The organism is Azospirillum sp. A23 (assembly GCF_042938965.1).
GTDB lineage: Bacteria > Pseudomonadota > Alphaproteobacteria > Azospirillales > Azospirillaceae > Azospirillum > Azospirillum melinis.
Genome location: NZ_CP170663.1, coordinates 790,240 through 847,627 on the forward strand (window position 1 = coordinate 790,240; position 57,388 = coordinate 847,627).

General features: G+C 68.2%; 48 protein-coding genes (2 of these 48 running past the window's edge). 18 read left to right on the top strand and 30 right to left on the bottom strand.

Annotated features, from left to right (window positions below):
- The 4 genes from ABNQ40_RS03380 to ABNQ40_RS03395 form a co-directional block, all read right to left on the bottom strand.
- Positions 1–1,312 carry the 5' portion of a GMC family oxidoreductase gene (locus tag ABNQ40_RS03380; RefSeq protein WP_109050733.1) on the bottom strand. It extends 461 nt beyond the left edge of the window, so only the first 1,312 of its 1,773 coding nucleotides appear in the window; its start codon is at positions 1,310–1,312; its stop codon lies beyond the left edge, outside the window.
- 3 nt (positions 1,313–1,315) lie between these two features.
- Complete coding sequence (locus tag ABNQ40_RS03385) at positions 1,316–2,098, bottom strand: gluconate 2-dehydrogenase subunit 3 family protein (protein ID WP_109050732.1); 783 nt, start codon at positions 2,096–2,098, stop codon at positions 1,316–1,318.
- Positions 2,099–2,339: 241 nt separating this feature from the next.
- On the bottom strand, positions 2,340–4,019 hold the full coding sequence (locus ABNQ40_RS03390; protein WP_247879893.1) for a caspase family protein: 1,680 nt from the start codon (positions 4,017–4,019) through the stop codon (positions 2,340–2,342).
- Between the two features lie 60 nt (positions 4,020–4,079).
- The gene (locus tag ABNQ40_RS03395) at positions 4,080–5,042 is read right to left on the bottom strand and encodes a LysR family transcriptional regulator (protein ID WP_109050730.1); all 963 of its coding nucleotides are present in this window, start codon (positions 5,040–5,042) and stop codon (positions 4,080–4,082) included.
- Positions 5,043–5,149: 107 nt separating this feature from the next.
- Here ABNQ40_RS03395 and ABNQ40_RS03400 point away from each other — a divergent pair, with 107 nt between their 5' ends.
- The 9 genes from ABNQ40_RS03400 (at position 5,150) to ABNQ40_RS03440 (ending at position 14,536) form a co-directional block, all read left to right on the top strand.
- Positions 5,150–5,980 carry an SDR family NAD(P)-dependent oxidoreductase gene (locus ABNQ40_RS03400; protein WP_109050729.1) on the top strand — a complete coding sequence of 277 codons (831 nt, stop codon included), beginning with the start codon at positions 5,150–5,152 and terminating at the stop codon, positions 5,978–5,980.
- A 241-nt stretch (positions 5,981–6,221) separates the two neighbouring features.
- A complete protein-coding gene (locus tag ABNQ40_RS03405) occupies positions 6,222–7,295 on the top strand; it encodes a type II asparaginase (RefSeq protein ID WP_109453177.1) in 1,074 nt (357 codons plus the stop codon).
- Between the two features lie 162 nt (positions 7,296–7,457).
- A complete protein-coding gene (locus tag ABNQ40_RS03410) occupies positions 7,458–8,024 on the top strand; it encodes a histidine phosphatase family protein (protein ID WP_109050728.1) in 567 nt (188 codons plus the stop codon).
- 229 nt (positions 8,025–8,253) lie between these two features.
- On the top strand, positions 8,254–8,844 hold the full coding sequence (locus ABNQ40_RS03415) for a DUF6655 family protein (protein ID WP_109050727.1): 591 nt from the start codon (positions 8,254–8,256) through the stop codon (positions 8,842–8,844).
- A 33-nt stretch (positions 8,845–8,877) separates the two neighbouring features.
- Positions 8,878–9,315, top strand: a complete 438-nt coding sequence (locus tag ABNQ40_RS03420; RefSeq protein ID WP_109050726.1) for an EamA family transporter — start codon at positions 8,878–8,880, stop codon at positions 9,313–9,315.
- Between the two features lie 393 nt (positions 9,316–9,708).
- Positions 9,709–12,006: a TonB-dependent siderophore receptor gene (locus tag ABNQ40_RS03425; RefSeq protein WP_109050725.1), complete on the top strand. Its 2,298-nt coding sequence runs from the start codon at positions 9,709–9,711 to the stop codon at positions 12,004–12,006.
- Positions 12,007–12,087: 81 nt separating this feature from the next.
- Complete coding sequence (locus ABNQ40_RS03430) at positions 12,088–12,774, top strand: Fe2+-dependent dioxygenase (protein ID WP_109050724.1); 687 nt, start codon at positions 12,088–12,090, stop codon at positions 12,772–12,774.
- An 11-nt stretch (positions 12,775–12,785) separates the two neighbouring features.
- Positions 12,786–13,448: a tetratricopeptide repeat protein gene (locus ABNQ40_RS03435; protein ID WP_109050723.1), complete on the top strand. Its 663-nt coding sequence runs from the start codon at positions 12,786–12,788 to the stop codon at positions 13,446–13,448.
- A complete protein-coding gene (locus ABNQ40_RS03440; RefSeq protein WP_109050722.1) occupies positions 13,445–14,536 on the top strand; it encodes an alpha-hydroxy acid oxidase in 1,092 nt (363 codons plus the stop codon). Before ABNQ40_RS03435 ends, ABNQ40_RS03440 begins: the two co-directional genes overlap by 4 nt.
- A gap of 8 nt (positions 14,537–14,544) precedes the next feature.
- Here ABNQ40_RS03440 and ABNQ40_RS03445 read toward each other — a convergent pair whose 3' ends face one another.
- From ABNQ40_RS03445 to ABNQ40_RS03500, 12 genes are all read right to left on the bottom strand, one after another.
- Entirely contained in the window at positions 14,545–16,134 is a 1,590-nt protein-coding gene (locus tag ABNQ40_RS03445) for a methyl-accepting chemotaxis protein (RefSeq protein WP_247879892.1), read from the bottom strand.
- 235 nt (positions 16,135–16,369) lie between these two features.
- Positions 16,370–16,534 carry a hypothetical protein gene (locus tag ABNQ40_RS03450; RefSeq protein WP_158285603.1) on the bottom strand — a complete coding sequence of 55 codons (165 nt, stop codon included), beginning with the start codon at positions 16,532–16,534 and terminating at the stop codon, positions 16,370–16,372.
- A gap of 56 nt (positions 16,535–16,590) precedes the next feature.
- Positions 16,591–17,235: a response regulator transcription factor gene (locus ABNQ40_RS03455; RefSeq protein ID WP_109050721.1), complete on the bottom strand. Its 645-nt coding sequence runs from the start codon at positions 17,233–17,235 to the stop codon at positions 16,591–16,593.
- A complete protein-coding gene (locus ABNQ40_RS03460) occupies positions 17,235–18,755 on the bottom strand; it encodes a response regulator (protein ID WP_109050720.1) in 1,521 nt (506 codons plus the stop codon). The genes ABNQ40_RS03455 and ABNQ40_RS03460 overlap by 1 nt, the downstream gene beginning before the upstream one ends.
- A complete protein-coding gene (locus ABNQ40_RS03465; RefSeq protein ID WP_109050719.1) occupies positions 18,752–23,797 on the bottom strand; it encodes an AAA family ATPase in 5,046 nt (1,681 codons plus the stop codon). Before ABNQ40_RS03465 ends, ABNQ40_RS03460 begins: the two co-directional genes overlap by 4 nt.
- 87 nt (positions 23,798–23,884) lie before the next feature.
- Positions 23,885–24,841: an AraC family transcriptional regulator gene (locus ABNQ40_RS03470; RefSeq protein WP_109050718.1), complete on the bottom strand. Its 957-nt coding sequence runs from the start codon at positions 24,839–24,841 to the stop codon at positions 23,885–23,887.
- Between the two features lie 207 nt (positions 24,842–25,048).
- Complete coding sequence (locus ABNQ40_RS03475) at positions 25,049–25,864, bottom strand: alpha/beta fold hydrolase (protein ID WP_158285602.1); 816 nt, start codon at positions 25,862–25,864, stop codon at positions 25,049–25,051.
- Between the two features lie 173 nt (positions 25,865–26,037).
- Complete coding sequence (locus ABNQ40_RS03480; RefSeq protein ID WP_109050716.1) at positions 26,038–27,030, bottom strand: alpha/beta hydrolase; 993 nt, start codon at positions 27,028–27,030, stop codon at positions 26,038–26,040.
- A 17-nt stretch (positions 27,031–27,047) separates the two neighbouring features.
- Positions 27,048–27,644: a helix-turn-helix domain-containing protein gene (locus ABNQ40_RS03485; RefSeq protein WP_247879891.1), complete on the bottom strand. Its 597-nt coding sequence runs from the start codon at positions 27,642–27,644 to the stop codon at positions 27,048–27,050.
- Positions 27,645–27,907: 263 nt separating this feature from the next.
- Positions 27,908–28,270, bottom strand: a complete 363-nt coding sequence (locus ABNQ40_RS03490; protein ID WP_109050714.1) for an HPF/RaiA family ribosome-associated protein — start codon at positions 28,268–28,270, stop codon at positions 27,908–27,910.
- A 209-nt stretch (positions 28,271–28,479) separates the two neighbouring features.
- Positions 28,480–29,574, bottom strand: coding sequence for a YeiH family protein (locus ABNQ40_RS03495; RefSeq protein WP_391345534.1), 1,095 nt, complete (start codon positions 29,572–29,574; stop codon positions 28,480–28,482).
- Between the two features lie 123 nt (positions 29,575–29,697).
- Positions 29,698–30,900: an ATP-dependent RecD-like DNA helicase gene (locus tag ABNQ40_RS03500; protein ID WP_109050346.1), complete on the bottom strand. Its 1,203-nt coding sequence runs from the start codon at positions 30,898–30,900 to the stop codon at positions 29,698–29,700.
- A gap of 129 nt (positions 30,901–31,029) precedes the next feature.
- On the opposite strand from ABNQ40_RS03500, the gene ABNQ40_RS03505 reads away from it, so the two are divergent.
- A complete protein-coding gene (locus tag ABNQ40_RS03505; protein ID WP_109050345.1) occupies positions 31,030–32,004 on the top strand; it encodes an MBL fold metallo-hydrolase in 975 nt (324 codons plus the stop codon).
- Between the two features lie 163 nt (positions 32,005–32,167).
- On the opposite strand, the gene ABNQ40_RS03510 is transcribed toward ABNQ40_RS03505, so the two are convergent.
- Positions 32,168–33,154, bottom strand: a complete 987-nt coding sequence (locus ABNQ40_RS03510; protein WP_109050344.1) for an aldo/keto reductase — start codon at positions 33,152–33,154, stop codon at positions 32,168–32,170.
- 280 nt (positions 33,155–33,434) lie between these two features.
- On the opposite strand from ABNQ40_RS03510, the gene ABNQ40_RS03515 reads away from it, so the two are divergent.
- Entirely contained in the window at positions 33,435–34,427 is a 993-nt protein-coding gene (locus tag ABNQ40_RS03515) for a hypothetical protein (RefSeq protein WP_391345537.1), read from the top strand.
- Positions 34,428–34,440: 13 nt separating this feature from the next.
- Here the strand turns inward: ABNQ40_RS03515 and ABNQ40_RS03520 are convergent, their stop codons facing one another.
- Complete coding sequence (locus tag ABNQ40_RS03520) at positions 34,441–34,926, bottom strand: Lrp/AsnC family transcriptional regulator (protein WP_109490991.1); 486 nt, start codon at positions 34,924–34,926, stop codon at positions 34,441–34,443.
- Between the two features lie 109 nt (positions 34,927–35,035).
- On the opposite strand from ABNQ40_RS03520, the gene ABNQ40_RS03525 reads away from it, so the two are divergent.
- Positions 35,036–35,938, top strand: a complete 903-nt coding sequence (locus ABNQ40_RS03525) for a DMT family transporter (protein ID WP_199235347.1) — start codon at positions 35,036–35,038, stop codon at positions 35,936–35,938.
- Positions 35,939–35,951: 13 nt separating this feature from the next.
- On the opposite strand, the gene ABNQ40_RS03530 is transcribed toward ABNQ40_RS03525, so the two are convergent.
- The 3 genes from ABNQ40_RS03530 to ABNQ40_RS03540 are packed head-to-tail and all read right to left on the bottom strand — an operon-like array spanning position 35,952 to position 39,010.
- The gene (locus ABNQ40_RS03530) at positions 35,952–36,281 is read right to left on the bottom strand and encodes a hypothetical protein (protein WP_109050342.1); all 330 of its coding nucleotides are present in this window, start codon (positions 36,279–36,281) and stop codon (positions 35,952–35,954) included.
- Between the two features lies 1 nt (position 36,282).
- The gene (locus ABNQ40_RS03535; RefSeq protein ID WP_391345540.1) at positions 36,283–37,626 is read right to left on the bottom strand and encodes an acyclic terpene utilization AtuA family protein; all 1,344 of its coding nucleotides are present in this window, start codon (positions 37,624–37,626) and stop codon (positions 36,283–36,285) included.
- Positions 37,627–37,663: 37 nt separating this feature from the next.
- Positions 37,664–39,010, bottom strand: a complete 1,347-nt coding sequence (locus ABNQ40_RS03540; protein WP_391345542.1) for a CitMHS family transporter — start codon at positions 39,008–39,010, stop codon at positions 37,664–37,666.
- A 322-nt stretch (positions 39,011–39,332) separates the two neighbouring features.
- Between ABNQ40_RS03540 and ABNQ40_RS03545 the strand changes: the two genes are divergently transcribed.
- On the top strand, positions 39,333–40,265 hold the full coding sequence (locus ABNQ40_RS03545; protein ID WP_391345543.1) for a LysR substrate-binding domain-containing protein: 933 nt from the start codon (positions 39,333–39,335) through the stop codon (positions 40,263–40,265).
- A 131-nt stretch (positions 40,266–40,396) separates the two neighbouring features.
- The gene (locus ABNQ40_RS03550) at positions 40,397–42,091 is read left to right on the top strand and encodes a methyl-accepting chemotaxis protein (RefSeq protein WP_391345545.1); all 1,695 of its coding nucleotides are present in this window, start codon (positions 40,397–40,399) and stop codon (positions 42,089–42,091) included.
- A 21-nt stretch (positions 42,092–42,112) separates the two neighbouring features.
- Here the strand turns inward: ABNQ40_RS03550 and ABNQ40_RS03555 are convergent, their stop codons facing one another.
- The 7 genes from ABNQ40_RS03555 to ABNQ40_RS03585 form a co-directional block, all read right to left on the bottom strand.
- Complete coding sequence (locus ABNQ40_RS03555) at positions 42,113–43,213, bottom strand: lactonase family protein (RefSeq protein WP_391345546.1); 1,101 nt, start codon at positions 43,211–43,213, stop codon at positions 42,113–42,115.
- Positions 43,214–43,303: 90 nt separating this feature from the next.
- Positions 43,304–44,827, bottom strand: coding sequence for a galactarate dehydratase (gene garD / locus ABNQ40_RS03560; RefSeq protein ID WP_109490988.1), 1,524 nt, complete (start codon positions 44,825–44,827; stop codon positions 43,304–43,306).
- A 47-nt stretch (positions 44,828–44,874) separates the two neighbouring features.
- On the bottom strand, positions 44,875–46,212 hold the full coding sequence (gene gudD / locus ABNQ40_RS03565) for a glucarate dehydratase (protein WP_391345549.1): 1,338 nt from the start codon (positions 46,210–46,212) through the stop codon (positions 44,875–44,877).
- Positions 46,213–46,245: 33 nt separating this feature from the next.
- Positions 46,246–47,334 carry a mannonate dehydratase gene (locus tag ABNQ40_RS03570; RefSeq protein ID WP_109050336.1) on the bottom strand — a complete coding sequence of 363 codons (1,089 nt, stop codon included), beginning with the start codon at positions 47,332–47,334 and terminating at the stop codon, positions 46,246–46,248.
- Between the two features lie 95 nt (positions 47,335–47,429).
- Positions 47,430–48,704, bottom strand: a complete 1,275-nt coding sequence (locus ABNQ40_RS03575) for an MFS transporter (RefSeq protein ID WP_391345719.1) — start codon at positions 48,702–48,704, stop codon at positions 47,430–47,432.
- A gap of 311 nt (positions 48,705–49,015) precedes the next feature.
- On the bottom strand, positions 49,016–49,927 hold the full coding sequence (kdgD, locus tag ABNQ40_RS03580; protein ID WP_109050334.1) for a 5-dehydro-4-deoxyglucarate dehydratase: 912 nt from the start codon (positions 49,925–49,927) through the stop codon (positions 49,016–49,018).
- 311 nt (positions 49,928–50,238) lie between these two features.
- Complete coding sequence (locus tag ABNQ40_RS03585) at positions 50,239–50,970, bottom strand: FadR/GntR family transcriptional regulator (RefSeq protein WP_174469584.1); 732 nt, start codon at positions 50,968–50,970, stop codon at positions 50,239–50,241.
- Between the two features lie 261 nt (positions 50,971–51,231).
- Between ABNQ40_RS03585 and ABNQ40_RS03590 the strand changes: the two genes are divergently transcribed.
- On the top strand, positions 51,232–52,812 hold the full coding sequence (locus tag ABNQ40_RS03590; RefSeq protein ID WP_391345551.1) for an aldehyde dehydrogenase (NADP(+)): 1,581 nt from the start codon (positions 51,232–51,234) through the stop codon (positions 52,810–52,812).
- A 32-nt stretch (positions 52,813–52,844) separates the two neighbouring features.
- Here ABNQ40_RS03590 and tcuB read toward each other — a convergent pair whose 3' ends face one another.
- Positions 52,845–53,969: a tricarballylate utilization 4Fe-4S protein TcuB gene (gene tcuB / locus ABNQ40_RS03595; RefSeq protein ID WP_109047372.1), complete on the bottom strand. Its 1,125-nt coding sequence runs from the start codon at positions 53,967–53,969 to the stop codon at positions 52,845–52,847.
- Positions 53,956–55,338 (bottom strand): FAD-dependent tricarballylate dehydrogenase TcuA, encoded by a 1,383-nt coding sequence (gene tcuA, locus ABNQ40_RS03600; protein ID WP_109490645.1) that lies wholly within the window; start codon positions 55,336–55,338, stop codon positions 53,956–53,958. Before tcuA ends, tcuB begins: the two co-directional genes overlap by 14 nt.
- 500 nt (positions 55,339–55,838) lie before the next feature.
- On the opposite strand from tcuA, the gene ABNQ40_RS03605 reads away from it, so the two are divergent.
- The 3 genes in view from ABNQ40_RS03605 to ABNQ40_RS03615 are tightly spaced (each overlapping or abutting the next) and all read left to right on the top strand, a layout consistent with a single transcriptional unit that may run on beyond the window.
- A complete protein-coding gene (locus tag ABNQ40_RS03605; protein WP_109047371.1) occupies positions 55,839–56,492 on the top strand; it encodes a cytochrome c3 family protein in 654 nt (217 codons plus the stop codon).
- Entirely contained in the window at positions 56,489–56,989 is a 501-nt protein-coding gene (locus tag ABNQ40_RS03610) for a TAT-variant-translocated molybdopterin oxidoreductase (RefSeq protein WP_391345554.1), read from the top strand. The genes ABNQ40_RS03605 and ABNQ40_RS03610 overlap by 4 nt, the downstream gene beginning before the upstream one ends.
- A protein-coding gene (locus ABNQ40_RS03615) for a 4Fe-4S dicluster domain-containing protein (protein WP_391345555.1) crosses the window boundary here: on the top strand, positions 56,884–57,388 show its start. 2,084 nt of this gene lie beyond the right edge of the window; the window shows 505 of its 2,589 coding nt (coding positions 1–505); its start codon is at positions 56,884–56,886; its stop codon lies off the right edge, out of view. Before ABNQ40_RS03610 ends, ABNQ40_RS03615 begins: the two co-directional genes overlap by 106 nt.

Here is a 57,388-nt window from a genome sequence, read left to right on the forward strand (position 1 = left end):
CGACGCTGAGGTTGCTGAGATAGCTGTCGCGCATCGCCTTCTTCCAGCCCGATCCCCAGGCCGGCGTGCCCGGCGGTGTCGGCCGCTTGGAGATCGGCTCCGCCCCGATGGGCGCGCAGCGCGTGCTGCCGCCGCCGAGGAAGCCCAGCGGCCCATGGTCGAAATTGTCATTGTTCAGTTCGTCGATGGCCATGCCAGTGGCGCCGCCGCCGATGAAGTTGTTGAAGTTGTACTTGGCGGGATCGAAGAAGCCGACGACCTGATTGGCCATCTGGTAGCAGAAATTCCGCCCCACCACGCCGGTGCCGGTGCTGACGTCGTAAGGCTTGCCGATGCCGGACAGCAGCATCAGCCGAACATTGTCCAGCATGAAGGCGCAGAGAATCACCAGATCGGCCGTCTGCTCCAGCTCTTCGCCCGAGGTGTCGACATAGGTGACGCCGGTGGCCTTCTTGCCGGTGGAATCCAGATTGACCTTCAGCACCTCGCACAGGGTGCGCAGCTCGAAGTTGGACTTGCGCATCAGCACCGGCAGCACCGTCGTCTGGGCACTGGCCTTCGAATAGTTGGCGCAGCCGTAATTGGTGCAGAAGCCGCAGAAGGTGCATTGCCCCATCGTCACGCCCAGCGGATTGGTGTAGGTGCGCGACAGCAGCGAGGACGGGATCGGGAAGGGCTTGTAGCCCATCTTGGCCGCCGCCTCGGCGAACAGGGTGGGGCCGTAGGTCTGCATCATCGGCGGGTTGGGGAACTCGCGCTTGCGCGGCCCTTCGAACGGATTGCCGCCCTCCTGGATCTGGCCGTTCAGGTTGCCGGCCTTGCCCGACACGCCGGCCAGATACTCGAACCTGTCGTAATAGGGCTCCATGTCCTCATAGGTCAGGCCCCAGTCCTGGATCGTCATGTCATCCGGTATGGCCTGGGCGCCATAACGCTCGGTAAAATGAGAGCGCAGCCGGAAGTCGGAGGGCGAGAACCGCCAGGTGATGCCGGCCCAGTGCACACCGGCGCCGCCGACGCCGTTGCCGGGATGGAAGGAGCCGAACTGCCGCATCGGCAGCGCCGTCTGGTCGGCGTTGTTGCGGGCGGTGACCGTCGTCTGCGCCGGGCGCAGCATCAGCTCCTGGCGCGAGTTGTAACGCAGCTCGTCCGGGGCATAGCCGATGTTGAAGTCGGTGGCGGTGTCGCGCCAGGGGCCGCGCTCCAGCGCCACCACGTCCAGCCCTTCGTCACACAGCTCGTTCGCGATGATCGAGCCGGTCCAGCCGAGGCCGACGATCACCACATCCTTGTGGGGAAGTTTGCGCGCCATTCCTCAGCCCTTCCTGGCCCAGTCGCCGCGGCCGCCGATCGACACCGGCGGCAACGTATATTTCTGATTGTGCTTCAGCACATGGTCCCGGTAGTCGTACCGGGTGCCGGGGAAGCCGATCATCTTCCAGCTGACCATGTCGCGGTTGCCGCCATAGATCGGGTCGGCGAAGAACCCTTCCATGGTGTTCTGCAACAGCAGGCTGAAGAGGCTGCCGGAACCGACCGGACCGTCGAACTTTGCCTCCCCCGCCTCCATCTCCGTCAGCAGCTTGTCCTTCTGCTCCGGCGACAGGTCGGTGAAACTCTTGCCGTCCATCGTCCGGCGGCAATGGTCGTCCAGCGCCTTCAGACCCTGGCGGTACTTCATCGCCGGGGGCAGGTCGGTCTGGTCGCCTTGGGTCGGCAGGCCGGGCTGGAACGGCCCCTTCATGTAAAGCCGGTCGGAGGTGCCGTAATGGCCGGACAGCTGCCGGTCGATGAAGACGGCGCAGCCGGCATCCTTGCCGCTGACGCTGAGGTCGTCCGCGGGGATCAGCCGTTCGACAATGGCCTCGACCAGTTCGCCCTCGCGCGGGGTGAAGAAGGTCCAGGGGCCGGGAAGGATCTGGCGGGGCGGCTCGATGGAGCCGGAATCCCAGGGCAGCCCGGTGCCGAACAGGACTTTCGCCCGGGCGCCGGAGGCCGTCAGCGCCACCAGCCCCATCGCCGTGGTGGCGAGGAAGCGGCGGCGGCTGGTGAGGAACACGCTTGGCTGGCCCGTATTCGGGCTTTTGCTTGGCTTCATGTCTGGATCATCCCGGAATCGTCACAACCGCAGCCGATGTCGCATTGCACAACAGATCAGCGGTGGAAAGATAATTTCCAATGATCGAAAGACATACACCCGGGCTCAATGGCGCACGCCGTCATCATTGGGCGATGATCGAGCACAAACGGTCAGTGCAGGGGGCACAAATGTAGTGTCCACCGGTGGTAACCGCAGGCGGACACGGACCTTTGGCGACGCAACCTTTCAGTGCCCTCTGTCACTCCTCTTCCTCGTCTTCCTCTTCCTCCGGGACCTCTTCGAAGACGATCCTGTCGCCTACGGCGTAGAGCATGCACTCATGGTTGCCGCCGGACTGCTCGCACCGCTCCAGCGCCGCGTCCTTCGCCTCTTCCTCGCTGTCGCGATCCCAGACGGTGGCCCAGCGGCCGGCCAGCGTCACGGCCAGCGCCTTGTGGCCGGGGTTGCGCTGGTAGTTCACCATGCCGACCTTGCGGGTGTGGTCGCTGACGAAGGGCACGCGCGCCGGATCGAAACGGCCGGCCCCGAGGATCTCGACCGGCATCGGCGTGAAGCCCTTGGCGTCCATCACCACCGCGTCGTCGACCGCATAGAGCGTGCAGGGCTCCTCCGCACGGTACTGGCAATATTGCAGGGCGCTGCGCTTGACGTCGTCCCCGGTCCGGCTGTTCGACTTGTTGGAGAAATAGGCGTAATTGCCCTTGGTCGAGATCGCCAGCGCCTTGGGCGAAGGCAATCCCCCATACATCGCCAGCGTCCCCCGCGATTTGGCGTTGAGATAGGGGATCGCCGCCACATCGAGCGGCCGGGCCAATGGTGCCGCCGGAGCCGGGATTGCCGAGGGGGCCGGGATCGGCGCCGGGGCAGGAGTTGGGCCGGGAATTGGAGCAGGAACCGGCGGGGCGGCGAGTGCCGCGACCGAAAGTTGGGCCCGCTCCGGAGGCACCGTCCCGCCCAGTTCGGCGACGCGCGCCTCGGCGATGGGAGCGAAGGTGCCTTGCGGGAACTGCTTCAGATAGGCTTCGAACAAGCCGCGGTTGGAACTGCCCTTGATGCTGTCCCAGAACAGCGTCTCCTTGTCGGCGTTCGTTGCAGGGGCCGCCGATGCCGGGGGCGCCGCGTCGGCGGGAGGCGCCGTCACCACCGTGGTCGGCCCCAGGAAATAGAAGCGCCCTTCGATGGGAGAGGCCGAAACCCAGGGCTGCTGCACCCCGCCGGAGTTGCGCTTCACCGCGATCCCGACATCGTTGAAGACATCGAACACCGCCTCGCCCGGTTTCAGCATCGCCTTCGACAGCACCTCGGTGTAGGGGCTGTTGGAGCCGGCGCCATCGGCCGCCACGGCGCCCGGCTGGGTCGCATAGGCGATGATGGTCCCGGCGGGGGCCTGCATCTGCGCCAGGCCCGGCAACGCCGCACGCATGCCGCGCCCGCCGAAGGGGTTGTTGCGGCAGGCGTCCAGGATGACGATGTTCAGCCGGCTTTCCGCCAGCGCCATCTCGTCCAGCACCATGGCGACGTCGATCAGTTCGTACCGGACGTCCGCCTCCTTCTCCAGGTTGGCGGAAACCGGCAACAGGTAATTGGTGCCCCGCGCCTGCATGCCGTGTCCGGCATAGAAGAACAGCCCGACATCGGCCCCGACCAGCTTGGCGCCGAAGCTGCGGATCGCCCGTTCCGTTCCCGCCCGGTCCAGATCGAGCTGCGGCGCCCCGCCGATCAGCTCGAAGCCGGCCGCGCGCAGGGACTCGGCCATCGCCTTGGCGTCGTTGGTCGGGTTGGGCAACCGCGGCGCAAAGCGGTAGTCGCTGTTGCCCAGCACCAGCGCCACCCGCCGTTCCGCCGCGGCCTCACCGGAGGCCGCCACCCAGACGAAAAGCGACAGGGCGAGCGCGACGGTGCGTCCCAGGATCTTCAAGGCCGATTTCCTTCGGATCGAAAGCAGTTCCGGCACTTTGCCCAGGCAACGGGGCGGGTTTCAAGGACGGCGACCATCTTCCTGCACCAAGTTGGCATCCACCTTGCCGTCCGCCATGGACGCGGCGGAGCGGACGGCGTCGATGAAGGCCCGCAAGGCCGGGGCCATCTGCCTCTGGCGCGGATAGCACAGGAACCGGCCGGGAAAGGCGGCGGACCAATCCTCCAGCAGCGGAACCAGCTTCCCCGCAGCGATAGGACCGGCCACGGCATCCTCGACACAAAAGCCGATCCCGATGCCCCGGAGGGCCGCGCGCAATGCCACGTCCTTGTCGTTGAAGATCAGCGGCCCGTCGACCGCGACCTCGAACCAGGACCCGTTTCCGAAGAACTCCCAGGCATAGGGCATCACATGGCCCGGCCAGCGCCAGCGGATGCAACGATGGTCGACCAGATCGCGCGGATGCGCCGGCCGCCCATGACGATCCAGATAGTCCGGCGACGCCACGGCGATCTGTCGCAGGTCCGGACCGAGACGCACGGCGACCATGTCGCGGTCGATCACCTCGCCGATCCGGATGGCAGCATCGAAGCCGCCGGCCACCAGATCCACCACCGCGTCATCCAGCGTGATGTCCAGAACCACATCCGGAAAGTCCCGTGCGAAGTCCGCCAGCATCGGTTCGATGTAGCGTTCCGCCGCCGCGCGGAAGCTGTGGACGCGCACGATGCCGGAGGGGCGTTCGCGATACTGGCGCACCTGCCCGATGGCATCGCCGAGTTCGGAGACGGCCGGCTGAACGCGCCGGAACAGATTCTCGCCGGCATCGGTCAGCGCGACGCTGCGCGTGGTCCGGTTGAACAGACGCACCCCCACCCGCTCCTCGAACCCGCGCACCAGCTGGCTGAGCGCCGACGGAGAAACACCCAGCCGCTCCGCCGCCCGGCTGAAACTCAGCGTCTCGCCGACGGCGAGGAACGCGCGAAGCTGGTTGTAGTCGCTGCCGGAGAGCAAGGGGTCCATCGCTTGAAGAAAGCATTCTTCAGCCGCGCTTACAAGTCTGATCAGAAATCCGGGCATTCTGTAAACATGCCACGGGACGTATCTCTGACCGCGAAAGGAGACTCCCCATGACCACATGGTTCATCACCGGCATCTCGCGCGGCCTCGGGCTGGCGCTCGCCAAGGCAGCCCTTGCGGAGGGCGACACCGTCATCGGCACCGTCCGCACCGGCAGGCCGGACCTTCCCGCGGGGCGCGGCACCCTGCATGTCCTAACCGTCGATCTCGCCGACGGCGAGGCGGCCGAGGCGGCGGTCGGTCAGGCCTTCGCTCTCGCCGGCCGCATCGACGTGATCGTCAACAATGCGGGCTACGGCCTGCTGGGGGCGGTCGAGCAGGCCAGCGACGACGAGGTCGCCCGGCTGTTCGCGGTCGACGTGTTCGCGCCCTTCCGCATCGTCCGCGCCGCCCTGCCCCGACTGCGCGCCCAGGGGGCCGGGCACATCGTCAACATCACCTCCATCGCCGGACGGGCACCCGGCGCCGGTTCCGGCCTCTATGCGGCAGCCAAACACGCCTTGGAAGGATTGTCCTCCAGTCTCGCGCAGGAGGTTGGCCCGCTGGGCATCAAAGTGACGGCGGTGGCCCCCGGCGCCTTCCGCACCGACTTCCTGTCCAACCATTCGATCCGCAAGAGCAGCGCCGAGGACGCAGCCTATGCCGACAGCGTCGGACGCATGTCATCCGCCTTCGACGGCATGGCCGGGCGCCAGCTCGGCGATCCGGATCGCGCCGCAAAGGCCATCCTGGCCGCCGTCCGTTCCGACACCCCGCCGCTCCATCTGCTGCTGGGGTCCGATGCCCTCAACCGCGCCCGGTCCAAGCTCGACGCCGTGATCGCGGAAATCGACGCCTGGGAAGCGGTGACCCGCAGCACCGACTTCACCGGCCGGGGCTGAGGCGCGGGACTGGCCGACGGGCAGGTCAGCGGGCGGGAAGGTTTGCAAGGCCGGCGAACTATCCCGCCCCAGCGCCGACTCTCGAACAGGCATTCACATTCGGTCCGCAAACCATTCATGACGCTGACTAAGGACATTCAATGGAATTGCCGAGACTGCGCGCTCCCGCAGGCTGGCACGGGCCGGCCATAAAAAAACGCACTGGGAGAGGAACGCCGTGTTCAAGACCACCACCCGCGCCATGGGCCGCAAAGTGGCCGCTGCCGGACTTGCCGCGCTGCTGCTGAGCGGAACCGCGACCCACGCCGCCTTCGCCGATGACGGGCTGCCCAACGTCACCATCCTGGCGACCGGCGGCACCATCGCCGGCACCGGCGCCACCAGCACCACGACCGTCGGCTACACCGCCGCCAAGGTCGGCGTCGAGAAGCTGATCGAAGCGGTGCCGGAGTTGAAGAAGGTCGCCAACGTCAAGGGCGAGCAGGTCTTCCAGATCGCCAGCGAGAACATGACCAACGACCATTGGCTGAAGCTGGCCAAGCGGGTCAACGAGCTGCTGGCGCAGAAGGACGTCGACGGCATCGTCATCACCCACGGCACCGACACCATCGAGGAAACCGCCTATTTCCTGAACCTGACGGTCAAGAGCACCAAGCCGGTGGTGATCGTCGGCGCCATGCGGCCATCCACCGCCATCAGCGCCGACGGTCCGGTCAACCTCTACAACGCGGTGACGCTGGCCGGCTCCAAGGATGCCGTCGGCAAGGGCGTGCTGGTCTCGCTCAACGACCAGATCAACGCCGGCCGCGACGTGACCAAGACCAACACCTCGACCGCCGACACCTTCCGCACGCCGGAACTGGGCTTCCTCGGCTACATGCAGGACAACAAGGCGCACTTCTACCGGCAGGTCGTGCGCAAGCACACCGCCGAGGCGGAGTTCGACATCTCCAATCTGGACAGCCTTCCGCAGGTCGACATCGTCTATGGCTATGCCAACAACAACCGCACCGCGCTCGACGCCCTGGTGAAGGCGGGGGCCAAGGGCATCGTCCATGCCGGTGTCGGTGACGGCAGCCTGTCCAACGCGATGAAGCCCGGCCTGATCGACGCCCGCAAGCAGGGCGTGGCAATCGTCCGCTCGTCCCGCGTCGGCAACGGCATCGTCGCGCGCAACGGCGAGGCCAACGACGACGAGCTGGATTTCGTCGCCAGCGACACCCTCAACCCGCAGAAGGCGCGCATCCTGCTGATGCTGGCGCTGACCAGGACGACAGACAGCAAGGCCATCCAGAAGATGTTCTACACTTACTGAGCCGGGACATGCAGACAGGGGCCGTCCGGCACTCTCCGGCGGCTCCTCTCCCATCGCGGACAATGCTGCCGGCAACAAGCACCCCGGATCGGGCGTTGAGCAGGAGGAAGCGGAAGCCGCACCGGGCTCCGATCAGCGGTCGCACCACCGAGGGAGATGCCGATGCCTGCGCCATGCCGCCGCAGCCTGATTGCCCTATCCGCCGCGGCGCTGCTTGCCGTCCTGGCCGGCGCATGTCCCGCCACGGCACAGGACACGGCCGGGCTCATCGTGCTGATGCGCCATGCGGAAGCGCCCGGCACCGGCGATCCGGCCGGATTCACGCTGGACGACTGCGCAACCCAGCGCAATCTCAGCGAGGATGGCCGCACCCAGGCGGCGCGGATCGGCGGGCGGCTGCGGCAACTCGGCATCAATCAGGCGCGCGTGCTGTCAAGCCAATGGTGCCGCTGCCTGGACACCGCCCGCCTGCTGGATCTCGGCCCGGTGAAGGAATTGCCGGTCCTCAACTCCTTCTTCGGCCAGCAGGACGAGGAGAAGGAGAGGATCACCCAACTCCGCCAGTTCCTCGCCGACCTGCCGCGCGACGGCAAGCCGGTCGTGCTGGTCACCCATCAGGTCACCGTCACCGCCCTGACCGGCATCTTCCCGGCTTCGGGCGAGGCGGTGCTGCTGCGGGCGAACGGCACCCCCAACCCGGAGCAGGTGGACCGGCTGACCGTCCCCTGATCCGTGCGATGGGGGTGGGTGGTACCGCCCTTCGTGGCGGACCTGGACATCTGCGCCGTTGACCGGACGCCCGCCGTCGGTCTGGATAGGCCGCCCAACGCGGCTGATCGCCGGGAAGATGCCAGGAAAAGGACTGATGTTCGGTGGGCAAACTAAATATTCTTACAATGCAGAACCTACCCATGACGGCGCATGGCGCCGGCTTTACCGGATCAGGCTGCCGCTTCTATTGAGCATCGTCGGATTTGGACTGGCCGGCTGCTCGACCTCCCACGTCACCACCCCTGCCCGCTCCGCCACCGAACAGCTGCTGATCTCCACCGCGGCCGATCAGGCGGCGGAACGCCTGGCCGGCAGGCTGGCCGTGCAGGGAAGCATCTATGTCGATTCCGCCGGTGTCGAAGGCTACGACACCAAATACGCCGTCTCCGCCGTGCGCGACGCGCTGCTGCGCCATGGCGCCGCCATGGCCGAGAACCGCGACAAGGCGGCCATCATCGTCGAGTTGCGGGTCGGCGCCCTGTCGGTGGACAGCGAAAGCTCGCTGCTCGGCATTCCCAGCATCGACATTCCGATGCCGGTCGGCGGCAGTTCCTCCACGCCGGAGATTTCGCTGTTCAAGAAGGAGCTGACCCAGGGCGTCGCCAAGATCGCCGCCACCGCCTACGACAGGACTTCCGGTACGCTGGTGTCCTCCAGCGGGCCGCAATACGGCTTCTCCAACCGGGCGGAATGGGTTCTGCTGCTGATGCTGAGCTGGGACACCAACGACCTGCTGCCGCCCAAGACCCGGCCCGATCCGAAGCCCTGGGACGACTGACCGGACGAAAGCGATCTGAAGGAAACCAAGAGAATGACCGGTGACCTGTTTCCGTCCTGGATGCTGTGGGCGCTGCTGTCGGCCTGCTTCGCGGCGTTGACCGCCGTCTTCGCCAAGGTCGGCGTCGAAGGCGTCGGGTCCGACATGGCGACGCTGATCCGCACCGCCGTCATCTTCGCGATGCTGATCGGCATCGTCGTCTCGTCGGGACAGTCGCTGTCGCCGTCGGCGGTGTCGGGCAGGACGTGGCTGTTCCTCGTCCTGTCCGGCCTCGCCACCGGGGCCTCCTGGCTGTGTTATTTCCGCGCGCTGAAGTTGGGGCCCGCCTCGCAGGTGGCGCCAGTCGACAAGCTCAGCGTCGTGTTGGTGGCGGTTTTCGGCGTTCTGTTCCTGGGTGAAAAGCTGTCGGCGCCGAACTGGCTGGGGGTCGTGCTGATCGCCGCCGGGGTGATTCTACTGGCATTCAAGTGACGCCGGTTTCCGCACCTGAACGGGCTACCTCACCAAGTCCTGCGCGAATGAAAATCATTCTTATTATCATAGTGACTTTTCGGCAACATTGCCGATTTCCACCCCGAGACGCCCCTTTCCGCCGACATCGACCCGCCACCGCAAGCACGCGTCATCTTATTGATAATTAAACATAAATCTTATAACGCGACGCAGCCTGCCGCCGTCGCGACCCAGACGGCCAACCACGCGCATTCGGCGTGAAAGCCTTTCCGTTCGCCCGCGGCGGCTGTTCGCCCGCCCTCCAACTCAGAATGCCTCTCAATCTCAGCTGTTGCAAGGAAGGCCTATCCCATTGGTAGAAGGCGCTCCAGCGATCGTCCAATCCACCTTGGCGCATTTCGGGAGAGCTTGATGCGACAGACCACGTCCCCCCATGGACTGAGACCCCTTCTGGCAGGTGCCGCCGCCACCGCCAGCCTTGCCATGACCTTCGCCCTGCCGGCGACGGCCGATGCACAGGCCACCGGCACGGGATCGGGAACTCCGGGGACCGGTCCGACGCCGCAACGGTCCTCCGGCGACGCCCTGCAGCTCGATTCGATCAAGGTCGATGCCGCAGCACCGCAGACCGGCAACGTCAACGCCGCCCCGACCGGCGTGTCCCGCCTGCCCGACACGGTCAAGGACACGCCCCGCGTCGTCAACGTCGTGCCGCAGGAGATCATCGAGCAGCAGCGCGCAACCTCGCTGGAGCAGACGCTGCGCAACGTGCCGGGCATCACCATTTCGACCGGCGAGGGCAACGGCGGCCAGAACGGCGACCAGTTCCGCATCCGCGGCCTGACCGCGCGCGGCGACATCTACACCGACGGGCTGAAGGATTTCGGCGTCTACACCCACGACGTCTTCAACACCGAGACGGTCCAGGTCTTCAAGGGTCCGTCGGGCAACGGCTTCGGCGTCGGCAATTCCGGCGGCGTCATCAACCAGGGCACCAAGAAGGCGTCGCTGGTGCAGAAGGCCAAGGTGGAGCAGTCGGTGGGCAGCGGCCCGACCTATCGCACCACAGTGGACGTGAACCAGCCGCTGAGCGACACCGCGGCGCTGCGGGTGAACGGCCTCTACCACACCCAGAACGTTCCCGGCCGCGACGATGTGGACGCCGACCGCCGCGGCATCGCCGCCGACCTGGGCCTGGGTCTCGGCACGCCGACCACCTGGCATCTGAACTACGCCTTCCTGAAGGGCGAGAAGACGCCCGACATGGGCCAGCCGATGGTGCAGGGCCGCGACGGCATCTTCCGTCCGGCCGCGGAATACGGCCTCAGCCGTTCGACCTCCTATGTCCGCACCCTCGACCGCGACGACACCGAAAACCACATCCTCACCTCGTCCTTCGCGCATGAGGTGAACAAGGCGCTGTCGGTCTACAACGACTCCCGCTTCAGCCATTACGAGCGCAACATCGCCGCCACCACCCCGTCGCCCCTCAGCGGCGCGGCGGCGACCCAGTTCCTGGCCGGCCGCGATGTGGCGCTGAGCTATGGCGCCGGCGGCGGCATGGCGTTCAAGCAGCAGGGCTTCGGCGTTCAGAACGTCACCGGCGCCAAGGTCGACGGCGATCTGTTCGGGCTGCGCCATTCCCTGAACGGCGGCCTCGACGTCAGCTATCAGCGCGACAAGCGCGAGACCGGCACCTGGGTCAACCGGGTCAACAACCAGACGGTCCGCAACCCGACGCGCAACTACTCCGCCAACACCGCCATCATCTATCCGGAAAGCGGCGGCCGCGAGGCCAGCGTGACCAATGCCGGCCTGTTCGTGACCGACCGCATGTGGCTGTTCGACAAGCTGTCGGTCCAGGGCGGCCTGCGCTGGGACTATTTCCGCACCAGCTTCGGCTCCGCCTCTCCGACCATTGCCGGCGGACAGGCTTCCGACCGCACCTGGAGCCCGTCGGTCAGCCTGATCTATGAACCGACCAAGGAGTCGTCGGTCTACGCCTCCTACTCGCGCTCCTACAAGCCGATCGGCACCGACATCGCCGCCGCGGTCACCAACGGCACGGCGGAGACGCCGAACGGCGCCCGCAGCTTCGATCCGGAGCAGACCGACCTGTACGAGATCGGCGGCAAGGCCGACTTCCTGAACGGCCGGCTGGGCGTCAGCGGCGCCATCTTCCAGGCGGAAAAGACCAACACCTACTCGGTCGATCCCGCCACCGGCACCGTCACCGACGGCTTCTCCGAAGCAGGCCTGGGTGTCCGCATCCGCGGTTTCGAGGCCAGCATCAGCGGCAAGCTGACGGAAGGCTGGAGCGTCTACACCAACTACGCCTATCTCACCGGCAAGGTGACGGAGTCGCGCACCAACGCGGCGCTGGTCGGCCATGCCGCCCCCAACGTGCCGAAGCACAATGGCAGCCTGTGGACGACCTACGAATTCGATGCCGGCAGCGTCGGCAAGTTCACGGTCGGCGGCGGCATGCAGGTGGCGTCGGAATATTGGACGGACAGCGCCAACACCGGCCGCCTGCCCTACACCTTCTCGGCGGATGCGCTGGTGTCCTACGAGTTCCGCAACGTCTCGGTGGCGCTGAACGGCTACAACCTGACCGACCACCGCAATTACGCCTCCGCCTTCAACGCCAGCCGCGCCGTGCCGGCCTCCGGCCGCACCGTCATGCTGACCACCGGCCTGACCTTCTGATCCATAACCGCATCGTCTGAAAAGTCGGCCGGACCGCCCCGTCACGGGCGGTCCGGCCTCTCCTGTACGAGGAACCACCTCATGCTCCTGCAGATCCCCGACATCCTCGCCGCGGATGAGATCGCGCAGTGCCGCACGGTGCTGGAGGCATCGCCCTGGGTCGACGGGCGGGTCACCGCGGGCGACCAGGCGGCGGGCGCCAAACGCAATCTGCAAATCCCGGAGGAGAGCGACACCGCGCGGGAGCTTGGCACCGTCATCCTGCGCGCGCTGGCCCGCAGCCCGGCCTTCAATTCCGCCGCCCTGCCACTGCGCGTGCTGCCGCCGATGTTCAACCGCTACGACCACGCCATGACCTACGGCTATCACGTCGACAACAGCATCCGCACGATCCCCGGAACCGGCGGCATGCGCATGCGGGCCGACGTGTCGACCACCATCTTCCTCAGCGATCCCGAGGAGTACGAAGGCGGCGAGCTGATCGTCGAGGACACCTACGGCACCCGGTCGGTCAAGCTGCCGGCGGGGCACGCGGTGGTCTATCCGTCTAGCAGCCTGCATCAGGTCAGCCCGGTGACGCGCGGATCGCGCTGGGCCTCCTTCTTCTTCACCCAGTCGATGGTGCGCGACGACGGGCTGCGCACCATGCTCTACGACCTCGACATGGCGATCATCGAGCTGCGGCAGGAGCTGGGCGACAGCCACCACGCCGTCCTGTCGCTGGTCAACCATTACCACAACCTGCTGCGCCGCTGGGCGGAGGTGTGAGGACGGTTCCGATGCGGTCGACCTCCCGCGGCATCGGCCCGGCGGACACCCTGCTGGCGCTCGGCCAGTCCTGCCTCGACCGCGGCGAGGGCGGGCAGGCCTTCGCCTGGTTCCGCAGCGCGGCGCGCGGCGGCGACGCCCGCGCCATCAATATGCTCGGCCGTTGCCATGAACATGGCTGGGGCGTTCCCGCCGATCCCGTCCAGGCGGCGGCCCACTACCGCAAGGCGGCCGATCTCGGCGACGGCTGGGCGATGTTCAATCTGGCCGACCTCCATTGCCGCGGGATCGGCGTCGCCAGGGATGACGAGGCCGCCTATCGGCTCTATGCCGCCTCCGCCGCCAAGGGCAATGCCAAGGCGTTGAACATGCTGGGTCTGTTCCACGAGAGCGGGCGCGCGGTGCCGGCCGACGAGGCCGCGGCGCGTGCCCTGTTCAAGGCGGCGGCGGAGAGCGGCGATTGCTGGGGCCGCTTCAACCATGCCCGCCTGCTGATCGGGGACGGGGCGAGGGAGGAGGCGCTGCGCTGGTTCCGCCTCGCGCTCGACAGCGGCTTTCCCGACTTCTACCGCAGCATGGCGGTGGCCCTGGCCCCGCATCCCGACCCGCAAATCCAGGCGCTGGCCGCCGATGCCCTGAGGCTGGCCGAAACCCGGAAGGAGGCTTGTCGATGATCGTCCCGCCCGACACCGTGTCGCTGTCCGACTATGAGCGGCATTTCAACGACCGGATCGATCCGGCGACCCGCGCCTACATCGCCGGGGCCGGGGCCGACGGCATCACCCAGCGCGCCAACCGCGAAGCCTTCGACCGCCTGCGCCTGATGCCGCACGTCCTGCGCGACCTGTCCGGCGCCACCGCCCGGTCCGAACTGTTCGGGGAGGTGCTGGATTATCCCATCATCCTGGCGCCGATGGCCCACCACAGGCTGGTCCATCCCGACGGCGAACTGGCGACGGTGGAGGCCGCCGGCCTGACCCGCAGCTGGATGACCGTCAGCACCCAGGCCAGCGTCCGGGTGGACGAGATATCCCGGCGGGCGACGGCGCCCCTGTGGTTCCAGCTCTACAGCCAGCCGCGGCGGGAGGACACGCTGACCCTGGTGCGGCGGGCGGAGGATGCCGGCTGCAAGGCGCTGGTTCTGACGGTGGACGCGCCGGTGAACGGGATGCGCAACATGGAACAGCGTGCCGGCTTCCGCCTGCCGCCGACCATCGCCCCGGTGAACCTCGCCGGCCTCGCTCCGGACGATTTCCGCCCGGCCCGCCCCGGCAGCCCGGTCTTCCAGGGCATGCTGCACGCCGCCCCGACCTGGGACATGGTGGCCTGGCTGTGCGGCGAAACGGGCCTGCCCGTCCTGCTGAAGGGCATCCTCAATCCCGAGGATGTGGAGCCCGCCATCGCCGCCGGGGCCGGCGGGCTGATCGTCTCCAACCATGGCGGCCGGACGCTGGATACCCTGCCCGCCAGCATCGACGCCCTGCCGGCGGTGGCGGAACGGGCGGCCCGCCGTCTGCCGGTCCTGATGGACGGCGGCATCCGCCGCGGCACCGACATCCTGAAGGCGCTGGCGCTGGGCGCCGACGCGGTGCTGGTGGGTCAGCCGGTGCTGCACGCGCTGGCCGTCGGCGGCATGGCCGGCGTCGCCCACATGCTGACCCTGCTGCAAACCGAGCTGGAGGTCGCCATGACGCTCACCGGGCGGCCGACCCTGCCGGACATCGACCGCTCGGTGATCTTCAGCCTTGATTGCGGCGCCTGATCGGGGCGTCAGGCCGCCCGGACATGGCGGAGGAACTCCTCCGCCTGATCGCGCAGGGACAGCGCCTGCCGGCCGAGGTCGGCGGCGGCGGCACGGACTTCGGAGGCCATCACGCCGGTCTCGTGCGCGGACTGCGAGACCTCCTCGATGTTGTGGGTGACCTCGGTCGTGCGGTCGGCGGCGCGCTGGACCGACTGGGCGATGTCGGCGGTGGTGGCGCTCTGGTGGTCGGCGGAGACGGCGATGCGACCGACGAGATCGCTGACCGACAGCACGGTGCGGCCGATCCCTTCGATGGCCTCCACCGCATGACCGGTCACCGCCTGGATTTCCGCCACTTGGCGGGCGATGTCGTCGGTGGCGCGCGCGGTCTGGTTGGCGAGCGTCTTCACCTCGCCGGCGACGACGGCGAAGCCCTTGCCGGCCTCCCCCGCCCGCGCCGCTTCGATGGTGGCGTTCAGCGCCAGTAGGTTGGTCTGCGCCGCGATGTCCTGGATCAGGGTCACCACCTCGCCGATCTTGCCGGCGGCGGCGGCCAGCCCGTCCATCGTGTGGTTGGTGCGGGTCACCTCCTCCACCGCGCTGCGGACCATGCGGGCGGACTCCTCCACCTGCCGGCCGACCTCGCCGATGGAGCTGCTCATCTCCTCCGCGGCGCCGGCGACGGTGCGCACGTCGTCGCTGGCCTCGCCCGCCGCGGTGCTGACGGTGTGGGCGCGGACGCTGCCGGTCTCGGCGATGTCGTGCAGACGCTGGGCATTGGCCTGCAACTGCGTCGTGGTGGCGCTCAGCACGCCGACGACGCCCAGAAGCGAGCCTTCGAAGGACTGCGCCACCTCCTCCATCGCCGCACGGCGTTCCTGAACCGACCGCGCGCGCTCCGCCGCCTGGGCCTCGTGCAGCCGGGCGACCTCCAGCGCGTTGTCCTTGAACACGCCGAGCGCCCTGGCCATGCCGCCGATCTCGTCCTTGCGGCCCAGCGCCGGGATGGCGGCCGACAGGTTGCCGCGCGCCAGCTCCTCCATCGCGACACGGATGCCGGACAGCGGCCGGAACATGCGCCGCGCCAGCAGCAGGCAGCCGGCGGCGACCAGCAGGGTCACGACCGCGCCAATGACCGCGATCATCGCCTGGGTATCGCGGATCGCCGCGAAGAACTCCGCTTTCGGAATGCCGACATAGAGGATGCCGACGACACGGCCGTCCGGCGCCTTGATCGGGTCGTAGGCGGTGTAGAAGGGCGTGCCCAGGATGTCGGCCTGCCCGCGATAGGGCACGCCGCGCCCCAAAACCGCGTCGTAAACCGGCCCCTTCGCCAGCGTCGTCCCGACCGCGCGGCCGCCGTCCGGCTTCAGCACGTTGGTGGCGACGCGGCGGTCGCCCATGAACAGGGTCGCGGTGCCGCCGACCAGCCGCTTGACCCGATCCACCGGCTCGAAGAAGTCGTTCAGGGCGCGCTCACCGGCAAACAGCTTGCCGTCATGCGCATCGAACGCCTGCCCATACTGGTTCAGCACGTCCCAGGCGACGCGCATGTTGGTTTCCTGCCGCTCCATCGCCACCCGGTCGGCATAGCTGGTCAGCAGAAATTCATTCACACCGAATGTAGAGAATGCAAGCAACAGCAGCCCACCGCCGCAGAGCATCACAGTCTTGCCCGCAAGGGACAAAGCCCTGATCGTCATATCCAATCCCCGATTTAGTCCCGCCAACGGCGCCTTGCTCTTCTTTTGCGGCGCATGCCTTTTCCGGCACCCATGTCAGACAGGAAAAACGGGAGAATAATTAAGAAAAAGTTAGAGTAAATTCCTGATTTCTCTTCGGGTGATTGCCTCAGTCATACGGATTGATCGAAGGACGACGATCACTTCGAAAGCTTCGTTCAACAAATTGGTTGCCGCTGCGCCATCGTTGCCGGCCGACGCGCTTGCCGGGGAGGATTCCGTCGCGGGCCATCGCCGCGCCGGTCCGTGGCGACGGATCTATGGAAATGGTCATATGATTATGATCCGACATGCCAAGGAGGCTCACAGGCGAAGGTGGACAACTGCCCCCTACTGGGTCCGGCCGGTCGCGGTCAGGCTGTCGACGATGCGGACCAGTTCCACGACGGAGCGGGCCTCCATCTTGCGCATGGCCTGACCGCGGTGCAGCTTCACCGTCGCCTCGCTGAGCCCGAGATCGTCGGCGATCTGCTTGTTGCGCAGGCCAGAGACCACCATCAAGGTGATCTCGCGTTCCCGCGGGGTCAGCGTGTCGAAGCGGGCACGCTGGGTGGTCAGGCCGCGCTCCTGGCAGCGGCGCTCGCCATGGGCGGCGATGGCGGCATGGATGGCGTCCAGAAGCTCCTGGTGATGCACGGGCTTGGTCAGGAACTCGAAGGCTCCCGCCTTCATGGCGCGCACCGACATCGGCACGTCGGCATGGCCGCTGATGAAGATCACCGGCAGGCTGTTGCCGGATCGCGCGAGTTCCGCCTGGAAATCCAGGCCGCTGCGCCCCGGCAACCGCACGTCCAGCACCATGCAGCCGACGTCGATGGCCGGCCGCTGGTCGACATACTGCTGGACCGAGCCGTAGCTCCTGACCTGCAGGCCGACGGAATCGAGCAGCCCCTCCAACGCCTCGCGGACGGCTTCGTCGTCGTCGATGATGACGACGGTTTCGGGCGTAGCCACCGCCTCCGCCTTCCTCACCATCACTTTCCTCCGGGCGATACGGGCAGCACGAATTCGAACACGCTCCCGCCCGACGTGCCGGGCGTCGCGGTCAGCCGTCCGCCATGCAGCTCGACGATCGACCGGCTGATCGACAGGCCCATGCCCAGCCCGTCGGGCTTGGTGGTGTACAGCGCGCGGAAGATGGCATCGATGTCGGTTTCGACGATGCCCGGTCCGCTGTCCTCGACCCGGACGCGGAGCCAGCCGTCGTCGCTGCCGGTGACGATGCGCAGCCGCCGTTCGGGCAGATCGTCGGCGGACATCGCCTCGATGGCGTTCATCACCAGATTCAGGACGAGCTGCTGCAACTGCACCCGGTCGCCATGGACCCAGGGCGGACCGGCCTGAAGATCGGTTTCCACCGTGATGCGGGCGCGGCGCAGCTCGGCCCGCACCAGTTCCAGCGTGTCGGCGGTCAGCGCGCTGATGTCGACCCAACCGGGATCGACCGGAGTCCGGCGGGCCAGCGCGCGGATGCTGCGCACCACGTCGCCGGCCCGCTGGGCGTCGCGCACGATCCGCTCCACCACCATGCGGGTCTTGTCGAGGTCGGGCTGAGGCTGCGACAGGTGCTGGAGGCAGGTTCCGGCATTGGTGACGATCGCCATCAGCGGCTGGTTCACCTCATGCGCAACAGCGGCGGCCAGTTCCCCCATCATGGTCAGCCGGCCGATATGGGCTAGGTCGGCCTGGGCCGTGCGCAGCGCCTCGGCGATCCGGCGGCGCTGGGTCAGATCGCGGAAAACCAGGATCGATCCGACGAAATCCCCACGGTCGTCGATGATGGCGGAGCAACGCTCCTCGACGACGATCCCGGCCGGCAAAGCATCCGCATCCCCGCCGCGCGGCAACAGGCGGGATTGCCGTTCCGGCGGGGCGAAGTCGCCGCTGCGCAGGACGACGGCGGAGAAATCCTCCAGCGGCTGCTGCGTTTCCTCGTCGACCACGACGAAGACGGCCGACAGCGGCTGCCCGGCGGCGTCCGCGGCGGTCCAGCCCGTCATCGTCTCCGCCGCGCGGTTCATGAAATCGACCCGGCCGTCGCGGTTGCACAGGATGACGCCGTCGCGGATGCTGGCCAGAGTCGCGGCATAGCGCCGCTCGCTGAGGCGCAGCCTAGTGTCGCTGGCATGCTTGTACAACGCCATCTGGATCACGGTGCGCATCTGCGGCTCTTCGAAGGGCTTCAGCAGATAGCCGAAGGGCTCCGTCAGGCTGGCGCGATGCACGACCTCGTCGTTGGCATAGGCGGTCAGGAAGACGATGGGGATGCGGTGGGCGTCGCGGATCCGGCGTGCCGCCTCGATCCCGTCCATCTCCCCTTCCAGGCGAATGTCCATCAGGACGAGATCGGGTTGCTGGCTGCACGCCATCCGCACGGCATCCTCGCCGCTGGCAGACATGCCGACAACCACATGACCCATGCGGGACAGTTGATGCTGAATATCGCGCGCAACGATGCGGTCGTCTTCGACGATCAGGATGCGTGCCGCGATCATTGACTTCCCCGATTGCGCCCCTTCAAAGGAAAGGTAACGATGAATTCTGAACCGGCACCCGACCTGTACTTCAATGCACCGTGCAACTGACTGGTCAAGTCCGAAACAAGCTGAAAGCCCACGGACTCCATCCTATCGGGATCGCATCCTTCGGGCAAGCCCACGCCGTCGTCCCGGACGGACAGGCGGCACTCCTGCCCGTCGGTGGTCAGGGCGATCCGCAGAACCCCGCCCTGCCCGCCCGGAAAAGCATGCTTCAGAGCGTTGGAGACCAGTTCGTTGACGATCAGCCCGCAGGGCACCGCGCGGTCGAGGTCCAGCTTCAGGTCGTCGAGTTCGGTTTCCAGCCGCACCGCCCCGGCATTTCGGGAATAGGCGCGCAGCAGATGGGCGCAGACCGATTCCAGATGCTCACGCATCGGCACCCAGGCGAAGTTGCCCAGGCGATAGAGGCTTTCGTGCACCAGCGCCATCGAGCGCACGCGGTCGCGGCTGTCGGCGAACAATGCTGCCACCGCCTTGTCCTCGATGCGGCGGGATTGGAGGTTGAGCAGGCTGGTGACGAGCTGGAGGTTGTTCTTCACCCGGTGGTGGATTTCCTTCAGCAGCGCGTCCTTCTCCTCCAGCGTCGCCGTTTCCAGCGAGGCCGCCGCCTGGGCGCCGAGCAGGGTCAGCACATTGACCCGCTGCGGGGTGAAGGCGTAGGTCGCCAGCGCATTCTCCAGATGCAGCAGCCCGACGACACGGCGGCGGCGGACCAGCGGCAGGCACAGGATGGAGCGCGCCTCCGTCTCCTGGAAATAGGGATCGGCGGACAGTGGGCCGGCGGCGCGGGTGTCGTCGACGATCACCGCCTCCTGGTCGCGGACGGCGCCATGGATGATGGTGTGGGGCAGCGGGAAGCGGTCGGCATCCTCCTGCACCAGCCGGACCGACACGCCATAGAGGCCGATGGTCGCCTCCGCCTCCACGCGCAGCCGTTCGCCGCGGGCGAGGATCAGCAGGCCGCGGCTGGCGCCGGCATGTTCCAGCACCAGGGTCAGCAGGGTGGCGGTCAGCTGCTCCACGCCCGCCTGATCGGAAACGGTGCGCAGCGTTTCCAGGAGAGAAGCCAGATCGACCCCATCGAACCCACGCGGGGCCTCCGGCATCACCGCCTCGCCCGACTCCAGGGTCAGGGAGGGATGGCGGCGAGCGAGCTGCCGGACCTTGGCCGTCGCCCCCCAACGGCCGTAGCGGTCGGCCGCCTCGCGGATGCAGGCCAGCTCCAGCGTGGGAACCCCCATCCGGCGGTAGAGGCCGGCGGCGCATTCATGGGCCAGCGCCTCTACATGCGGCAGGGCGTTGCGCCGGGCGGCCAGAACGGCGCGGTCGTAGCCGCGCATCGCATCCTCGGTCCGCCCCTGCGTGCGTGCCGCCTCCGCCTCCGCCAGGGCGAAGCGCGCGTCGAAGCTGTCGGGGCTGTGGCCGGCCCATTCGCGCAACTGGTTGAGATGGCGGGACAGGGCCACGGCATGCCGGGCACGCTCCTCCGGCTCCACCCCGTCCATCGCCCCTGCCCTGGCCAGGGCGGCGTGGAAATGGAACTCCGCCATCTCCCAATGGCCCGAGGTGGTCCACAAAAGCCCCTCCGCCCGTTCCGCCGCCTCGACCGCCGCCGCCATGTCGCCGGCGATGCAGCGGAGCTGGAGCGTGCGGATCCAATGCCAGCAGGTGGCGATGTCCAGGCTGGGGTTGGCCAGCAGCCGCGCCTCGAAGGCGGCATTGTCGAAGCCGCGCCCGTCGAAGGAGCCGAGTTCGTCGGTCCGCCCGCGCAAGGCGCGCACAAGCTGCAACTGGGTGGTCAGGATGTCGGCGCACAGCCCGAACTTCACCTGCCGCACATAGGCGAGCCGCGCCTCCGCCGTGCGCTGCACCGTCGCCAGCGGATCGCCCGACGCCAGCATGCTGGTGACCAGCGTCACGCTGGTGAAGCCGCCATAGGTGACGTCGCCGGCCTCCCGCGCCTCCTCGAAGGCGCGCAGGAGCAAAGGCCGCTCGCTGCGGATGTCGCGGGTCCAGGGCACGACGTGATAGGCGAACGTCATCAGCACCCGCGCCCGGTAGCGCGTCCGCCCGTGCCGCTCCGCCAGATCGTAGCCGAGCCGGCCGAACGCGTAGCCGGCGTCATAATCGCCGAAATAGGGGCCGGCCATCATGCCGAGATAGGCGAAGCCCAGGGCGGAGGCGTCGCTGCGCCCATGCTGGAGCGTCAGGTTCGCCATCCGGCAGAGGATCAGGCAGACGAGGTTGCGGTCGCTGAAGAAGGCGGGCGGCAAGGCGGCCGCCAGCACGTCCAGCGTCGCCCGGCTGTCGGGATCGTTCACCGCCGACAGCGCCGCCAGCGAACTGATCGGCCGGCCGCCGATGGCCTCGCGCAGCCGCGCATATTCCTCATGGGCAAGGGCGGCCGACGGGTGGGCCGGCCAGTCGATGCCGGCGCCGCGCAGATAGGCGAGGCAGGCGTCAATGGCGCGGTCGCTGCGGTCGATGGCGGTGTAGACGGTCACCAGCAAGGCGGTTATGGCGGCGCGGTCAGCCGGACATCCGCTCCGCCCGACCAGCCCGAGAAGCCGCAGTTCCGCCCGCTGCAGATCGCCGCTGAGGAACTCGCATTCGGCCTGGAGATGTTCCAGCGCGAAGGCCAGCCGGTGCCGCCGTTCCCACTGGCCGCCCTCCAGCAGGCGGAGGCCGGCCAGCGCATAGGCGAGTGCGGAGCCGTGGGCGCTGGCGGCCTTGGCCTGATGACCGGCGGCGAGGTGGAGCGTGGCCACCTCCTCCCGCTCGCGCCCCTCCTGGATCAGGGAGAGGCAGCGGTCATACTGCCCGACCAGCGCGAACAGCCGTCCTCCCGAAAGATCGGCGGCAAATCCGCGGTGCAGGGCGCGGGCGATGTCGAGATGGAGCCTGCTGCGCCCCTCGGCCGGCACCAGCGCATAGGCTCCTTCCTGCACCCGGTCATGGAGGAAGCGGTAGCCGCCATCGCTGCGCAGAATCAGCCCTTCGGCCAGAACCGGCTCCAGATTGCGCCCGGTTTCCGCCTCCGTCAGGCCGGCGGCAAGCGCCAGGGTGGCGAGGGGAGCGCTGGCGCCCAGCGCGGCAAGCCGGGCCAGCAGATCGCGCGCCCGCGCCGGGAAGCGCCCGAGCCGTTCGGTCATCAACGTGGCGATGCTGGCGCCCGACCGGGCCGTTTCCACCGCCGCCATGTCCCAGTCCCAGCGCTTCGCCTCGCGGTCGAACCACAGCCGGCCGGAGCGCTCCAGCGCGGTCAGGAGGTGCACGGCGAAGAAGGCGTTGCCGCCGGTCCGCTCCTCCAGCAGGGCGGCCAGCGCCGCCACCTCGTCGGGCTTGCGGTCCAGGCTGTCGGAAACCATCCGGCGCAGGTCGTCGGACGACAGCGGTCCCAGCGCGATCTCGCAGCAATCGATCTCCGCCTCGGCAGGCTCTGCCGCGGAACGCCTGATCCGCTCCATCAGGGCAGCGAGCGGATGGTCCGGCCCGACCTCGTCGCTGCGGTAGGCGCCAATCAACAGCAGATGACCGATGCCGCCGTCGGCGACCAGCCGGTTCAGCAGATCCAGCGTCGCGCGGTCCAGCCATTGCAGATCGTCGAGGAACAGCACCAGAGGGTGGTCGGCGCGGGCGAAAAGCTGGAGCACGCGGCGGAACAGCAGGTCGAAGCGGTTCTGCGCCTCCTGCGGCGGCAGCGGCGGCACCGCCAGCTGTTCGCCGATCAGCAGGGCGAGGTTGGGAATCAACGCGGTCATCAGCGCGCCGCCGTCGCCGACCGCCTCGGCAAGGCCGCGGCTCCACTGGTCGCGGTGCGGGACCGGCAGGGCGAGGATTCGCGTAATCAGGCCGCGGAAGGCCTCCGCCAGGCTGGCATAGGGGAGATCGCGGCGGCCCTGGTCGAACTTGCCGGCGGCGAACAGGCCGCGCGGCGGCACCAGCTGTTCCTCCAGCGCATGGACGACCGCCGACTTCCCCACGCCGGACCGTCCGGAAATCAGCACGATGCCCATCCGGCCCCGCCCGGCGACCCGTTCGAAGGCGGCCTGGAGCACGGCCACCGGCTCCTCCCGGCCATAGAGCGAGGCCGGCGGCTCCAGCCCCTCCGGCAGGTCGCGGCCGCCGGGCGGGAAAGCCGGAATGCTGCCCTGCCCATCCCAAAGTTGGAGGGCATGGGTGAGGTCGCGGACAAGACCGTCGGCGGTCTGGTAGCGGTCCTCCGCCGTCTTGGCGAGCAGCCGCAGCAAAATGCCGGAAATCCCCGGCGGCAGGTCGGGGGCATGGGTGGCCGGTGGGATCGGCGCGCGGGCGAGATGGCTGTGGACCCATTCCATCGCATCGCGGGCGGCGAAGGGCAGTTCTCCCGTGAACAGCTCGTAGAGCGTGACACCCAGCGCATAGAGGTCGCTACGCCGGTCGACCGGGCGGTTCATCCGCCCCGACTGCTCGGGCGCCATGTAGGGCAGCAGCGCCGCCGGCCGCTCCACGTCCTGCCGCCGCGGGGCCGACAGGTCGGCGGCGCGGCCGAAGCCGGTCAGCCACACCGCGCCATCCTCCCCGACCAGCAGGTTGAAGGGCCGCAGGTCGCCATGCAGGATCCCGCGGCGGTGCAGCCGCGCCACCGCGGCGGCGATGCGGATCGCCAGGGACAGCCGCTGGCGGAATGACCCGGCGGATACGGCAGGCATGGACAGCGTCAGCGCCGGCAGCGGCTGCCCGCCCGGATCGGCCAGGGTCAGCACCGGCACGGCGCCATGGCGCAACAGTTCGAGCGGCTTCACCGCCCAGGCGGGGTCGAGCAGCGGCGACAGCTCATGCTCCTGCCGCAGGCGGGCGAGCACGGCATCGGTGGGCACACCCGGTTCCGCCATGCGCGCCAGGACCGGAAAGGGCTGGCCCGGTCGCGTCACCCGCAGCAGCCGGGTTTCCCCATCGCCGCCGAGCGCGTGGGTGCCGGAGCCCGTTTCCGTCAGATGGTCTAGACTGGACTCCATGAAACGGCCCTTCCCCAGCGCAGCCTCGACAGGATAGCGGCATTCCGCCGCGGTTGGGGAAATTGCCGCGGCGCGCCGGCAGGACGATCAGGCACAGGGGATTTCGGCAGGCGTATGGGACGAGAGGCCCGCCGGCAGGACGGCATCGACACCGGCATTGCGCCGCCGCCAGCTGCGCGGCGAAATGCCGACCAGACGGCTGAAGGTGCGGGTGAAATGGCTCTGGTCGGCGAAACCGCAGGCCAGCGCCACGTCGGCCAGCGTCTGGGATCCGTCGCGCATCAGCGTCTTCGCATGGTCGATCCGCCGGTGCAGCAGCCACTGGTAGGGCGTGGTGTTGGCGGTACGGCGGAAGGCGCGGACGAAATGCCCGACCGACAGCCGGCATTCGGCGGCAAGATCGGCCAGCCGGATCTCGCCGTCGAGATTGGCGGCGATCATCTCCTTCACCCGCCTCTCCTGCCAGGGCGCCAGCATGCCCCCGGTCCTGGCGGCGCTCACCCGGCCATAGGCGGTCACGACGTGGGTCGCCAGCGCCGAACAGACATGGTCGAGATACAGCAGGCTGATCCGCTCCGGAAACTCCAGCGTCGGCAGGATGGCCGATGCCAGCGCCCGCACGGTTGGATCGTTGACCGGACTGCTGGGCGCAATCGACAGGTCCTCCAGCCGGCCGCCATGGACGTCGGGGCAGGCGCTTTCCAGCGCCGTCCGGGGCAGATGGAAGGTCAGCGTGTCGAACGCCGTGTGCATGTGGCAATCGATCTTGCGGCGGTAGTCGTGGATCGAGGTCAGCCCGGCGATGTTGGCGGGCTTCTCCACCAGCCGGCCGTCGACCCAGACGTCGGAATGGAAATTGGACAGGTGATGGCTGACCAGAAAGGCGTCCTCCGACACCGGGCTGAAATGGCCGACGCCGCCCGCCATGCAGCGGATCCGCGCGACCCCCACCGTGCCGCTGCCCGAGCCGAGGATCAGAACCTCCGGCTCATCCGGCGTCGGAACGTAGCGCATCCGCAGATTGGACTGGTGGGCCGAGGCCATGGGGCGTCTCCGTTGGCTGGCGCACGGCTTTCCATGGAGAGGAACCGCCGCCCGACTTGCTCACACAGGGTAAACGCGACCATGTGCCGCACACCACTAGACGCAGATTAACCTCGGCAGTGTTTAGGTCGAGCGACCCTAGACCTTGGTTTAGGGTCTTGGCTTTCGATGCAACGAATACCGGCTTTATACTGCACGATCACTAATTTAGCAAAGCCAGGAGAGATGGCGGTCGAGCGCCGCGATCACCGTTCCGGGTGCCGACAGGTGGGGCAGATGCCCGGCGGCATCCAGGATCTCCAGTACGCTGCCCGACAGATGGTCGCGCAGATATTCAGCCGCTTCACGGGTCACCGCGGCGTCCTCCCGGGCTTGCAGGATGACGGCGGGCACCGTCACCTCGGCAAGACGGCTGCGGACATCGCTGCGCAGCACGGTCAGCAGCAGTGACAGCGCCATGTCCGGACGCATCGCCCGCAGCGAGGCGGCGAATTCCCGCACGACCGGGTCCTCCGCCGGGCGGGAGACGACCAGCTGGCCGAATTGGACCGTCCACCGCATGTAATCCTGCGTGGCGTTGTCGATCAGGGCATCGATGCCGGCGGTGTCGAAGCCGCCGCGATAGTCGCCGACATTGCGATAGCAGGCCGATCCGCCCAGCAGGACCAGCTTGGCAAACAGGTTTGGCATCCTTATCGAGGCAAGCACCGCCACCATCCCCGCCACCGAATGGCCGATGCAGACGCACCTCTCGATCCGAAGGGCTTCGAGGATGGCCAGCACATCGCGGGCATAGGCGTCCAGCGTGCCGTAGCTGGCATGGTCGTAATGCATCTGACTGCCGGGACCGATCCCGGCCAGATCGAACAGCACGATGCGATAGCGGTCCAGCAACGCCTCCACGACGTGGCGCCACGCCGACTGCTCCGTGCCGAAGCCGGGAATGAGGACCAAAGTCTCCGCCCCCGATCCGACCACGGAGACCTTGTGGCGCTCCAGAATCGAGGAGCCGTTTTCGATCATATCAAGGCACCGACAAAGCGCGATGATCGATGCAACCATAGTGTGCGGCGCATCGGCAAGTAGGATTGCCCCTGACCGACCCGGCAAGCGGAAGATGTTGCGCCCGCCCGGACGAGCCGGGCAGGCGCCGTGAAGGACCGATTGGAATCTAGCGGTCGGCGTTCAGCACCACGTCAGCGGCACAGGGCCCGGCGGACGGAGTCGGCGGCCAGGATCACCGCCTCCTCCGCCTTGCGGACATGGCGGGTCAGGCTGGCGAAGGAGTGGGGAAGAGTTTCGTGCAGAACCAGCCGGTGCGGGATCCGTGCCTGCTCCAGCCGCTGGGCGAGCCGCAGGCTGTCGTCGCGCAGGCAGTCCAGCCCGGCAGCGGCAATGTGCAGCGCCGGCAATCCGCGCAGATCGGCGAGCAGCGGAGCCGCCGCGGGGTCGCAGGTGATCCCGCCATGGCCGAGATACTGCCGCCAGTACCAGCGCATCCGTTCCGTTGTCAGGCCGAAACGTCCGTCGCCGAACAGCCGGTGCGATTCGGTGTCGAAATCATGGGCGAACATGCCGTAGAGCAGCAGGACGAAGGATAGCGGCGGCCCCGGCTCGTCCCGCGCATCGAGGGCGAGGCCGAGCGCCAGATTGGCACCCGCTGAATCGCCGCCGGCGGCGATCCGCTCCGGGTCGAGGCCATGGCCGGCCCCATGGCGGACCACCCAGCGCAAGGCAGCCAGCGCCTCCCCCCGCTGATGGGGAAAGCGCCGCTCCGGTGCGAGGCTGTAGGCGACGGCGCAGACCGCCGCACCGCTGTGCCGGGCCAGCAGGCGCAGCAGCCGGTCATGGGTGTCGATGGAATTGACCACGAATCCGCCACCATGGAAATAGATCAGCACCGGCAGGGGCCTGCCATCCTCCGACGCGCCCGGCGGCCGGATCAGGCGCAGGCGCAAAGGCCCTGCCGGGCCGTCCGTCACCACCTCCCGCACGTCGGCGGGCAGCGCGGCGGGCAGCGCCGGGCCGTTGAGGAAGACATGGTAGCGCTCCGCCGCATCGCGCGCCTCGGTCAGTGGCTGGCGCAGCGGGTCGGCGGGAACGAGGCCGGCGCGGGCCGCCAGCGCGCCCAGCTCCACCACCTGTGGATCGGGCAGATGTCGCTGAAAAGGCAGGACGGTGTCCGGCATCGCCGCTCTCCCCAAGGTCAGAGGATGTAGGACATGACAAGGTACAGCACCGCATCGCCATCGCCGGAATTGCGGTAGCGGTGGGGGACGTCGGCCTCGAACAGGATCGAGTCGCCCTCCTCCAGCCGGTGCTCGCCGCCGGCGGTGGCGATGTCGACCTGCCCGCGGCCGACCAGGATGTTTTCGACGGTGCCGGGGGAGTGGCCGTCGGCGGACTCGTCGGCGCCGGGCGACAGGCGCAATTCGTAGAACTCCACCTGCCGCTCGCCCTTCAATGGGAACAGGGCGCGGGAGGTGAAAAGGCCGTCGCGGGAGGTCAGGCTGCGCTGCTCGGCCCGCCGGATCACCGTGGTGCCGGCGTCGCCTCCGGTGCTGAGCAGGCTGGAAAATGACAGGTCCAGAGCCTTGGCCACCGTCCACAAGGTGCCGATGTCGGGCCGGTGCCGTCCCTCCTCGATCGCCATCAGGATGTGCGGGTCGCTGCCGGACAGCTGTGCCAGCCCGTCCACCGACAGCCCCTGCCGCCGACGGAGGCCACGCAGATTGTCCCCGATCACCCCGACCAGATGGTCGAGAGACGGCGGGGCGGAGTGTTGAGCAGTGTCGATCGTCATGGCTCCGTTCTCCTGCGGCACGAATGACCGGAGCGACACGGTTCGCCCCGACGGATCGGGGAGATTGAACATGACATTTTCCTACTTTTCAAGTAGGAAAATTCATATCTTAATGTGAATTATTGCGGTAGTGATTATTTTATACATTAAGAAGTTGTTTAATTTTACGGATCTGCCGTAAAGCAAAGCGCCCCGCCCGTCCGGATGGCCGGATAGGCGGGGCGCTGGGCGGATTGGAAACGGACAGTTTGCTGTCCAGGCGATTACGGCAGGGCGGCGTCGGCAGCGTGGGCCTTCACCTCGTGGCGATGACGTTCGGCGAAACGCTCCAATGTGCGGCGTGCGGCGTCGAAGGCGTCACGGATGGCCGCATCGGCGCTCTCGTGGCCATGACCGCCGGATTTGTCGCTGCGCACGACCAGTTCCTCTCCGGGAACGGTCAGGGCGACCTGGACGGTGTACTGCTTGCCCTGATGCTGGTGGCGATGGGGAACTTCGAAGACCACGCGTTTGGACAGAATATTTCCGAAATAGCGGTCGAGCTTGTCGGCATGCTCGCGGATCGAATGCTCCAGGGCGGGAGAGGGGTCGATGTTGCGGAAGGCGATCTGCAACGGTTGACGCATGACCATGCTCCTTGTTCTACGCGCGGGGCGCGCGGCGCCTGGGCCGCCCTCCCCGCGGGGCCCGCCCCATCCGCCGGCCGGCCGGTGAGGGGCGGGCGAAGGGGCTTGGTGATCCCAGGATCGCACAGCGGTGGAATCCTGCATTAACCTGCATCAATGCGGCCCTCGGGTGCCGGATGTAGACTCCCGCCCGTTTTCCAGCCCAGGCCTCAAGTCAGGCCGATCAGGCGGATCAGCGTCAGGCTGATCGTGCCCAGCGCCAGCAGGGAAAGCACCACCGCCGCCGTCACCCGCCCGCCCGCCCGCGCCACCGTCCGCACATCGACCCCCAGCCCCAGCGCCGCCATCGACACCACCGTCAGCAGGGTGGCCGCGTGCTCCATCGCCGGCAGGGCGGCATGCGGGATGAGGTCGAACGAACGCAGGGCGATCATCGCCAGGAAGCCCTGGATGAACCACGGCACCAGATGATGGACCGGCGGACGGGGCCGGCCTCGACGCGGCGCGCCGGCATCGGCGTCGACCGCGTCTCCACCCAGCCGGGGCGCCAGCAGCGACAGCAGCAGGCAGACCGGCCCGAGCATCAGCACCCGCACCAGCTTCACCAGCGTGCCGACCTGCACGGCGGTGGCGCCCAGCGGGGCGGCGGCGGCGATCACCTGCGGCACGGCATAGACGGTCAGTCCCGCCAGCGCGCCATACTGAACCCCGCTCAGCCGCAATCCGATGCCGAGCAGCGGCAGGCCAAGCACGACGGCCACGCCGAGCACGGCGGTGAAGGCGATGGAGGCGGCGACGTCGTCGCTGTGCGCATCGATCACCGGCGCCACCGCGGCAATGGCCGAATTGCCGCAGATGGCGTTGCCGCAGGCCACTAGAACCGCCATGCGCACCGGCAGGCCGAGCAGCCTCCCGATCCCGAATCCCGCCAACAGCGCCAGCGCCACCACGCCTGCAATCCCCAGCAACAGCGCTGGCCCGGCCGACAGGATGGTCGCGGCGCTGACCGAGGCCCCCAGCAGGACCACCGCCACCTCCAGCAGGATTTTGGCGGAAAAGGCGATGCCCGGTTGCCAGCTTGCGGACGGCGCCCAGGCGGTGCGGAGCGTGGTGCCGATCAGGATCGCCAGCACCAGCGCCTCGATCCACGCCTCGCCGAACAGCGCCATCTCAGCCTTGGCCGCTGCGAAGGCGAGTGCGGTAACGCCGACGCACAGCGCAAGACCGGGCAGAAGGCCGCGGATATGGAAAAGCAAAGGCTTTCCCGGCACCGCCTTTGCGGGTGCCGCGGTGTCAGGGATCATGGAACGGGTCTCCGGAAGCGGTTGGGACCGGAAAACACCGTTCCCATACGTAAAATTATGGAGACCGCTTCCGATCACATCCAACACAAAGATGTGATGTGTTCGATAAATTGAATTTATGGATCAGGCCGGCAGGCAGTCATCGAATTCAGGCACCTGCCATGGCCCGCCGAGGTCGGCATTGCGCAGCAGCAGAACCAATTCCTCGCGCGAGCGGGTGACGGCGGTGTAGAGCCAGCGCCAGCGATGCTCCCGGAAGGCGGCCGAATCGTCCACCACGGTGACCGACGGGAATTCCGACCCCTGCGAGGCATGGCAGGTGATCAGCCACGCCCAGTCGTAAAGCTGGATGTCCTTGCCCACCCGCGGCTGGACCATCCCCTCGACGTAGTGGGCCTGGAACATCCAGGGATGGACGATCAGCTTGCTGCGCGACCGCACCTCGTCCTCCATCTGCACGCCGAGCGACCACAGGCCGGCATCGCGGCCCTGCGCCTCGGCGGCCGGCCGGGTCAGGGAACCGATCATGCCGTTGAAGAGCCCCTCGTCCTTCTGGTTGCGCCGGCAGATGACGCGCTCCCCCATCTGCGGCATCGTGGAGTCGTGGCCCAGCAGCGTGCGCATGCGCTTGGTGTAGGTGGTGCGGACGCGGTGGGTGCCGCAGATCGCCTGTGAGGACTGCCGCATCACCAGCGATTGGGTGCGGTGCTCCAGCGGCAGGACATGGACCTTGCCGACGGACCCGAAGCGCCGCGGCATCTCCTGCCGGCGCAGCAGATGGGCCAGCCGGATCACCGGGCTTTCGCGGGCGGTGCGGTGCGGCTCGGTCAGGCGGAAATCCGGCTCCCCGCTGGTGAACAGCCCCTGGCCGGAGACCGGCGGCAGCTGGTAATCGTCGGCGATGACGAGGATCTTCTTGCCGGTCCGCATCAGGTCGCGCGCCAGATCGTCACCGATCATCGACCCCTCGTCGCAGACGATCAGGTCGGCGTCGGCCACCGGCCCGTCGTTGCGGCGGGCGAAGATCAGTTCGCCGCTGTCGCCGTCCTTGCGCGGGGCGTAGAGCAGCGAATGCAGGGTCGCCGCCCCGTCGATGCCCTTCTGGCGCAGCACCTGGGCGGCCTTGCCGGTCGGAGCGCCCACCACATAGTCGGTCAGCCGGCGACGTTCGAGCAGATGCTCCAGCGCGAAGACGGTGGTCTTGGTCTTGCCGGTCCCGGCCTCCCCGGCCAGCCAGAAGACCTGCTGGGCGTCGTCGTCCTTGTACCAGGCGTCGATCGCCTGGATGGCGCGATGCTGTTCGTCGGTCGGGCTATCGGACTGCATTGGATCGAACCAGGATCAAACCATGAATGAAGACGGCACAGTAGCCCGACCGCCCACCGCCGGTCCATAGAACTTCGCCGCGGCGACACCATCTCCTCCGGAACCATGGTTGCAAAGGATCCGGTACGCATGCGCAATCCTTATTGGCAGGGTCCGGCGACGTCGAATTTCGACGGGCTGCGCTTCTTCAATCCGGGCGAACCGGAAACCGACCGCAGCCTGCGCCAGCTGCTGCGCTGGCAATTCGGGCGGAAGGCGGTCAAATGGCCGCGGCAGGTGGCGGTGACGCCGGTCATGCCGGCACGGCACGTCGCGGGCCTCCGCGTGACGGTGGTGGGGCATGTCACCACACTGGTCCAGGCGGCCGGGTTGAACATCCTGACCGACCCGGTCTGGTCCGACCGCGCCAGCCCGGTGCGCTTCGCGGGACCGAAGCGGGTCACGGCACCGGGCATCCGCTTCCACGATTTGCCGAAGATCGACGCGGTGCTGGTGTCGCACAACCATTACGACCATCTCGACGTGGCGACGCTGAAGCGCCTGCACCTGCGCGACGCGCCGCTGATGGTCACCCCGCTCGGCAACGACACCATCCTGCGCAAGCATATTCCGGGGGTGCGGGTCGCGGCGGGCGACTGGTGGAGCCGGTTCGAGCTGGCGCCGGGGGCGGAAGTCCACATCGTGCCGGCCAACCACTGGTCGTCACGCACCGGGCGTGACCGGCGCATGGCGCTGTGGGGCGGCTTCGTCCTGCGCACGCCGGCCGGCTCGGTCTATTTCGCCGGGGACACCGGCTATGGCAGCGGGGCGGCCTTCCGCGCCATTGGGGAACGGCTGGGAGGCTGCGATCTGGGGCTGATTCCCATCGGTGCCTATGACCCGCGCTGGTTCATGTCCGCCCAGCATTGCGACCCGGACGAGGCGGTGCGGATCATGCTGGACATCGGGGCCAGGAAGGCCGTCGGCATCCATTGGGGAACCTTCGCCCTGACCGACGAAGCGCGGGACGAGCCGCCGCAACTGCTGCGCACCGCGCTGGCCACCCACGGCATCGACCCGGCCCGCTTCGAAGTGGGGCATCCGGGGACGGTGGTGGACAGCTGACAGGAGAGCCGAAGCTGAACGTCGGGTCCATGCCGCATGCGTGACGGACCATGGGCCGGCGGCCACGGTTCTGCCTGAAGAGCGCCCCACCATCGCCGCCTATGGCGGCGGCGCGGCGCTGAGACGCCGGCACCGCCGCCGGGTTGCCTATGCCGGGAATGGCTCAGGCCGGGGTCGGCGCCTGTTCCGGCAGGACGCCGGAGGCTTTCAGTTCCCGCCAGAAGTCGGCAGGAATCGGCTGGCCCATCAGCGTCACATTCTCATGCACGCGCGCCGGGTTCTTGGTGCCGGGAATGACCGAGGCGACGACCGGATGCGCTGCACAGAATTGCAGGGCCGCCGCGCGCAGGTCGACACCGTGGCGCCTGGCGATCTCCGCCAGCCGGTCGCGCGCCGCCACCTTGTCGGGGGACGCCTCCTGATACTCGAAATTCTTGCCCCCGGCGATGATGCCGGAATTGTAGGGACCGCCGACCACCACGTGGACACCGCGCTCGGCACAGCGGGGGAAAAGCTCGTCCAGTGCAGGCTGGTTCAGCAGGCTGTAGCGTCCGGCCAGCAGAAAGACGTCGGGGTCCGCCCGCTCCAGCGCCATCACGCAGGGTTCCACCCGGTTGACGCCAAGGCCCCAGCCACGGATCACCTCCTCCTCGCGCAACTGCGTCAAGGCGACGGCCGCACCCTTCATCGCGGTGTCGAACACCTCCAGCCAGCGGTCGCCATGGGCGTCCTCGGCGCAGTCGTGGATATAGGCGATGTCGATGCGCGCCATGCCCAACCTTTGCAGGCTGTCCTCGATGGAGCGGCGCACACCGTCGGCGGTGTAATCGTAATCGACGCGGAACGGCAGGCCCTTCACGAAGGGGCCATGCTGACCGCCTTTGCTCGCATCGGCGCGCAGCAGCCGGCCGACCTTGGTCGACAGAACGAACTCGTCGCGCGGACGGCTGCGCAGGACATGGCCGAACCGGTGTTCGGAAATGCCGGGACCATATTCGGGGGCCGTGTCGAAATAGCGGATGCCGGCGTCCCAGGCGGCGTCGAGGGTTGCTGCGGCCGTCTCGTCGGTCACCTCCTCGAACATGTTGCCCAGGGGCGCTCCGCCGAAGCCGAGCGGGCCGGGCGGGGCGAAATGCGTGCTGTCTGACATTGGAAAACCTTTCCGTCTCTGGCACCGTTCGATGCACCCGATCAACACCGCGCCTCACCGGGCCGTTCCTGGTTCAGGCGGCCTCTGCCGACTGCCCAGCCGGCGCTTGACTGGCATTTCCGGCATGCCCAGCTTGCTACGCGGACTGGACGGGGATCGGGACGTAGATGGCGATGGGGGCGGACGAAAACACGGAAATCCTTGGCGAGGCCCGCCGAATCCTCGCCGCTGGAGACAGAGGCGCGCTGGCGCCCCGGCAACGCTCGGCGATCTGGCGGACTTGCTCGCCGACACCTTCGACGAGAGCTACACCGCCGAACGGGTGCTGGCCCTGCTGACACCCGCAAGACGCCGCGCTCTGAAAAGCCGCTTCGTCTCCACCGACGAGAGCGGAGGTGCTAAGGTCTGGCTGCCGGCCGACGTGCTGGACCGGTTGCGCGATGTCGCCGACACGCCGCTCGACGCCATCCGCGCCCTGCTGGACAGCGGGCGCGGCCTGCCCGAAGCGGGCAGCGAGGAGCATTGCCGCAAGCGCCGCTGCGCGCCCCAGCTGCTGCTGTCCGATCCCGGCGCCTGGCAGTGCCGGACCTGCGGCCTGACCGGACGGGCCGACCTGCCGCCCAACCCGATCGTCGCCGGCCACCTGACCGACCAGCGAAGCCGCATCGCCGAGCTGCACGCCCTGGCCGCCGCGATCCATGAGGGCTGGGGCGCCGGCGAGCGCTTCACCGTCGCCGATGCCGCGGCGAAGCGCCTGCCCGGCATCCCGGCCGACCGCGACCGGCTGAAGTCGCTGCTTGCCGATCTTCTGCGTGACGGGCTGCTGGAAGAGGCGCCCGGCCCGCGTGGCGGCGCCGGTTACCGCGTGCTGGAGGAGCCGCCGGACTGGATCGCCGACGCCATGGCCGAACGCCGCCGGCAGCGGGAAGCGGAGGCCCGCGTCCGTGAGGATCGCGCCGCCGCCCTGCGCAAGGTGCTGGAGGACGGGCTGACCCACACCACCGCCGACGGAGAGCGCGTGGAGATCGTGCAGAGCGACCGCGGCCTGGAACTGCGCTTTCCAGCCATCCCGTCCTGGGAATTGCGGGAGGAGATGAAGCGGCAGGGCCATTGCCGGTGGGATGGCCGGCGGCGGCGCTGGTGCCGCCTGTCCCCGGTCACCAGCGTCGAGCCCTGGCTGGCGGCAGCGCTCGACGCCGGCGCCACCGTGGCGCCGCTGGGGACCGCCGACCCGGATGCCGAGGATTGGGGATACGAGGAATGGCCGGATTGATGGCTGCTCCGTCCTACAGATCGACCTCCAGCGTCACCTTCACCGGGTCGAGCACGACCATCGTCTGGAAGGACTGCACCAGTTCGTTGTCGGCGAACAGGCGGCGCGACAGAACCTCGTAGCTCGCCATGTCGGGGACCAGCAGGATCAGGACGAAGCTGGCCTTCCCGGTGACGAAATAGCATTGCTGAACCTCCGGCGCCTCGCGGAACAGGCGCTTGGCGGCGGCGATGACGGGGGAGCGGTCGTTGATCGTCTGGACCTCCACCACCACCGTCACCCCCTGCCCCACCGCGGCCGGATCGACCACCGCCACATTGCGGCGGATGATGCCGGCCGCCTCCATCCGCGCGATGCGGCGCTGCACGGCCGGGGCGGAGAGATGCACCGCCTCGCCGATCTCGCGCTGGGAGGTCTTGTTGTCCAGTTGCAGGATGCGCAGGATCGCGCGATCCTGGTCGTCGAGCTGGTCCGGCGGGCGAGCGATTGTTGAGCGCATGGCGGCTTCGGCGAAAGAACGGTGCGTCGGAAGCGCCAAACTTAAGCGCTCTCTGCCCCATCGTCACAGTATCTTTTCGCCTGATCCTCTTCTGCCGGGAGCCGGGCATATGGCGAACGCCTCCATCGAAACGTCTGCCGAAACGTCTGCCGCCACCCGGCCCGAACCGGCGGCGCTGCCGCTGCTGCTCCTGCTTGCCTCGCTGCTGTCGCAATATGTCGGGGCGGCGTCGGCGAAATCGCTGTTCCCGCTGGTCGGGGCAGAGGGCGTGACCGGCCTGCGGGTGGGGCTGTCGGCGCTGATGCTGATGGCGATCCTGCGCCCGTGGCGCAGTCTGCCGGGACGCGGGGATCTGCGCAACCTGCTGGTCTACGGCGCCACGCTGGGGGCGATGAACCTGTCGATCTACCGCGCGATGGAGCTGATCCCCATCGGCATCGCCATCGCCATCGAGGTGACAGGCCCCCTGGCGGTGGCGCTGCTCGGATCGCGCCGGCTGAAGGATTTCCTGTGGATCGCCTGCGCCGCGGCCGGGCTTGTCCTGCTGCTGCCGCTGCGCGAGGCATCCGGCGCGCTGGATCCGGTGGGCGTCGCCTATGCGATGGCGGCGGCCTTCTGCTGGGCGCTCTATATCGTGTTCGGCAAGCGCGCCTCGTCCCTGCCGGGCGGACAGGCGGTGGCCTGGGGCATGCTGGTGGCGGCCAGTTTCACTGTTCCTCTGGGGATTTCCCATGCCGGCGCCGGGCTGCTGGTTCCGGCGGTTCTGCTCACCGGCTTGGCGGTGGCGGTGCTGTCGAGCATGGTGCCCTATCTGCTGGAGATGATGGCGCTCCGCCGCCTGCCGAGCCATGTGTTCGGCCTTGCCGTCAGCGCCTCCCCCGCCGTGGCGGCGCTGATCGGCTTCCTGATGCTGGGCGAGCGGCTGAGCGTAGTGCAGTGGGCCGCCATCGCCTGCATCATGTTCGCGTCGGCCGGCAGCGCGCTGGGCAAAGCCCGGCGTGGCCGGGAGTAACGCGCTTCTCCCGTCACGCTGCCTGGATGGGCCGGGCGATGTCGGGAATCTCGAGGTCGAGCAGGGCCGACGCCAGGCACTTGCCATGGGCGTCGAGCGCCAGCGAGCGGGTCACCCCGCCGCCGAGCGCCTGCCGCATCACGAAGTTCAGTGCGCCGATGCTGGGGATCGCGTAGCGCACCACCTCGCCATGCACGACCTCATGGAACAGCTCCTTCACGCGGTCGGCGGTGACGTGGGCCTCGATCAGCGGATAGTCCGCCTCGTCGAAGGCGATGACGGAGATGTTGGAGATGTCGCCCTTGTCCCCGGTGCGGGAATGGGCGATGTCGCGGAGTTTCATGTCAGGCCTCCATAAACTCGATGACGGGCTTTGCCAGCTCGCGGGGCAGCAGGGCCGACAGCATCGCCACCACGTCCTTGGCCGACTTGGTGGCGCCGCCGCCGCTGGCCGGGCCGTTGGTGTAGAGGGTCTCGACCTCGTTGCCGATGCGCTGCGCCTCCTTCAAGCTGCCGGTCCGGCCGACCACCCGCACCCGCACCTCGTAGGGCTCCTGTCCACCCGTGGTGGACAGCGCATTGCCGTGGATGGAATCGACGCCGATCAGGTCGAAGCGCAGTTCGGTCGCCTCGACGCCGGTCAGCGCCAGCCGCTCGCGCACGATCTCCAGCGCCAGCCGGCCGCGCGCCAGCGCGCCGGGACCGGCGTAGGAGATTTGCCCTTCGCCGATGAAGCTGTCGATGTAGCCGACCGAGACCTTCAGCGTTGGGGGCCGCGGACGCCCGGTGGCGCCGGCCACCCGCACCCGGTCCGGCCCCTCCTGGGTGAAGCGCACCTGCGAGAAGTCGGCCACCACATCGGGGGTGAAATAGGCGGCGGGGTCGTGGATCTCGTAGAGCAGCTGTTCCTTGCAGGTGGCGGTGGTCACCGCGCCACCGGACCCCGCCACCTTGGTGATGACGGCGCTGCCGTCCTCCCCCACCTCGGCAATCGGGAAGCCGAGCCGGGCCAGGGCGGCGACGTCCTTCACGCCGGGATCGGCGAAATAGCCGCCGGTGATCTGCCCGGCGCATTCCAGCAGATGCCCGACCACCGTTCCCTTGCCGAGCCGGTCCCAATCCTCCATCGACCAGCCGAACTCGAAGATCTGCGGGGCGAGGAAGAGGGCCGGGTCGGCGACGCGGCCGGTGATGACGATGTCGGCCCCGGCCTTCAGCGCCGCGACGATAGGCGCGGCGCCGAGATAGGCGTTGGCCGAGACCAGACTGCCGGCCATCGCCGACACCGGCGCACCGGTCTCCTCGATGCGGTGGTCGCCGGATTTCAGCGTCTCCAGCACGTCGTCGCCGGACACCGCGGCGATCTTCAGCCCCTCCAGGCCGAGCGACCGGGCGATGTCCCGCGTCTTCGCGGCGGCGGCGGCCGGGTTGGCCGCCCCCATGTTGGTGACGATGCGGATGCCCTTCTCTTGGCACGGCCGCAGCACCGCCAGCATGCGCTCCGCCAGCAGGGGATCGTAGCCCTGCGCCGGGTCCTTCAGCTTGGCGCCCTGGGCGATGGCGATGGTGCGCTCCGCCAGGCATTCGAAGACGAGATACTGGATGTCACCCTTCTCGGCCAGTTCAACGGCCGGCTCGATGCGGTCGCCCGAATAGCCGGCGCCCGATCCGATGCGGATGGTCTTCATGATGGTACTCCTGTGTGCGGACCCCCTTGGGCCCGCGTCAGAAGGGGATGACCCCGAGGATGGCCGCGGCGACGGTCATGACGACCGAGGCGGCGAACAGGTAGGGGATCGAGAATTTCTGGTGCTCGCCCAGCCCGATGCCGCACAGGCCGACGACCAGGAAGGTGGCGGGGGTGAGCGGGCTGACCGGGAAGCCGACGGTCATCTGGCCGAGAACGGAGGCCTGGGCGATCTGGATCGGGTCGCCGCCCAGCGTCTTGTAGACCTCGGCGATCACCGGCATCATGCCGAAATAATAGGAGTCCGGATCGAACAGCAGGCTGAGCGGCATCGACAGGATGCCCAGCGCGAAGGGAACATGCTGCGCCATCTCCGGCGGGACGAAGGCGACGGCGGATTGCGCCATGGCGGTCAGCATCTTGGTGCCGGTCATGATGCCGGTGAAGACGCCGGCCGCCAGCAGGATGCTCGCCATCATCAGCGCCGCCTTGGCATGGGCGTCGACGCGCTCCTTCTGCATCTTGACGTCGGGATAGTTGATCATCAGCGCCAGCACGGTGCCGACCATGAACATCACCACCGGATCGACCGCGCCCTCGATCATCACGGCCATGATGACGGCGGTGAGGATCAGATTGACCCAGAACAGCTTGGGACGGCGGATCTTGATCTGCTCCGGCGTCAGCACGCGCGGCGCCGGCCCGACCGGGGCGGCGTCCACGCCCATGGCGCCGACCGACCGTGCTTCTCCGGCCGCCAAAGGCCGGGAGGACAGGCCGAGGCGCCGCTCCTCGCGCTTGCCGAGCAGGAAGGCGACGGTGAAGATGAACAGCAGCCCGATGCCCTGCACCGCGATCAGCGGATTGAAGATGTCGGTCACCGGCACCTTCAGCGCGGCGGCCGACCGGATCATCGGCCCGGTCCAGGGCAGGAAATTGACGCCCGCCGCCATCGACACGCACAGCGCCAGGATGCGCTTGTCCATGCCCAGCCGGTCGTAGAGCGGCAGCATCGCCGGAATGGTGATGAGGAAGCAGACGGCGCCCGACCCGTCGAGATGGATCAGCAGGGCCAGCAGGGTGGTGCCCATGGTGATGCGTGCCGGCCGCGTGCCGACGACGCGCAGGATGCGGTCGATGATCGGGTCCATCATCCCGGCATCGGTGACGACACCGAAGAAGATGATGGCGAAGACGAACATGCCGGCGGTCGGCGCGATGGAACGGATGCCGGCAATGATGAACTTGCTGGTTTCGAGACCGAAGCCGCCCGCCAGCGCGGCGATGATCGGCACGGCGATCAGCGCGACCAGCGGCGACATCCGGTTGGTCATGATCGCCGTCAGCAGAACGACGATGGTTGCCAAGCCGAGTAACGCGAGCATGTAACCTCCTCCATGGCCGTTGTTATTGTTGTTTTCCATCCGCTGCACGATTCCTTCACGTCCGGTGAAGAAACATGGCGGAGTTCTGCGGGCGACCGGCTTCGATCCCCGAGTAACGCCGCATGAGCGGATTTCGATAAAACTGCGTCTTTTGCGAATCCAGCCGACGGAAGGACTGGCAGCGGGGCCTTTTATAAATCATCCACTTTGCCGCACCGTGCCGAAGCGGTATCCGCGATTGACACTGTACGAACCCACAATCAGATTAGAGAAATGAATTTGTTGTATCACGGTAATTTGATTTTTCTATAAGAGGCGTGCCATGCTCCAGGGAGTGAGACATATCAAGGCCTTCGTCGCTGTGGCGCGTCTGGGCAGCTTCACGAAGGCTGCGGCGGAGGTCAACCTGTCGCAGCCGGCGCTGACCGTGCAGATCCGCCAGCTCGAAGAGAGCCTCGGCGTGCGCCTGTTCGACCGAAACAAACGCCATGTCGTGCTGACCCAGGCCGGCCGCGACCTGCTGCCGGCCTTGCAGCGGGTGCTGGCCGAACTGGATGCGGTGATGAGCGTCAGCCACGATCTGGCCGGGCTGCGGCGCGGCTCGGTGTCGGTCGCCACCCTGCCGTCGGTCGCCGCCGGGCTGCTGCCCATCGCCATTCGCCGATTCGCCGCCGACCACCCCAACATCGACGTCCGGGTCAGCGACGTCGTCGCCGAGCGGATCATCCAGCTGGTCAAGGCGGAGGAGGTCGATTTCGGGATCGGCAGCCGGGTCGGCCCCGACCGCGACGTCGAGGTGATCGATTTCCTCTGCGACCGCATGTGCGCCTTCTTCCCCACCGACCACCCGCTGAAGGGCCGGCGCCCGCTGCTGCTGAAGGACATCGTCGCCTTCCCGATGATCCTGACGGCGCGCGGCACCAGCGTGCGGTCGCTGGTCGAGCGGGCGTTGGAGAAGGAAGGGCTGGAGATCAGCCTGTCCTGCGAGGCGAACTACATGTCGACGGCGGTCGGCATGGTGCGGGCCGGGCTCGGCGTCTCGGTCCTGCCGGAATCCGCCGTCGACGCCGCCTCCTGCGAGGGCATCGTGGTGGAGCCGATCCGCACCGCCGGGCTGGTGCGCCGGATCGGCTTCATCCGCAAGACCGGCCGCTCCCTGTCGCCGGCGGCGGAGCGCTTCGCCGCCCTGCTGCGCGAGGTCGCCGGCCCGACGCTCGCCCACTTCTCCAGCATGGAGGCCGCCGCGAAGCGGTAACGTGGCTGGAATAATTTTTTAACTGGATAACGTCAGTATATTTCTGAAATCAGCCAATCCGATTTCACCCGCCCTCCTCTTTCGTAGTATATCAGTTGCCGCCCCCCGACGCGCGCGACATGAAGGCACCCATGAGACTCCTGGAAAATCTGACGATCCGGGCGAAGCTGACCGCATTGGTCGCCTTGTCCGTCCTGGCTCCGGCCGTGGTGATCGCCATCAGCAGCAGCTTCGCCCACCAGCGCATGATCGACGACCGCATCGACACCATCCGCTCGGCGGTGGAGATGGCGGTCGGCATGGCGAAGGGGCTGAATGCCGAGGTCGAGGCGGGAACCCTGCCGCGCGAGCAGGCGCTGGCGCGCTTCCGCAACGCGGTGCATGCGATGTCCTACCATGACGGCGCCGACTATCTGTTCGCCTACGATCTCAACGGCATCGCCGTCGCCAACCCCTCCAACCACAAGGCGGTCGGCACCGACCGGATGGGGCTGCAGGACAAGGCCGGCAAGTATTTCGTCCGCGAGATCGTCGACACGCTGCGCCGGCAGGACAACGCCATCATCCATTATGTCTGGCCGAAGCTGGGGTCCGATGTCCCGCTGCTGAAGACCAACTACGTGCAGCGCTACCAGCCGCTCGGCCTGATCGTCGGTTCCGGCGTCTACACCGACGACATCGACGCCGCCTATCACGAATTCCTGACCAGGACCGGCGCCGCCACCGCCACGCTGATCGCCGCGCTGGTGCTGATCGCCTTCCTGGTCAACCGCGACATCGTGCGCTCGCTGCACCGGCTGCGCGACAAGATGACGGCGCTCGCCGCCGGCGACATGGGCGTCACTTTCCCGGAGGCGACGCGGCGCAACGAGATCGGCGGCATGGCGCAGGCGCTTCAGGTGTTCAAGGAGAATGCCCAGGCCAAGGCCAGCCTGGAAGCCAGCCAGGCCGAGCAGGCGGAGCGCGCCGCAGCCGAGAAGCGGGAGGCGATGACGACGCTCGCCAGCCATTTCGAACAGACCGTCGGCAACCTGATCCACGACGTCGCCGGCGAGGCGGACGCCATCGAACGGCGCGCCCAGGACATGACGCGCGCCGCCGACGAGACCGGCAGGCTGGCCGGCGCCGTCACCGCGGCGACCGAACAGACCTCCGCCAACGTCCAGACCGTCGCCGCGGCGACGGAGGAGCTGACCAGCTCGATCAACGAGATCAGCCGGCAGGTCGGCTCGTCGGCTGAGATCGCCCGCGAGGCGGTCGAGAGCGCCGAACGGGCCAACGGCAAGGTCGAGGGGCTGGCCGGCGCGGTGGAGCGGATCGGCGCCGTGGTCGGTCTGATCAACTCCATCGCCAGCCAGACCAACCTGCTGGCGCTCAACGCCACCATCGAGGCGGCCCGTGCCGGCGAAGCCGGGCGCGGCTTCGCCGTGGTGGCGAACGAGGTCAAGGCGCTCGCCAACCAGACCGCCCAGGCCACCGAGGAGATCGCCACCCAGGTCGCCGCCATCCAGGGCGAGACCGCCCAGGCCGTGAGCGAGATCAGGGACGTGGCGCAGGTCATCGGCCGGGTCAACGACGTCGCCACCTCCATCGCCTCGGCGGTCGAACAGCAGGGGGCCGCGACCCGCGAGATCAGCCGCAACATCCAGCAGGCCGCCCGGGGCAGCCACGAGGTGTCGTCCAGCATCGGCGGCGTGAACGAGGCCGCCGGGCGGAACGGCACGGTCGCCTACGAAGTGCTGGAGAATGTGCGGGAACTGTCGATGCAGACCGAAAGCCTGCGCGGCGAGGTCGGCCGCTTCCTGGCGCAGGTGCGGGCCGGCTGACCGGCCCGCAAGGCCGGCGTTTTACGGCGCGGCGACGAACTCCACCCAGTTCGGCTGCTTGCCGGCCGGATAGCGGGCGAGCGTGGTCAGCGCGCCGCTGCCGCCGTCGATGCGGTAGACGGTCATGCCATCCGACTTCTCGCCCACCGCCGCCAGGAACCGGCCGGTCGGGTCGATGTTGAAGCCGCGTGGCTGCTCCTCCGTCGCCACGCTGGCGAGCGGGGTCAGCTGGCGGCTTTCCGGGTCGATCCGGAAGGAGCGGATGGTGCTGGTCCGCCGTTCGGAGATGTAGAGGAAGCGGCCGTCCGGCGTCGTGCGGATGTCGGCGGCCCAGGGCTCGCCCTTGAAATCGGCCGGCAGGGATGGCAGACGCTGCGTCTCCGTCAGCCTGCCGGTCGCGGGGTCGTAGGCGAACACCGCGACGGCGGCGTCCAGCTCGTCCACCAGATAGAGGTGACGGCCGTCGGGATGGAAGACGATGTGGCGCGGACCGGATTTCGCCGGCAGCGCCACCGACAGCGGATCGTTCTCGCTCAAGGCTCCGGTGGCCGCGTCGAAGCGGAACTGCACCAGCCGGTCGGAGCCCAGGTTGGTGGCGAAGGCGAAGCGGTTGTCGGGCGACGGCTGGATCGAATGGGCGTTCTTGCCGGTCGCCACCACCTGCTGCGGCGGTCCAACCTTGCCGTCCGGCCCGATCGGGTTCACCGCCACCTTGTCGCCGCCGTAGGACGCGCTGAACAGGTACTTGCCGCTGCGGTCGGTGACGATGTTCGCCATGCTGTCGGCCAGCGGGCCGCTGCCGAGATGGCTCAGCTTGCCGGTCGCCGCGTCGATGGCGAAGATCTGCACCTGATAGGGCTGCGACCGCACACCGGCATAGAGGAAGCGCCGGTCGGGACTGAGCGCCAGGGGGGTGGAGGATCCGGGCTTGTCCACCCCGACGAAGGGCGCTGTCCCCACCGGGGTCATGGCGCCGCTGTTGCCGTCCAGCCGGAAGACGCTGATGTCGTTGCTGCCGGCGTTGGACACATAAGCGAAACTGTCGGCTTGCGCCGGCACGGCTGCGATGAAGGCAGCGGAAGTCAGCAGCATCGCCAGCGCGATGCCGTAGCGGCGTCCCATAGTATCCTCCCTTATATGGATGTCCTCCCGCCGCGGGCGCCGGTTACTCCGGTCATCTCCGCGGCAGGAGGCTTAAGACCTAGCCTCCGGTCAGGTCACCGGCGCCGGGTTGAACAGGGTCAGTGCGTTGCGCAGCCCCCAATGGTCGGCCCAGGTCTGCTTGCGGCCGCTCGCCACCTCCAGGATCAGGCGGAACAGCTCCCAGCCCACATCCTCGATGGTGGCTTCGCCGGTGGCGATACGGCCGGCGTCGACGTCGATCAGGTCGTGCCAGCGCGAGGCCAGCTCGGTCCGCGTCGCCACCTTGATCACCGGCGCCATGGCGAGGCCGTAGGGCGTGCCGCGCCCCGTGGTGAACACCTCGATGTTGCAGCCCGACGCCAGTTGCAGCGTGCCGCAGATGAAGTCGCTGGCCGGCGTGGCGGCATAGAGCAGCCCCTTGCGCGTCGCCCGCTCGCCCGGCGACAGCACGCCGGCAATCGGGCTGGTGCCCGACTTGGCAATGGAGCCCAGCGCCTTCTCCACCACATTGGCGAGGCCGCCCTTCTTGTTGCCGGGGGTCGGGTTGGCGCTGCGGTCGGCCGAACCGGTCTCCAGATAGTCGTCGTACCAGCGCATCTCGCGGATCAGCGCCCGGCCGGTCTCCTCGTCGACGGCGCGCGGCGTCAGCAGATGGATGGCGTCGCGCACCTCCGTCACTTCGGAGAACATGACCGTCGCCCCGGCCCGCACCAGCAGGTCGGCGGCATAGCCCAGCGCCGGGTTGGCGGTCACGCCGGAAAAGGCGTCGCTGCCGCCGCATTGCAGCCCGACGACGAGGTCCGACGCCGGGCAGGTCTCGCGCCGCCGCTCGTTGAGCTGGGCCAGCCGGCGGTCCGCCATCTCCAGGATGGAGGCGACCATGTCGCCGAAGCCCTGGTGGCGTTCGTCCTGCAAGGTGACGATGCTCGGTTCGACCCCGGCCGGCAGCAGCCGTTCCGGCTGGAGCTTCTCGCAGCCCAGCCCGACCACCATCACGGCCCCGCCCAGGTTGGGGTTACGGGCGAGGTTCTGCAGCGTGCGGATCGGCACCGCGGCCCCCGGCGCGTTGATCGCCACGCCGCAGCCGTAGGTGTGGTTGAGGGCGACAACGTCATCGACGTTGGGGTACTTCGGCAGCAATTCCTTCTTGATCCGCTCGATGGCGAAATCCATCACCCCGGCGACGCACTGCACGCTGATGCTGATGCCCAGCACATTCTTGGTGCCGACCGTCCCGTCGGGATTGCGGTAGCCCTCGAACGTGTAGCCGTCCAGCGCCGGGGCGTCGGGCGGCACGGCGGTCGCCAGCGGCAGCGTGTCCAGATCCGGCGCCTGCGGCAGGCGGACCAGCGACTCCTCGATCCAGGCGCCGCGGCGCACCGGCCGGGCGGCGGTGCCGATCACCTGCCCGTAGCGTATAATCGACGCCCCTTCGTCCAGATCAGCCAGCGCCACCTTGTGGCCCTGCGGTACGAAGTCGGTCAGGACCAGCCCACACTCGAACTCCGTCCCCGGCGGCAGCCCGCCGGAATTCACCACGATGGCGACGTTGTCCTCGGGATGGACCAGGATGTAGAGAGGCTTCTGGGTCATGGCTTGCCCTGACTGTTTGGTCGGGTTGAAGGCGTTGCGGAGCGGCTTCACCGCACCAGGCACGGCCGCTTGTTGTCGAACGTCCAGCCGGGGATCAGGTACTGCATCGCCGTGGCGTCGTCGCGCGCGCCCAGCCCGTGCCGCTTGTAAAGGTCGTGCGCCTTCGCCAGCTCGCCCATGTCGATCTCGACGCCGAGCCCCGGCTTCTGCGGCACGGCGACCAGACCGCCCTCGATGCGGAACGGCTCCTTGGTCAGGCGCTGGCCGTCCTGCCAGATCCAGTGGGTGTCGATGGCGGTGATCCGGCCCGGCGCCGCCGCGGCGACATGGGTGAACATCGCCAGCGAGATGTCGAAATGGTTGTTGGAGTGCGACCCCCAGGTCAGGCCCCATTCATGGCACATCTGGGCGACGCGGACGGACCCTTGCATGGTCCAGAAATGCGGGTCGGCCAGCGGGATGTCGACCGACTGCAACTGGATGGCATGGCCCATCTGGCGCCAGTCGGTGGCGATCATGTTGGTGGCGGTCGGCAGGCCGGTGGCGCGGCGGAACTCCGCCATGACCTCGCGCCCGGAATAGCCCCGCTCGGCGCCGCAGGGATCCTCGGCATAGGCCAGCACGTCGCCCTTGCCCTTGCACAGGCGGATCGCCTCCTCCAGCGACCACGCGCCGTTGGGATCGAGCGTGACGCGGGCCTGGGGGAAGCGCTTCGCCAGCGCCGTCACCGCCTCGATCTCCTCCTCGCCGCGCAGCACGCCACCCTTCAGCTTGAAGTCGTTGAAGCCGTAGCGGTCACGCGCCGCCTCGGCCAGCCGGACCACCGCGTCGGGAGTCAGCGCCACCTCGTTGCGCAGGCGGAACCAGTCGTTCCTGGCATCCGGTTCGCTGCGGTAAGCCAGATCGGTCTTGTTGCGGTCACCGACATAGAACAGGTAGCCCAGCATCTCCACTGTGTCGCGCTGCTGCCCCTCGCCCAACAGGGCCGCCACCGGCACCTCCAGGAACTGGCCCAGCAGGTCGAGCAGCGCCGCCTCCAGCGCCGTCACCGCATGGATGGTGATGCGCAGATCGAAGGTCTGCAAACCGCGCCCGCCGGAATCGCGGTCGGCGAAGCCGCGGCGCACGCTGTTGAGGATGGCGTTCCAGGCGCCGACCGGCTGGCCGACCACCAGGGCGCGGGCATCCTCCAGCGTCTGGCGGATCCGCTCGCCGCCCGGCACCTCGCCGACGCCGGTATGGCCGGCGCTGTCCTTCAGGATCACCACGTTGCGGGTGAAATAGGGCGCATGGGCGCCCGACAGGTTCAGCAGCATGCTGTCCTGGCCGGCGACCGGCACGACCAGCATTTCGGTGACTTTGGGCGACGACATCTGAGTGGCCATGATGCGGGGTCCGGGAAAGGCGGGAAGGACGGATCAGGCGGCTTGCAGCAGCGCCTGGGTATAGCCGAGCGCGAAGGCGAAGAAGCGTTCGCGGTCGGGATCGACCTCGGAGAAGGGCACATGGTCGGGGCAGAGGATGCCCTGGTAGCCGACCTCGCGGTAGGCGCGGATGCAGGCCGCCATGTCGACCGACCCCTCGTCCGGCATCGCCTCGCGGAAATCGAGATAGCCGCCCTTGATGTTGCGGAAATGGACCATGAAGATGCGGTTCTGCGGGCCGAACTCGCGGATCGCCTCCAGCACCGTCCCGGTCGGATTGCGCGACATCTCGGCGATGGTGCCCTGGCAGAAGTTGAAGCCGAGCGACTTGCTCTCCGGCGCCAGATTGACGAAGCGGCGAAGCCCGTCGAGCGAGCCCAGCACATGGTGGACGCCGTTCAGGCCCCCCGGCGGATAGGCCGGGTCGTGCGGGTGGCAGGCCAGCTTGACGCCGGCCTTCTCAGCGGTCGGCAGGATGGCCTCGACCAGATATTCGATGGCGCGCCAGCCGTCGGCCTCGCTGACACCGCCGGCCTCGCTCGCCATCACCTGCCCGCAGGTTTCCGGAGCACCACGTGCATCCAGCGGCGACGGCTTGGTCCCCGTCTCGTCCTCCGGCAGCACGGTTCCCCAGTAGGAGAAGCGGGCGTCGTTCTCCGCCTTGTACTCGTCGGCGCGGAAAATGCTGCACTTCATGCCGCCGCGGCCGTCGACCACGCCGGTGCGGGTGATGCCGACCATGGCGACCGTGTATTTCACCGTGTCGACCCCGCCGTCGGCGGCGGCGCGGATGTTGTGGCGCAGCCGCTCCGCGGTGGCCGCCGCCTTCTCCGGCTCCCGCAGGCTGTCGAGCAGGATGGAGCCGACATCCAGCGCCAGACAGTCCAGCGTCAGGCCATGGCTCTCCACCCACTTGCGCTGGTCGGCGACCTTGCGGCCGTCCCACAGCCCGGCCTCGACATTGTCGTCAGCCATGACCGGCGCGTTCGGCCGGCTGTCGATGACGATGCCCCGGGCGCCGAGCTGGGCGGACAGGCGCAGGCGCTTGTCGGTGGGGTTGATGAGCTGTTCGCCGATATACATGGGGGAAGACCCTTTGCCAGACCGTTCTCTGCCAAACCGTTCGACGCGTACCGGGCGAGGGGCGGCAATCCATCGGCCGCCGCCCCGGCCGGTCGTTACGTCTTCAGCTCCATCCGCTTGATCTCGCCGACGATGACCAGATAACTGACCGCCGCGATCAGGGCGTTGGCACCGACGAAGACCAGGGCGCCGTTGAAGGAGCCGGAGCTCTGGATGATGTAGCCGATGATGATCGGCGTCGAGATCGACGACAGATTGCCGCACATGTTGAACACGCCGCCGCTGAGGCCGGTGATCTCCTTCGGCGCACAGTCCGACATCACGGCCCAACCGAGAGCGCCGATGCCCTTGCCGAAGAAGGCCAGCGCCATCAGCGACACGATGACCCACTGGAGATCGGTGTAGTTGCAGGCGATCATCGCCATCGACATCAGCATGCCCAGCACGATCGGCGTCTTGCGCGCCGCGGTCAGGGAATAGCCCCGGCGCAGCATGGCGTCCGACATCAGGCCGCCCAGGATGCCGCCGACGAAGCCGCAGATCGCCGGGATCGAGGCGATGAAGCCGGCGTTCAGGATCGACATGCCGCGGGCCTGGACCAGATAGACCGGGAACCACGTGATGAAGAAGTAGGTGATGGCGTTGATGCAGAACTGGCCGAGGAAGATGCCGACCATCATGCGGCTGGCGAAGAGCTGGCGGATGTAATCCCACTTCGCTCCGCTATCGGCCGAGGCCGCCTTCTTCTGGCCGTCGTCCATGTTGACCAGGCCGCCGCCGGCTGCGATGTGATCCAGTTCGGCCTGATTGATGCGGGGATGGTCCTTCGGCGCGTAGACGGTCTTCATCCAGACGCCGGCCATGACGATGCCGAGGCCGCCCATCACGCCGAACACCCAGTGCCAGCCGAAGGAATGGGTCAGCCAGCCCATCAGCGGCGCGAAGAGCACGGTGGCGAAATACTGGGCGGAATTGAAGATCGCCGACGCGGTCGCCCGCTCCTGTCCGGGGAACCACGCCGCGACGACGCGGCTGTTGCCGGGGAAGGACGGCGCTTCGGCGAAGCCGACGGCGAAGCGCAGGGCGAACAGCACCATGACCGCGGTCCCGCCGGCGAAGAAGCCGATGGAGCCCTGCATCAGCGTGAAGACCGACCAGATGAAGATGCTCAGCCCATAGACGATCTTCGACCCGTAGCGGTCGAGCAGCCAGCCGCCCGGCAGCTGGCCCAGCACATAGGCCCAGCCGAAGGCGGAGAAGATGAAGCCCATCTCCGCGGCGCTGATTCCCAGCTCCTTCGAGATCACCGGCCCGGTGATGGAGAGGGTCGCCCGGTCGGCGTAATTGATGACCGTGACGAGGAACAGCATCGCGAGGATGAGATAGCGGACGTTGGTCCGCTTGGCGGTCTGGCCCGTGGCGCTTTGATTTACGGCGGCTGCCGCGGCATAGGCGCCGGGTTCGGAACGGGTGGTGGCGGCGGTGCTCTCGATCGTCATGAGATTTCCTCCCTCAAGCCATGAGGGCGGGCAGACGCGGCAGTCCGTTGCCGGACCCGTTCTGCGGATCCGGCTTTCTGGCTGCACCTTGTGTCCGGCATCGGGAACTGTAGCCCGGCGCCTGCCCGTCCGGCTTTGGCGTTTCGCCGTGGTTTGATTGGCCCTGGCCTATCGGCCGGGACTTACTGGGGTCCCAGCGCCTCGACCAGGGCGCGCAGCTCCTCGACCTCGGCGGGGGTGCAGTCGATCAGCGGCGCGCGCACCGGGCCGGCGGGACGGCCCACGATGGCGGCGCCCGCCTTGACGATGCTGACGGCATAGCCGGCCTTGCGGTTGCGGATCGCCAGATAGGGCAGGAAGAACCGGTCGAGCAGCCGGTCGGTGGTGGCGGTGTCGCCGGCGGCGACCGCCTGGTAGAACTCCATCGCCGTGCGCGGGATGAAGTTGAAGACGGCCGACGAATAGACCGGAACGCCGATGGCGCGATAAGCCGCGGCGTAGACCTCGGCGGTCGGCAGGCCGCCCAGATAGCTGAAGCGGTCGCCCATTTTGCGGCGGATGGTCGTCATCAGCTCGATGTCGCCCAGCCCGTCCTTGAAGCCGATCAGGTTGGGGCAGCGCTCCGCCAGCGTCGCCAGACGGTCGGCGCCCAGCTTGCAGGTGGCGCGGTTGTAGATGATGACGCCGATGCCGACCGACTTGCAGATCGCCTCGACATGGGCGGCAACGCCCTCCTGGTCGGCTTCCGTCAGGTAATGCGGCAGCACCAGGATGCCGGCGGCCCCGGCCTTCTCGGCGGCCTGCGCCATCTCCACCGCGATGCGGGTGGAATAGCCGACGCCGGCGATGATCGGCACCTCCTTGCCACAGACCTCGACGGCCAGCGAGACGACGCTCCTGTGCTCGTCGGGCGTCAGCGAGAACAGCTCGCCGGTGCCGCCGGCGGCGAACAGGGCCGACGCGCCGTAGGGCTTCAGCCATTCCAGGCGGCGGGCATAGCCACCCGGCTCGAAGGTGCCGTCGGCGGTGAAATCGGTCAGCGGGAACGACAGGAGACCTTCGCTGACGACGGCCTTCAGGGCTTGCGGTTCCATCGGGGGCATCCTTGGAAAACGGTGGAGACACGATCCGCAGGGGAAGGGCTGCGGGCATGGTGGTTTTTGAACGTCGGTGTGTCTGGAGGATCCAGGCCGGGTTCGCGGCGATCCGTCTGACACCGTCGTCATCCGATGACAGGACGATTACCATCATATCAGTCATCATACAAGTGGTTTGATGCGGGCGGCGGCAATCCGTCTTCCCACCAATCCGCGCATGGCGAAAGCCGGTCCACAAAGCAAAAGGGACGCGACCGGCGGTCCGGCGGCGTCCCTTCTGATCCCGCAAACCCGGAACGGGCGGACGTTCAGCCCGTCGCGGCAGTCGCCTTGAAGTCGCCGCCGGCACGCAGCCGGTCGCGGCTACCGTTCAGATGCAGGCGGATGGCGGCGCGGGCGCCCTCCGGGTCCTGGCGTTCGATGGCGGAGTAGATGGTCTGGTGCTCGTCGTTGATCCGCCGCAGATACTGGCGGCGCGAATCCCCCTCCAGATGCCCGTAGCGCACGCGGGCACGCGGGATCAGCAGCGACCCGAGATACGAGAACAGGGCCAGGAAATGCTTGTTTCCGGTCGCTGCGGCGATGGCGCTGTGAAAGGCCAGATCGGCGTCGATGGCGTCCTCGCCCGCCTCCACCGCCGCCGTCATCGTGTCCAGCGCCTCGCGCATGCGGGCAAGCTGGGCATCGTCGCGGCGGATGGCAGCGAGATAGGCCGCTTCCGATTCCAGGCTGATGCGGACCTCCAGCACCGAGATCGCCTCGTTCACCGCCTCCAGCGTCGATTCCTCGATGCGGAAGGGCAGGATCGCGGCGTCGCGCAGGACGAAGGCCCCCAGCCCCTGCCGGGTGGAGACCATGCCGACCGCCTTCAGGTTGGCGATCGCCTCGCGCACCACGGTGCGGCTGACGCCGAATTCGTCGATCAGGTCTTGTTCGCTCGGCAGCCGGTCGCCACTCTTGAACTGTCCGCTGGAGATCCGTTCGGCCAGGGCATCCACCAGTTGCTTCGCCAGCGGGTCCCGGCGCCTGCGCGCTGTCATCACCATCCTCACCCAAACCCGGTTCCGGGACGGACCGCCCGTCACCACTCCATGTCCCAGAGTTAACACCCACAAAACCTATACGACAATAGACAAGCCGGCCTGCCGGCCCGTGGAAAGGCGGCACATCGGCGCCGCTCCGCACCACCCCACTTGTATGATGACTGATGTCATGATAGATCGCCTCTCCAACAAATGTTCGGCCGCTCTTGTCGGCGGACGCCCCTTTCCCGGCGTTCCGCCCCTGAAGGAGACCCCAAGATGACCATCACCGGCGAGATGCTGATCGGCGCGACCGCCCACCGCGGCAGCCAGGGCGAGTTCCGCGCCGTCGACCCCGCCACCGGCGAAGCGCTGAATCCCGTTTTCGGCGGCGGCGGTGCGGCCGAGGTGGAGCGCGCCTGCGCGCTGGCCTGGGCCGCCTTCGACGCCTTCCGCGAGACCGGCCTGGAGCAGCGCGCCGCCTTCCTGGAGGCGGTCGCCCAGAACATCCTCGACATCGGCGACGAGCTGATCGTCCGCGCCATGGCCGAGAGCGGCCTGCCGCGCGCCCGGCTGGAGGGCGAGCGCGGCCGCACAGTCGGCCAGCTCCGCCTGTTCGCCCAGGTGGTGCGCGAGGGCAGTTGGCTTGAGGCCCGCATCGACCCGGCCATGCCAGCGCGGACGCCGCTGCCCCGCGCCGACATCCGCCAGCGCCACATCGCGCTGGGGCCGGTCGCCGTGTTCGGCGCGTCGAACTTCCCGCTCGCCTTCTCGGTCGCCGGCGGCGACACCGCCTCTGCCTTCGCCGCCGGCTGCCCGGTGGTGGTCAAGGGCCACGGCGCCCATCCCGGCACCTCGGAGCTGGTCGGCCGCGCCATCCAGGCGGCGGTCGCCTCCTGCGGCCTGCCCGAGGGCGTCTTCTCGCTGCTGTTCGGCACCGGCAACGAGATCGGCACCGCGCTGGTCGCCGATCCGCGCATCAAGGCGGTGGGCTTTACCGGCTCGCGCGCCGGCGGGCTGGCGCTGATGGGGGTGGCGGCCAAACGGCCGGAACCGATCCCGGTCTATGCCGAGATGAGCAGCATCAACCCGGTCTTCCTGATGCCGGCGGCGCTGGCATCGCGGGCCGAGGCGCTGGGCAAGGCGTTCGTGGCGTCGCTGACCATGGGCGCCGGGCAGTTCTGCACCAACCCCGGCATCCTGCTGGCGGTGGACGGGCCGGACCTCGACCGCTTCGTCGCCGCGGCGGTGGAGACTCTGGGTGGCAGTGCAGCCTCTACCATGCTGACGCCGGGCATCTATGCCGCCTTCGACAGCGGTGTCGCCAAGCTGGCCGGCAGCGGCGAGGTGGAGACTCTGGCGCGCGGTCTGGCCTGCAACGGGCCGAACCAGGCGCAGGCGGCCTTCTTCACCACGACGGCGGACGCCTTCCTGGCCGACACGGCGTTGCAGGAGGAAGTGTTCGGCGCCGCCTCGCTGCTGATCCGTTGCCCCGATGTGGCGGCGATGACGGCGGTGGCGGACAGGCTGGAAGGGCAGCTGACGGCGACCTTGCAGATGGATGGGCCGGACAAGGCCGCGGTGGCCGGGCTGATCCCGACGCTGGAGCGCAAGGCCGGGCGCATCCTGGCGAACGGCTGGCCGACGGGGGTGGAGGTCTGCCACGCGATGGTGCATGGCGGCCCGTTCCCGGCGACCTCGGACCCGCGCAGCACCTCGGTCGGCACGCTGGCGATCCGCCGCTTCCTGCGTCCGGTCTGCTACCAGGACATCCCCGCAGAGCTGCTTCCGGAAGCCCTGCGCGACGGCAACCCGCTCGGGCTGTGGCGCCGGGTCGACGGGGAATTGGGCCGCGGCTGACCGTCTGTCGGGACGGGGGGCAGTGGGGCAAATCAGCCCCTGCCCCGCCGTTCCATCGCAGCGCGCAACAGGGCGGCGAAGCGGAAGGGTGCGTGCAGGGACTTGCTATAGGGCAGCGTCGCGAACCAGCCGAGGACGAGGCCCAAATGGACCAGCAGCAGCGGTCCCATCGCCGCCGTCTCGCGCAGAGCCAGCAGCCCCAGGCCGCTGACCGCCACCAGAAACAGCAGCGCCAGAAGGGAACAATCAGCACCGGTCAGGCTCGCCGCCACGGGTGCGGGATCGGCGCGCAGCTTTAGTGAAGCCAGCCCTGCCGTGCCGATCACCATGCCGACCCCGCCAAGGCTGCCGAACAGGACCGGCAGGCTTGTCAGCGGATAAGGCGCCGGCCATCCCAGCAGATGGTCATAAACGGTCGCCACGCAGGTCGAGGCGAAGCAAAGCGTCACCCCGTAGAACAGCGCATGATGAAAGCGGCGACGTGCCTGGGAAAAGCCTTCATCCCGGTCGTTGCAGCCGACCCCGCCGCCGCCAAGATTGCGCAAGGTGGCGGCGTCGGACAGGGCATCGCGCAGCGCCGGCAACAGCGGCGCGCCGGCCGGCGCCGGTCCCATGCCGCGCCAGAAGGATGCGACACTGAAGCCGATGGCGAGCAGCGACCACAGCATCACCACCCCGGCGACACCGGCGATAATTTTCCACGGCACCAGCCGGTAGAAGGCGCCCGGCCCCGATTGTCGCCCGAACAGCGTCTCCGGCGGGACCCACAGCAGGGCCGGAACGACCACGAGGGCGACCGCCGACAGGACGACGGCAGCCATGGCGGCAACCGCGGACCATCCCGCATGGGGCACTCGTCCCCTGAGCAGAGCTGGCCAGACATGGTCGCGATAGGACTGCTGCCGGACCAGACTCAGGCTTTTCGGCAGGTTGAGGTCGAAGACGTGGGGCGGCGCGTATTGGCAGGCATGATAGCAGGACCGGCAGTTGTGGCAGAGGTTGGACAGGAAGGTCAGATCCTCCGCCGACACCAACCGCCGCGATTTGAGCGCAGGGAAGACGGCGCAGTAGCCGTCGCAGAACTGGCAGGCGTTGCAGATGTCCAGCGCCCGGCGGGCCTCCGCCGCGATCCGCTGCGTATCGTCAGCGCAGGGCATGAGTTGCGGCCTCCCGACCGGCGATGCGGCCGAACACGGCGCCGATGGTCATGGCGCTCCCCGCCAGATAGCCCGTTCCCAGGATGTTGGGCGCCATGATGACTCCGGCGGCATGGACTCCGTCGATGGCCGTCCCATCCGGCCGCAGCACACGTGCCCGCCCGTCGACCCGCACCCCCAGGCAGGTGGAGGTGACACCGGCCCGCACCGGGTAGGCGCCGAAGGGCGGAACCGTGATCGGCGCGGCCAGCCGGGTCTTCGGCGGATGGACGCCTGCCGTCGTGCCGCCGCCGGTGACCGTGGCATTGAGGGCGGCATTGAAGGCCGCCACCGTGGATTCCAGCGCCGGCGGACCGATGCCCAGAGCCGAGGCCAGCCCGCCGATGCTGTCCGCCTGGATCGCCGGGAAGATGGAGGGCCGGAACCGCTCGGCAATGGCGGAATCGAAGACCGAAAAGGCGACGGCACCGGGGCAGCGGGCCACCAGGTCGCCCCAGGCCGTGTAGCGCGACGACCCGACGACCGCCCCTTCGTCGGCGAAACGCCGGCCATCCCGATCCACGACGATGCCATGGGGAAGGCCATCCAGCCGCGTGACGATGCCGCCGTCGAACAGCGGAGCGCGGCCGTCCACCGCCACCATATGGCAGCGGTCCGCCGCCCCCACCGGATCCGCGCCGTCCTCCAGCAGTGCCTTCAGCGGGACGCCCGTCGCATGCGGGGTGCCGCGGATCGTGAATTCGCCGGCAGCCCCACCCCACTGCTGCCGCAGCCAGCCGAGATCGGCCTGGAACCCGCCGGAGGCGACGACGAGCGCTTTCGCACGGATGGCGACGGTCGCATCGCCGACGGTGACGGCCGGCGGCCAGTCCCGCAAATGCAGGGCGCGCACGGCGCTGTCGTAGCGGACGACGACGCCCAGCGCTTCCGCCGTGGCGTAGAGCGCATTGATCAGGGCTTTCCCCCCGCCCAGGAAGAAGGCGGTCTTGCGGGAATAGGGCAGGACCTCGTCGGTGCCGCGGTGAAACCGCACGCCGTTGCCGGCCAGCCAATCGACGATGTCGGCGCTGGCGTCGATAAATTGGCGCGCCAGCCCGTCATCGACGGAATTTACGGCAGCCCCGGCCACCCGTTGCAGGTCGGCATGGTAATCGTCGGTCGGATAGCACCCTCGCACCCACGGTGTCGGTGCGTCGTGCATGACCCGCATGTTGCGGGAGTGGCGGGCGTTCCCTCCGCGCAGCGACTTTGATGCGGCCTCCAGCAGCAGGACCGATGCACCGGCCCGGCGGGCCGCGATTGCGGCACAGAGCGCCGCGTTGCCGCCGCCCACCACCAGAACATCGCAGTCGCACGAAACACGGGTCATCGATCCGTCGCAGCAGAAGGCGGTCCGCCCCCGGTCTGCCGGACGGAGCCTGAAATGCATGGCTTTAGCGCCGGACGGCATCGCAGGGGAAGAGGCGGCACCTGCGACACAGCGCAGCGGCCACCGGAAGGCGCCTATGTCCCGATCTTCCAGTCAGTGCCCCCCTTGCCGAAAGTACCCCCGATCCGCACTGTCCACAGCGCTTCGGAAAACTGTCCGATTGGCCCGGATGGGCTGGGGCAGTCGGGCTAGCCCGACCACGGCATGGAACCTGACGACGAACAGGCGCTTGTAGCGACGGGGTGGCGCGCAGACCCCGCTTGCAGATGGCCGCCCCCACCAAAGCCCGCCGCACCGGGTTCGGGCTCCGCCTGAATCCCGCCGACGACCGACCCGGGCAGCTTTGCGTCTGCCGGGGCGGACAAGTCAGGGAGACGCACATGGATCGACGCCGCCCTCTGCAATCGTCCTCTCCGGCGGCGTGACGGGGGGTCTGAGCCGTGCCGGGTGTCTTCAGCCCCACCGCCAACATCCTGACCAAACTGGTGCTCTACACCCTGCTGGCGGGATTGGTCACGCTGGTCGGCGGCGCGTGGTTCTTTCCCAACACCACCTATGCGACGCGGGTCGGCATCGTGCAGCCGCAGCCGGTTCCCTTCAGCCATGAACATCATGTCGGCGGGCTGGGACTGGACTGCCGCTATTGCCATACGTCGGTGGAGGTATCGGCGAATGCCGGCCTGCCGCCGACCCACACCTGCATGACCTGCCATTCGCAGATCTGGACCAATGCGGAGTTGCTGGCCCCGGTGCGCCAGAGCCTTGCCACCGGAACGCCGATCCGCTGGAACCGGGTCAATGCGCTGCCCGACTACGTCTTCTTCAACCACAGCATCCATGTCGCCAAGGGTGTCGCCTGCACCACCTGCCACGGGCCGGTGGACAGCATGCCCCTGACCTGGAAGGGAGCGAGCCTGCGGATGAGCTGGTGCCTCGACTGCCATCGCGATCCGGCCCCGAACCTGCGCCCGAAGGAGGCGGTCTTCGACACCGGCTGGAAACGGGCCGCAACAACTCCATCCGGCGAGCAGTTGATGGCCCGCTATCACATCCATCCCGAAACCCTGTCCGACTGCTCGGTGTGCCACCGATGACGGCTCGGGAGGAATTGGAGCGGGAGGAGCTGGCCCGGCACATCGAAGGCCGGCTGGCCGGAAAGAGCGGCCGGGCGCTGTGGCGCAGCCTGGACGAGCTGTCGCGAGAACCGTCCGTGCTGGAGATGCTGCGTGCCGAGTTTCCCGGCCTGCCGGATCTGGCCGACGCGCGGGTCGGCCGCCGCCGGCTGTTGGAGCTGATGGGTGCTTCCTTCGCCCTGGCCGGGCTGTCGGGCTGCGGACCGGGAGAGGCATCGGAGACGGCGATCCCCTATGTGACGATGCCGGCCGGGCTGGTGCCCGGCGTCGCCCGCCATTTCGCAACGGCGGTCACCCGTGGCGGCTATGCCGACGGCGTGCTGGCGATCCACCAGATGGGCGCCCGGTCCAGTTGGAAGGCAATCCGGACCATCCCGCCAGCCTGGGCGCGCTCGATCCGATCATCCAGGCCAGCATCCTCGATCTGTACGATCCCGACCGCTCACGGACCGTGCTGAAAGCCGGCCGGGCGGCGAGCACCAACGGGATGGTCAAGGCGCTGGTCGACCGCCTGCCCGCCCTGGCGGTGCGCGGCGGCGGCGGGCTGCGACTGCTGACCGGCACCGTCACTTCCCCCACGCTGGCCCGGCAGATCGGGGCGCTGAAGCGGCGTTTTCCGGCGATGCAGTGGCACCGTTGGGAGACCGACGGGCGCGACACGCTGCGGGCCGGTGCGGTTCTGGCCTACGGCCGGCCGGTGGACACCGTGCTGCACCTCGACAGGGCGAAGGTGATCCTGGCGGTGGAGAGCGATTTCCTCGACAGCGCGCCTGGGCACCTGCGCTACGCCCGCAACTTCGCCCGCCGCCGCCGTGCGGCGGAGGACGGACGGCCGGAGGAGATGAGCCGCCTCTATG

Coding starts and splice junctions, on each gene's coding strand:
- ABNQ40_RS03405 (WP_109453177.1), top strand. CDS start 6,222: ATGGGCCGCAAAGTGGCCGCTGCCGGACTTGCCGCGCTGCTGCTGAGC.
- garD (WP_109490988.1), bottom strand. CDS start 44,827: ATGACCCAGAAGCCTCTCTACATCCTGGTCCATCCCGAGGACAACGTC.
- kdgD (WP_109050334.1), bottom strand. CDS start 49,927: ATGGAACCGCAAGCCCTGAAGGCCGTCGTCAGCGAAGGTCTCCTGTCG.
- ABNQ40_RS03395 (WP_109050730.1), bottom strand. CDS start 5,042: ATGGACCCCTTGCTCTCCGGCAGCGACTACAACCAGCTTCGCGCGTTC.
- ABNQ40_RS03490 (WP_109050714.1), bottom strand. CDS start 28,270: ATGCGTCAACCGTTGCAGATCGCCTTCCGCAACATCGACCCCTCTCCC.
- ABNQ40_RS03400 (WP_109050729.1), top strand. CDS start 5,150: ATGACCACATGGTTCATCACCGGCATCTCGCGCGGCCTCGGGCTGGCG.
- gudD (WP_391345549.1), bottom strand. CDS start 46,212: ATGGCCACTCAGATGTCGTCGCCCAAAGTCACCGAAATGCTGGTCGTG.
- ABNQ40_RS03550 (WP_391345545.1), top strand. CDS start 40,397: ATGAGACTCCTGGAAAATCTGACGATCCGGGCGAAGCTGACCGCATTG.
- ABNQ40_RS03435 (WP_109050723.1), top strand. CDS start 12,786: ATGCGGTCGACCTCCCGCGGCATCGGCCCGGCGGACACCCTGCTGGCG.
- ABNQ40_RS03535 (WP_391345540.1), bottom strand. CDS start 37,626: ATGAAGACCATCCGCATCGGATCGGGCGCCGGCTATTCGGGCGACCGC.
- tcuB (WP_109047372.1), bottom strand. CDS start 53,969: ATGCCCTGCGCTGACGATACGCAGCGGATCGCGGCGGAGGCCCGCCGG.
- ABNQ40_RS03430 (WP_109050724.1), top strand. CDS start 12,088: ATGCTCCTGCAGATCCCCGACATCCTCGCCGCGGATGAGATCGCGCAG.
- ABNQ40_RS03470 (WP_109050718.1), bottom strand. CDS start 24,841: ATGGCCTCGGCCCACCAGTCCAATCTGCGGATGCGCTACGTTCCGACG.
- ABNQ40_RS03570 (WP_109050336.1), bottom strand. CDS start 47,334: ATGTATATCGGCGAACAGCTCATCAACCCCACCGACAAGCGCCTGCGC.
- ABNQ40_RS03530 (WP_109050342.1), bottom strand. CDS start 36,281: ATGAAACTCCGCGACATCGCCCATTCCCGCACCGGGGACAAGGGCGAC.
- ABNQ40_RS03425 (WP_109050725.1), top strand. CDS start 9,709: ATGCGACAGACCACGTCCCCCCATGGACTGAGACCCCTTCTGGCAGGT.
- ABNQ40_RS03505 (WP_109050345.1), top strand. CDS start 31,030: ATGCGCAATCCTTATTGGCAGGGTCCGGCGACGTCGAATTTCGACGGG.
- ABNQ40_RS03525 (WP_199235347.1), top strand. CDS start 35,036: ATGGCGAACGCCTCCATCGAAACGTCTGCCGAAACGTCTGCCGCCACC.
- ABNQ40_RS03460 (WP_109050720.1), bottom strand. CDS start 18,755: ATGATCGCGGCACGCATCCTGATCGTCGAAGACGACCGCATCGTTGCG.
- ABNQ40_RS03610 (WP_391345554.1), top strand. CDS start 56,489: ATGACGGCTCGGGAGGAATTGGAGCGGGAGGAGCTGGCCCGGCACATC.
- ABNQ40_RS03545 (WP_391345543.1), top strand. CDS start 39,333: ATGCTCCAGGGAGTGAGACATATCAAGGCCTTCGTCGCTGTGGCGCGT.
- ABNQ40_RS03555 (WP_391345546.1), bottom strand. CDS start 43,213: ATGGGACGCCGCTACGGCATCGCGCTGGCGATGCTGCTGACTTCCGCT.
- ABNQ40_RS03465 (WP_109050719.1), bottom strand. CDS start 23,797: ATGGAGTCCAGTCTAGACCATCTGACGGAAACGGGCTCCGGCACCCAC.
- ABNQ40_RS03590 (WP_391345551.1), top strand. CDS start 51,232: ATGACCATCACCGGCGAGATGCTGATCGGCGCGACCGCCCACCGCGGC.
- tcuA (WP_109490645.1), bottom strand. CDS start 55,338: ATGACCCGTGTTTCGTGCGACTGCGATGTTCTGGTGGTGGGCGGCGGC.
- ABNQ40_RS03455 (WP_109050721.1), bottom strand. CDS start 17,235: ATGGTGAGGAAGGCGGAGGCGGTGGCTACGCCCGAAACCGTCGTCATC.
- ABNQ40_RS03410 (WP_109050728.1), top strand. CDS start 7,458: ATGCCTGCGCCATGCCGCCGCAGCCTGATTGCCCTATCCGCCGCGGCG.
- ABNQ40_RS03475 (WP_158285602.1), bottom strand. CDS start 25,864: ATGATCGAAAACGGCTCCTCGATTCTGGAGCGCCACAAGGTCTCCGTG.
- ABNQ40_RS03520 (WP_109490991.1), bottom strand. CDS start 34,926: ATGCGCTCAACAATCGCTCGCCCGCCGGACCAGCTCGACGACCAGGAT.
- ABNQ40_RS03385 (WP_109050732.1), bottom strand. CDS start 2,098: ATGAAGCCAAGCAAAAGCCCGAATACGGGCCAGCCAAGCGTGTTCCTC.
- ABNQ40_RS03540 (WP_391345542.1), bottom strand. CDS start 39,010: ATGCTCGCGTTACTCGGCTTGGCAACCATCGTCGTTCTGCTGACGGCG.
- ABNQ40_RS03420 (WP_109050726.1), top strand. CDS start 8,878: ATGACCGGTGACCTGTTTCCGTCCTGGATGCTGTGGGCGCTGCTGTCG.
- ABNQ40_RS03500 (WP_109050346.1), bottom strand. CDS start 30,900: ATGCAGTCCGATAGCCCGACCGACGAACAGCATCGCGCCATCCAGGCG.
- ABNQ40_RS03585 (WP_174469584.1), bottom strand. CDS start 50,970: ATGACAGCGCGCAGGCGCCGGGACCCGCTGGCGAAGCAACTGGTGGAT.
- ABNQ40_RS03575 (WP_391345719.1), bottom strand. CDS start 48,704: ATGCTGTTCCTCGTCACGGTCATCAATTACGCCGACCGGGCGACCCTC.
- ABNQ40_RS03450 (WP_158285603.1), bottom strand. CDS start 16,534: ATGACCATTTCCATAGATCCGTCGCCACGGACCGGCGCGGCGATGGCC.
- ABNQ40_RS03480 (WP_109050716.1), bottom strand. CDS start 27,030: ATGCCGGACACCGTCCTGCCTTTTCAGCGACATCTGCCCGATCCACAG.
- ABNQ40_RS03440 (WP_109050722.1), top strand. CDS start 13,445: ATGATCGTCCCGCCCGACACCGTGTCGCTGTCCGACTATGAGCGGCAT.
- ABNQ40_RS03510 (WP_109050344.1), bottom strand. CDS start 33,154: ATGTCAGACAGCACGCATTTCGCCCCGCCCGGCCCGCTCGGCTTCGGC.
- ABNQ40_RS03485 (WP_247879891.1), bottom strand. CDS start 27,644: ATGACGATCGACACTGCTCAACACTCCGCCCCGCCGTCTCTCGACCAT.
- ABNQ40_RS03495 (WP_391345534.1), bottom strand. CDS start 29,574: ATGATCCCTGACACCGCGGCACCCGCAAAGGCGGTGCCGGGAAAGCCT.